General features: G+C 46.2%; 36 protein-coding genes. 11 read left to right on the forward strand and 25 right to left on the reverse strand.

The window, feature by feature from the left end; genetic code table 11:
* A partial coding sequence (locus tag CIK89_RS00240; RefSeq protein WP_144007309.1) for a transposase occupies positions 1-332 on the forward strand: 332 nt, incomplete at its 5' end.
* A gap of 1,776 nt (positions 333-2,108) precedes the next feature.
* Here CIK89_RS00240 and CIK89_RS00250 read toward each other — a convergent pair.
* The 13 genes from CIK89_RS00250 to CIK89_RS00315 form a co-directional block, all read right to left on the reverse strand.
* Complete coding sequence (locus CIK89_RS00250; RefSeq protein ID WP_094389432.1) at positions 2,109-2,876, reverse strand: LytTR family DNA-binding domain-containing protein; 768 nt, start codon at positions 2,874-2,876, stop codon at positions 2,109-2,111.
* 241 nt (positions 2,877-3,117) lie between these two features.
* On the reverse strand, positions 3,118-4,086 hold the full coding sequence (locus tag CIK89_RS00255) for a serine/threonine-protein kinase (RefSeq protein ID WP_094389433.1): 969 nt from the start codon (positions 4,084-4,086) through the stop codon (positions 3,118-3,120).
* 36 nt (positions 4,087-4,122) lie between these two features.
* Positions 4,123-4,692, reverse strand: coding sequence for a hypothetical protein (locus tag CIK89_RS00260; RefSeq protein ID WP_094389434.1), 570 nt, complete (start codon positions 4,690-4,692; stop codon positions 4,123-4,125).
* A gap of 35 nt (positions 4,693-4,727) precedes the next feature.
* The gene (locus tag CIK89_RS00265; RefSeq protein ID WP_094389435.1) at positions 4,728-6,374 is read right to left on the reverse strand and encodes a leucine-rich repeat domain-containing protein; all 1,647 of its coding nucleotides are present in this window, start codon (positions 6,372-6,374) and stop codon (positions 4,728-4,730) included.
* 3 nt (positions 6,375-6,377) lie between these two features.
* Positions 6,378-7,373 (reverse strand): hypothetical protein, encoded by a 996-nt coding sequence (locus tag CIK89_RS00270; RefSeq protein ID WP_094389436.1) that lies wholly within the window; start codon positions 7,371-7,373, stop codon positions 6,378-6,380.
* Position 7,374: 1 nt separating this feature from the next.
* Entirely contained in the window at positions 7,375-8,436 is a 1,062-nt protein-coding gene (locus CIK89_RS00275; RefSeq protein ID WP_094389437.1) for a hypothetical protein, read from the reverse strand.
* Between the two features lie 56 nt (positions 8,437-8,492).
* Positions 8,493-9,389 (reverse strand): fimbrillin family protein, encoded by an 897-nt coding sequence (locus CIK89_RS00280; RefSeq protein WP_094389438.1) that lies wholly within the window; start codon positions 9,387-9,389, stop codon positions 8,493-8,495.
* A 48-nt stretch (positions 9,390-9,437) separates the two neighbouring features.
* Positions 9,438-12,944: a fimbrillin family protein gene (locus CIK89_RS00285; protein WP_094389439.1), complete on the reverse strand. Its 3,507-nt coding sequence runs from the start codon at positions 12,942-12,944 to the stop codon at positions 9,438-9,440.
* 83 nt (positions 12,945-13,027) lie between these two features.
* A complete protein-coding gene (locus CIK89_RS00290) occupies positions 13,028-13,945 on the reverse strand; it encodes a fimbrillin family protein (protein WP_094389440.1) in 918 nt (305 codons plus the stop codon).
* Positions 13,946-14,517: 572 nt separating this feature from the next.
* Positions 14,518-16,629, reverse strand: a complete 2,112-nt coding sequence (locus tag CIK89_RS00300) for a prolyl oligopeptidase family protein (RefSeq protein ID WP_094389442.1) — start codon at positions 16,627-16,629, stop codon at positions 14,518-14,520.
* A 59-nt stretch (positions 16,630-16,688) separates the two neighbouring features.
* On the reverse strand, positions 16,689-17,159 hold the full coding sequence (locus CIK89_RS00305; protein WP_094389465.1) for a PaaI family thioesterase: 471 nt from the start codon (positions 17,157-17,159) through the stop codon (positions 16,689-16,691).
* A 35-nt stretch (positions 17,160-17,194) separates the two neighbouring features.
* On the reverse strand, positions 17,195-18,232 hold the full coding sequence (locus CIK89_RS00310) for an alcohol dehydrogenase (protein WP_094389443.1): 1,038 nt from the start codon (positions 18,230-18,232) through the stop codon (positions 17,195-17,197).
* Positions 18,233-18,264: 32 nt separating this feature from the next.
* On the reverse strand, positions 18,265-20,244 hold the full coding sequence (locus CIK89_RS00315; RefSeq protein ID WP_094389466.1) for an alpha-L-arabinofuranosidase C-terminal domain-containing protein: 1,980 nt from the start codon (positions 20,242-20,244) through the stop codon (positions 18,265-18,267).
* A 245-nt stretch (positions 20,245-20,489) separates the two neighbouring features.
* Here CIK89_RS00315 and CIK89_RS00320 point away from each other — a divergent pair, with 245 nt between their 5' ends.
* The gene (locus tag CIK89_RS00320; RefSeq protein ID WP_094389444.1) at positions 20,490-21,194 is read left to right on the forward strand and encodes a tRNA1(Val) (adenine(37)-N6)-methyltransferase; all 705 of its coding nucleotides are present in this window, start codon (positions 20,490-20,492) and stop codon (positions 21,192-21,194) included.
* Positions 21,195-21,241: 47 nt separating this feature from the next.
* On the opposite strand, the gene CIK89_RS00325 is transcribed toward CIK89_RS00320, so the two are convergent.
* From CIK89_RS00325 to CIK89_RS00360, 8 genes are all read right to left on the reverse strand, one after another.
* Entirely contained in the window at positions 21,242-22,489 is a 1,248-nt protein-coding gene (locus CIK89_RS00325; RefSeq protein ID WP_094389445.1) for an ABC transporter permease, read from the reverse strand.
* 40 nt (positions 22,490-22,529) lie between these two features.
* Positions 22,530-23,735: a pyridoxal phosphate-dependent aminotransferase gene (locus tag CIK89_RS00330; RefSeq protein ID WP_094389446.1), complete on the reverse strand. Its 1,206-nt coding sequence runs from the start codon at positions 23,733-23,735 to the stop codon at positions 22,530-22,532.
* Positions 23,736-23,868: 133 nt separating this feature from the next.
* A complete protein-coding gene (gene trmB / locus CIK89_RS00335) occupies positions 23,869-24,639 on the reverse strand; it encodes a tRNA (guanosine(46)-N7)-methyltransferase TrmB (RefSeq protein WP_094389467.1) in 771 nt (256 codons plus the stop codon).
* A 10-nt stretch (positions 24,640-24,649) separates the two neighbouring features.
* Entirely contained in the window at positions 24,650-25,303 is a 654-nt protein-coding gene (locus CIK89_RS00340) for a DUF975 family protein (RefSeq protein ID WP_094389447.1), read from the reverse strand.
* A 141-nt stretch (positions 25,304-25,444) separates the two neighbouring features.
* The gene (locus CIK89_RS00345; RefSeq protein WP_256387811.1) at positions 25,445-26,494 is read right to left on the reverse strand and encodes a branched-chain amino acid aminotransferase; all 1,050 of its coding nucleotides are present in this window, start codon (positions 26,492-26,494) and stop codon (positions 25,445-25,447) included.
* Positions 26,495-26,563: 69 nt separating this feature from the next.
* On the reverse strand, positions 26,564-26,758 hold the full coding sequence (gene xseB / locus CIK89_RS00350) for an exodeoxyribonuclease VII small subunit (RefSeq protein WP_094389449.1): 195 nt from the start codon (positions 26,756-26,758) through the stop codon (positions 26,564-26,566).
* Positions 26,755-27,924, reverse strand: coding sequence for an exodeoxyribonuclease VII large subunit (gene xseA / locus CIK89_RS00355; RefSeq protein WP_094389450.1), 1,170 nt, complete (start codon positions 27,922-27,924; stop codon positions 26,755-26,757). Before xseA ends, xseB begins: the two co-directional genes overlap by 4 nt.
* Before the next feature lie 4 nt (positions 27,925-27,928).
* Positions 27,929-29,368, reverse strand: coding sequence for a S8 family serine peptidase (locus tag CIK89_RS00360; protein WP_094389451.1), 1,440 nt, complete (start codon positions 29,366-29,368; stop codon positions 27,929-27,931).
* A gap of 543 nt (positions 29,369-29,911) precedes the next feature.
* Between CIK89_RS00360 and CIK89_RS00365 the strand changes: the two genes are divergently transcribed.
* Genes CIK89_RS00365 through CIK89_RS00400 form a run of 8 tightly spaced genes read left to right on the forward strand, consistent with a single transcriptional unit; the run spans position 29,912 to position 37,166 of the window.
* On the forward strand, positions 29,912-31,267 hold the full coding sequence (locus tag CIK89_RS00365; protein ID WP_094389452.1) for an MATE family efflux transporter: 1,356 nt from the start codon (positions 29,912-29,914) through the stop codon (positions 31,265-31,267).
* Entirely contained in the window at positions 31,254-31,880 is a 627-nt protein-coding gene (locus CIK89_RS00370; RefSeq protein WP_094389453.1) for an AAA family ATPase, read from the forward strand. The genes CIK89_RS00365 and CIK89_RS00370 overlap by 14 nt, the downstream gene beginning before the upstream one ends.
* A gap of 13 nt (positions 31,881-31,893) precedes the next feature.
* A complete protein-coding gene (locus CIK89_RS00375; protein ID WP_094389454.1) occupies positions 31,894-32,391 on the forward strand; it encodes a metallophosphoesterase in 498 nt (165 codons plus the stop codon).
* A gap of 20 nt (positions 32,392-32,411) precedes the next feature.
* On the forward strand, positions 32,412-33,548 hold the full coding sequence (locus CIK89_RS00380; protein WP_094389455.1) for a dTDP-glucose 4,6-dehydratase: 1,137 nt from the start codon (positions 32,412-32,414) through the stop codon (positions 33,546-33,548).
* A gap of 20 nt (positions 33,549-33,568) precedes the next feature.
* A complete protein-coding gene (gene purT, locus CIK89_RS00385) occupies positions 33,569-34,756 on the forward strand; it encodes a formate-dependent phosphoribosylglycinamide formyltransferase (protein WP_094389456.1) in 1,188 nt (395 codons plus the stop codon).
* A complete protein-coding gene (locus tag CIK89_RS00390) occupies positions 34,737-35,150 on the forward strand; it encodes an FdtA/QdtA family cupin domain-containing protein (RefSeq protein ID WP_094464004.1) in 414 nt (137 codons plus the stop codon). The genes purT and CIK89_RS00390 overlap by 20 nt, the downstream gene beginning before the upstream one ends.
* Positions 35,138-36,076, forward strand: coding sequence for a GNAT family N-acetyltransferase (locus tag CIK89_RS00395; protein WP_094389457.1), 939 nt, complete (start codon positions 35,138-35,140; stop codon positions 36,074-36,076). Before CIK89_RS00390 ends, CIK89_RS00395 begins: the two co-directional genes overlap by 13 nt.
* Positions 36,051-37,166 (forward strand): DegT/DnrJ/EryC1/StrS aminotransferase family protein, encoded by a 1,116-nt coding sequence (locus tag CIK89_RS00400; protein WP_173815659.1) that lies wholly within the window; start codon positions 36,051-36,053, stop codon positions 37,164-37,166. Before CIK89_RS00395 ends, CIK89_RS00400 begins: the two co-directional genes overlap by 26 nt.
* 43 nt (positions 37,167-37,209) lie before the next feature.
* Here the strand turns inward: CIK89_RS00400 and CIK89_RS00405 are convergent, their stop codons facing one another.
* The 4 genes from CIK89_RS00405 to CIK89_RS00420 are packed head-to-tail and all read right to left on the reverse strand — an operon-like array spanning position 37,210 to position 40,813.
* Positions 37,210-37,803 (reverse strand): LUD domain-containing protein, encoded by a 594-nt coding sequence (locus CIK89_RS00405; RefSeq protein ID WP_094389459.1) that lies wholly within the window; start codon positions 37,801-37,803, stop codon positions 37,210-37,212.
* Between the two features lie 21 nt (positions 37,804-37,824).
* Positions 37,825-39,192 (reverse strand): lactate utilization protein B, encoded by a 1,368-nt coding sequence (locus CIK89_RS00410; RefSeq protein WP_094389460.1) that lies wholly within the window; start codon positions 39,190-39,192, stop codon positions 37,825-37,827.
* A gap of 36 nt (positions 39,193-39,228) precedes the next feature.
* Entirely contained in the window at positions 39,229-39,966 is a 738-nt protein-coding gene (locus tag CIK89_RS00415) for a (Fe-S)-binding protein (protein WP_094389461.1), read from the reverse strand.
* A 31-nt stretch (positions 39,967-39,997) separates the two neighbouring features.
* Positions 39,998-40,813, reverse strand: coding sequence for an SGNH/GDSL hydrolase family protein (locus CIK89_RS00420; protein ID WP_094389462.1), 816 nt, complete (start codon positions 40,811-40,813; stop codon positions 39,998-40,000).
* 146 nt (positions 40,814-40,959) lie between these two features.
* Between CIK89_RS00420 and CIK89_RS00425 the strand changes: the two genes are divergently transcribed.
* Complete coding sequence (locus CIK89_RS00425; RefSeq protein WP_094389463.1) at positions 40,960-41,682, forward strand: Bax inhibitor-1/YccA family protein; 723 nt, start codon at positions 40,960-40,962, stop codon at positions 41,680-41,682.
* Positions 41,683-42,344: the final 662 nt, after the last annotated feature.

Raw genomic sequence — 42,344 nt, forward strand, 5'->3', positions numbered from 1 at the left:
AACTATATCCTGACCTGCAGAAGGCGTATTCGCTCTCTCATTCACTGAGGATGATCTTTGCCAAGAACACCATCAAGGATGCTGCCAGGCTCTCTATGGCCAAATGGTACAACAAGGTCGAAGAGGCAGGATTCCATTCCTTCAACGTTATTGCGGCTACGTTCTACGAGCACTATGATGACATACTCAACTTCTACAATAACAGGTCGTCTAACGCAGCAGCAGAGTCTTTCAACGCAAAAGTCAAGTCCTTCAGGGCAGCACTAAGGGGAATTAGGGATGAGAAATTCTTTCTCTACAGACTTTCCATGATATACGCTTACCCCCACTAATTATCTACTGAGCCAGAAGTGGATCTCGGATGAATCACGGGCAACGGACTTTGTTCTAAGTAACACGACGGGATTGCAGAACTTATCCGTGTGTTGATTCACGATGCTATCAAGCTCCGTTCCTATCATCGCTGACGTTCCCACCACTATCGCATCCTCTAATGAAGATGAGCACACAAATGTAGCATGATTGCTGATTTCGGTAATGTTCGGCGGCCGGAGGGAAAGCCAATTAAGAGTTATTCTCGATTTTACACTTGCTTTTCTCGTTTCAATCCAGGAAAATAACAATAAACGAGTAACGCTGATACTAAAGACGAGAAGAATTGCAGATAAGTAAACTCATGCAACAGACAATCAATCTCTATTAAAAAACAACTCAAGGTGAAGCCTTGATAGGTTTCTGATCACAAGACTTCATTATTTCTAATCACATAAAAGGGCTGGACTCTCACAGGAGACTCCTGCCCTTTGCTGTGATAGGTAGTGAAAATGCTACTTTCTGTAAATGTTTGTGTCATTTTTGATGCATTTTGTCTGTAAATCTGTTTGGACTGTTGTAGATTGGTGTCCCACTCTTACTGGTTAGCTGTATTTTATTTCTGTATATATTTGATATGCAGTTTGTTATGTTGCTTTTAGATGTGTGTCTGACGGTCTTGGCTGTATGTTATGACACGGGTAAAAATGACCAGGCTGTGTTTTGGTTCAGGGGGTGATAGTATGTGGTAGGGTGTAAAGGGCTTCGCCAGGTATTAATAGGTTCGCGCGCGAGCAGTTTCAGATTTTGTGTTGTTAAAAAGAGACTATTACAGCCATTTGTTTTGTCTTGAGCTTAGGGTGTACTGCCTGATGGGTTGATTTGCAGCACGCGCCATGTAAATGGCCAAAAACGGGTATAATAGTTGGTGATTGTGGTCTGTAGTTTGTTTTGTTTGCTTCTCGTCCCCGTTTCGATTTGTTCTCGTCGTCTTCTCGTTGTCATTTCGCTGTTTTTTCGCTGTTTTCTCGTTCGGTATTCGTTATGTCCTCGATCGGCTAACGAATAACGAACGAAAGCACAACGAGAGACGAACGAGGAACGAACGAGAAGTCAACGAGAAGCGAACGATAATTGCTTGGTTGGCGAGTGAATTTTGTAGTCAAATGTATAAAACAATTACCTTGTATGCTATTTGTTGTGTTGAGATATGTGAATGGTGTAATGTCGCACGGAAATTTTTCTTATCCACGGAACACACAGAGGACACGGAAACGATTCTAGTTGAAGATTATTCTAAAGATTTTGTTTTAGATTTACCTATAGGTTATTTTTGTCACGACTCGGTAAAGAATAAATTTTTGGATTTATTCTCTGCTCTCGCTGCTCCAAAAATTCGAACCGTAGGCGATCCATAATAAAATTCTTTCCAGAAGCGAGGTACTCGAGCGCATTTTGGTCAGAGATTTTAGGTAAAGATTCACTGCTGTCCAAAGAAAAAATCTTGGACATGATTTAAATTGATTGTATTACATCAATGAGTTATACGAATTTGATTTTTTCGAGATTTGGAAACAGGGGGACTGGTTCCTGTTCCACTTGCCAACTGTTAAATCCGTGAAAACATTGCTGTGTATGTGCGATTAGCTTTCCAAAAACTGTAATATTGTTATATTGTCACGCCTGAATCGCAAAAAATTCGTTTTTGGAAACTGTTAACTGTTATCTGTTATTTGTAACGCTTAGGAATGATGACATAGACCCCCTGACAAGTTCTTTTTGTCGGCAATAGTGGTTCAAATGGTGTTAAACCGACTGATGAGTTTCTTGCGATAGAGCCGCGCCACCTTGACATTATTAATATGGTCGAAGGGTGGATAGAGGCGACAGACATTGTCGCACACTTCCATCAAACAGTTGATATTGATGACAAAGCGCTGGCTCACCTGTACAAAACAAGGGTCGAGGGCGAGCAATGTTTCACAGTTGACGTTACGTTTCAGGCGTATGGGTTCTTCACATCCCGACACAACGACTTCCCAGATTCGCTGGTCACTATTGTAGTAAAAGAGTCCGATGTCGGCAATGGAAACCACTCGAAAGTCAGAGAAGTTGGTATTGAAAATCAGTTTTTCGCGGTCGCGCCGTACAGTACTGTTGATGTCGGCAGGATTGTTGTCAGGCGCCTTCTGGTTGGAGGATTCGATATGGAGGCGTAAGCGCTGAATCATCGCCGAGAGTTCGTTGCGGTCAACGGGTTTGAGTAGAAAGTCGAATGCCTCGTTACGAAACGAAGAAAGCATCGAGTCCTTATGTCCGGTGTACATCACCACCCGGCAGCGTCCTTGCGTCAGACGCTTCACCTCGCGGATGAAATCCACTCCCGACATGCCCGGCAGTTCTACATCAAGAAAGACGAGGTCAGGAGAAGCTGCCTTGATCAGTCCTTCTGCCACCATGGTGTTGCAGGCACTACCCACAACTTCGATATCGTCATATTCCAAGAGCATGCGACTCAAAGTTTCGATGGAGAGAATCTCGTTGTCTATAATAATTGTTTTCATAAGTATCTAATTTGTAGAATAATAGTTTAAATTCGTAAAATATTTACTTTATAGTGCTTTCAAGTGTCTCGGAACCGTAAGCATAGCGCTGCATCCATTATTATTATGAATATCGAAACGGATCTTTGAGTTTTTGTTTTCTTCGTTGATAATCGCCATAGTGTGGCGGATGATATTCAGACCAATTCGTGCCTTGGTATTGTTGTAGGCACGGATGTCAAACCCAGGGCCTGTTCCTGCTTTATTTACCCCAAAGCTGATAGTCGATTACCTTATTGTCGTTGGGCTGAATGCTGTCGCTTGCCGAAGATGCAGGTTCTTGGGCATTCTTCTCCAGGTGATAATAGCTCCCGGCCAGGGCTGCCAGTAGGGCGATGATGAGGGCACAGAGCAGGAGGGAGGCGTGGCGGTAACGGGGCGTACAGGACAGGCGCTGGCGCAGTTGGACGATATTCTGCGGACGGCTTTGCGGGTCGCGGCAACTACAGATTTCTGCCATCTTGCTGAGCGCCTTATCGCCCGTAGCCTTGGCCATGTCGCCCAGAACCATGCCCAGAGAATAAATATCGGCACGCGGTTCAGCCTTGGCTCCCGGCAACATCTGTTCGGGAGCAATATAGCCCGAAGTTCCGGCTGGCGATTTCAATACGCAGAAAGAATCGCTATCCGAGAGACCGAAATCGATGAGCTTCACGTTCTGTCCGTTATGTGTAATCATGATGTTGGAAGGCTTCAGATCGCGATGAATCATCTGTTTGTTGTGCATGTATTCCAGTGCATCCATCAGCTGTCCTGCTATCTTGCGGGCGAGTTCTGCCGAGAGGGCATTCTTCTTGATGAGCTGTTCCAGATTATCGCCGTCAATATATTCCATCACAACTACCGTGCCTAGGTTGTCAACCTTTTCCAGGTCGATGGTACGGCAGATATTGGGATGTTCCAGCTGCTGACCTATTTCAAACTCCTTGGCGAGTGCCTGGCGGTAAATAGGGGTGTAGAGAAAATCGTTCTTGAGACATTTCAACATGAAACGCTTGCCGTATTTGGTGGCTGTAAAGATGCGTGTATGGCCCGAAATAGACACGTAGCATTGGTGGAGATTGCTGAATGCATCCTCCACAGGCAAGGGGGTTGAATTGTTCATCTCCTTGCTGATATCCTCGGTAAATCCCGATGTCGTTTTCTTCTTCTTTTCTTCAGTTTCTTCCATGCTCACGGATTCCTCTTTTTCTTGATTACTGTTATTTTATTTCTCGTTGATGCTGATGACGGTAAGTCCGCCGTTTCTGCCGGCTACGAACGAGGCTGTACGCTCGCCGCCACGCTCGATGTAGGGCAGGAAGAGGGGCTGCTCCTTGATGAAACAGCCTGTTACGAAGCGGTCGCCAGGCTGCAGTTTGCTGTTCTCTGATTTCTCTATTTCATAGGTGCTGTCGCCCAGATAGCGGAGCTGCAGCAGACGGTTGGGACTCCAACCGATAGAAACAAGAGTACCTTCTTGTAAATCGCTACTTACCAGCTGGCTTGCCTTGAAGAAAGAACTGTTGTACTTGGTGCTGGTCTTGAGCCAATGGGTAAATTCCATGTAGTTCTTATGCCCGATGTATTGGGAAAGCACATCGAGGGTTACCATGCGCGGCTTATGATTGTCGCTCACGTATCCATAGAGTCGTTTGAGGGTGGATGGAGAAATAGTTCCACATGTTTTCTTCTCCAGATAGAGTGAAAACTCTTCGAAGTCGGTTGTCGTGGCAAGAATCTTGCCATATTTCTGTTCTACGAGCGATTTGAGCTCTTCTATTTCTGGTGTTGTCATAATTTATTCTTTAACAGTATGAATGTTCGACAATTTTATTCTTCAACGATATGGGTGAATTTGCCCCATATCTTATGGTTCTGATACCCCTTTTTCATGCCTGCAGGAATGTGGACCACGCAGGTGGTGAAGAGGTTGGTTACCTTGTTGGAGAAGGCGTTTTCTTCGCAGTAAGGTATCATGGAAGCAGAAACATAGAGGTCGGTAAGCGGACTTTCATCGAAAGCGTAGTTGCTGATATGTTCGGTTTTTGCTCCCAGATATACTTTCGTGAGCTTCCTGCAGCCTTGGAAAACGCCCGTAGGAATCAGCTTGATGCCTGCCCCGAGATGTATTTCCTTTATCTGGCTGTCCATGAAGGCGCCTTGACCTAATGTTTTGACGTTGTCTGACAGATAAAACACCTCGATGCTGCATTCCTTGAAGGCGTAGGCGCCAATGGAGGTAAAGGTGGAAGGAAGGGTGTATTTGCCCTTCTTGCCCATCGGAAACCAGACGATTTTGTTGCCTTCTGCATTCAGCAGCACGCCGTCCAGACTTTGGTAGTTTGCGTTGGCAGACGAAACCGTAAGGGCTTCGAGCGCCGTGCATCCGCTGGAAGGGAGAATGCTGTCTGCTGAGGCAGGAATCTCTATCTCGCGGAGCGAAGTGCAATCGGCAAACGCATCTTTCCCGATGGTGGTTGCATCGGCTGGGAGAACTACGTGGGTGAGCTTCTCGCAACCGGCAAATGTGCCTTGCACAATCTGGTTTTCTGCAGCTTCGTGATGATAAGGACCTACCATTCCGCCTGCTGCGAGGTGAACGTCGGTAAGGACTATATCTGAGAGCTTGCCTGGGGTGGATGCATTATTATTGTCGCGCCCCATCATCAATCTCAGACAACTGAGGTCTTCGCCGTTCAGGGTTCCGGCTATGGTCAGCTGGGTATAATCGTAAAGATGGTTGCCCATCAGCAGGGTCAGTTCGCCTGTTTCGTTTAGCGTAATGGCATCGCTCGTATCATACTTGATGTCGGTTCCAATGGTTTCTCCTATCGTATTCCGGGCGAAAGGTTGGAACTTGTAGTGGGCATTCTGCTCCAGATTTCCGATACGCAACTTGATCTTGCCCTCCTTTCCGTCAAAGTTTTCTAAGATGTATTTCTGCTTGTTCTCCGGCTCGCCGGTCTGATAAACGTAGCATCCGGTTTCGGTCATCGGTTCGCCGCCATCATCGGTTATTTCGTAACTTACGAAAGCGCTCATCGGTCCGTGGCTCAAGAGCGTGGCCGATGTAAGTTTCGGACTCATATTGGGTAGGGTGGTGAAACTCATCATGTTGCTGGTTGTGGTTATTCGGCCGTTGTTGCCCTGCAGCATATAATAATAGGTAGTGCCCGCTTTGAGCCCCGTCAGAACCAGCGAGACGTCAGCTCCCTGGGCATGAACCTCGCTGGTATTGAGGTCCATGCTCTCCGAAGTGCCGTATCTGAACAGAAGTTTCGGCATTTCTGTTTCTCCCTCTATGGTAGCTGATCCGTTGAGGGTAGCCTCTGTTCGGGTGATATGGGTCGCCTCTGTGGTTATCAGATGCGGCTCCAGATAGGCAGGCTTATCGCTATTGCTGCACCCTGCCATCATCATGTTTCCTATCAGGAGGGCAAGAAATCTGATGTTGCGTAATATGCTTTTTATGTTCATTTCTTACTTCTTTTGTTTTCCTATTTTAATACCTATGCCGATGCTGCCCTGCCATTGTTTTCCGGCGATGGTGATGGCTGAGGCTGCGATGCTCACTCTGTTGAACGAGGCGAGCACACCCAGCTGGGCTGCGAAGCCTTTGTGGGTAAGGTCTTCGTTGAGCAGGTATCCGCCTCCGCTGCTCTCGGTCTGTTGCCAGGCTGTAGCGGCTTTGCCGTAGCCTACGCCTTCGAAGAGACAGAAGCCATGCGTGATGTGGTGGATGGCTCCAGCGGTAAAGGTGTAGTTCTGGTGGCGTGTACTGCCTGTATAATAAGGTTTGATGCTGCTGCCCGGCGTTAAACCTTCTTTGTTGCAGGTTCCCTCTGTGCTGCCTATGCTCTTGAGGTTGCTGCTGGCATGGATAAAGAAGCCGTGGCGGCGCATCAGGGCGAAGAAGAGACCATAGGACGGTCCGTCTTCATGAAGGGATAGCGTGGCGAGCGTGTAGAGGGCGAGTGGCATCTTCTTACGTACTTGTGGGATGGCAATCGTATCTATTACCGTCTTTACCTCTACGATGGTGTCGTGCTTCTCCTGGATGATAGGAGTAGGCTTGGGCAGTTTCAGTTTCAGCTCGTAGGTCATTCTGTTTTCCAGCGGTTCGCTGAACCGGTAATCGCGGAGCACGCCCCATTCTGGATGCTTGATGGTAAGCAGTTTAGAGCCTTTAGGAAGATAGAGCCAGATTTCGCCCACTTTATCTTTTCGCGATACGATTCCGAGCGGGGTGGAGAAGGCAAAGTCGGAGGGTGCTTCTACCTTCACCAGGGCACAAGGGTCATCGTTGAGGTCGCGCACGGGGGTGATAAAGGCACTCACGTCGTTGGGCAACAGACGGAAACCTGCTACCGAAAACTCTTGTGCCTGGACGGATGCCGACCACAGGCTTAATATGAATAAGAGTATCGTGAGTCTAAAACCACCAACTCTTAACTTCTCACTCCTAACTGCCATCATATTATTCTAAATTAAAGTCTTGTATACTGATTACATCGTCTCCGCTATGTACGGTTCCTGCCGGTTGCCAGGTACGCACGTGGATGAGCGGCATGGACGGGTTGCGGAAATCCCAGATCAGAAAGAGATAGCCGTCGTCTGCGTAGCGGTCGCTCTTGTATTGTTGTCTTAGGGTGACGCTGTAAATGCCGTCCATCGTAGGATGGCGCATGATGCGGAATCCCGAGAATTTCAGGTCTATCTTTTGGTTGACTGTAAATACCTTCGCCAGTCTTGAAATATAGTCTTTCTTCGAGTGAATGGCGTAGGTTACTTTTGCTTCAGCCTGACACTTGTTGTCGTTGGCTACAGGTTTTACCACGTTTCCTACGATGATGAGTGCCTTGTCGCTAAACACCTGTTTCAGAAAATCAAGATCCTTGGTGGTATAGGCTGTGCGGAAATGTTCGCAGTAGTTGAGGATGGTGTGGCGGCGTCTGGCATCGGTCTCTGTGAGTTTGCCCTGCATGATTTTCAAGGCTTCTTTGTAGAAAGGATTCGACTGCGCCATCGTCTTGAGATCTACCTGCGAAAGATGGCTGGTCTTTCCTGCTTTTGATGCCTTCGCTTGCCTGCTTGCCTGTTCTTCCGGTTGGTAATCAGTCGCACTCTTCGTGCCTTCTTCCGTCTCTCCGTTCATCAGCATCTGCGCCTGCTGCCTGTTGGCTTCCGGAACCGCATATTTACTGTCTTCTGTGAATACTACCATACCCTGGCGGTCGATAAATCCCTCTCTCTTAGAGTTTTGCTCGCGGAACCGGAGCTGCCCGTTGCGGAAACGGGTGTCTAGCAGACAGCCACGCAAAGGGATGGTAAACAGCTCGTTACCGTCTGCATCTTCTACCACGTATCGCTTGCCTTTCGCGCCGTTGTCCTGTTCTACAAGTTCCAGTCCTTCGTTCACTCCGTATCGGATTTCCTGACAGTCGCCTTTATAAACGGCAGAGGGCAGCAGCCACAAGGCTGCCACCCATCCTCCGAGAAGGAGTGCTAGAAGGGATAATATCAATACCGTCTTCTTCATTTATAATTCTCTGTATTCTTATCATTCATAGCCCTTCGGGAGAAAGGCTTTCTTATTTATTTCCCCCAGTTCTGAATCTCGCCGCCTATCTCTATCTTCACCTGGTCTGGGTTGTCAGAAATAATGAAGTTGACAAGATGTTCGGTTCCGGGTTTAAACCAGAATCTGCTCTCGAAGAGATAACTTACACCTTTCATTACTACTTCGATGAGTGGTCTTCGGTTTTCGATGCGTTGAGGCACGATGATGGCCGAGTAGATGTAGTCGCTCTCCTGATGGGCGATGATGCTCTGTTGAGTTCCTTTCACATAACGGGTTGCCACGCCTGCCTGAAGGTCGATGGTGGCTGTAGGTACCGTGCTGTGGATGGTTACCTGGGCATGGGTAGGCATGTCTCCCTCAAAGTCTTCGCCCTTGATCAGGCGTATCTTGAGCTTGCTCATGATGTGCTTGAAGTTGAGGCTGATAGGGGAGTTGGATGCCTGGATGTCCTTGCTGGTGGCAAAGAGCAGGTCGCTTGCCTCGTAACCGCCGGGTGCAGTTGCCGTCTTCGGGGAACTCTGGTCGAGGGCTACGCTGAAAGGCTGGTCTGTCGTGCTGCTTACGCCCTGTATGTATGGGTAGTAAGCGTAGGCGTTGTAGGTGCCTTCGTCCCAATAGAGGGTGCGGGCGGCTTCCCATTTGCTGCCATCGTAGGTGAGCGCTTCGTTGTTCACGAGATTGCCGCCTATTTCGAGTGGAGCCTTGCTTTCTGCCACGTAGAGACCTATCTTGTCGTTTGACTCGAAACTGGTTGCCGTGGCACGGCTCTGGCCGGGATAGTTTACGGCAAAAGTCATCGGCGTAGATTGGGCATCCTTGAAGCGGGAGGTTGTTTCCACCTCCTCGCTACATGAAACCATTCCTAATATAGCCAACGCAAAACTGGCGTGTTTTATTATATGTTTCTTCATTTTTTTTTGTTTTAATGGTCCATATTCTGATTTACCTTGCTCTCGCTCTTAGCGATGCTTTCTAACCTTTGCCATTTTCAGCGGACTGCCTTTATGGAAGACTGGAGCATGCTGGTAGGTTCCGGATGTGCGTTGGTCGCCATTGCCGCCGAAAGCACGGCTTTGTACGATTCCCGCATCCCGCTTGTCGTTCTTCACGAAGTCTTCGAAACTGTAGGTTTCTCCGGCATAAGCCTTGATGCGCTTCACGATACTCTCACGGCTGATGGTGCTGTAGTAAGGAATATCGTTGTTCATGCAGGAGTTCGGCTCCGAACGGAAGACGCCTCGATTGTGCATATAGCCTCCTTCGTAGATGTCTACGATGTCGCTATATCGGTCGTCGAAAATCAGATGACTCCAGCCTACGCTATGCATCTTGCCGGTAAGTTCCAGGTTGTCGTACCAGCCGAGTGACTTGGCTGCTTTGAATTCAAAAACGTGTTCGCAGCAGGTGCAGTCGCAGAAGTCGATGAAGGCGTTGTGATAAATGTATTCATCGCCCAACTTTCCGAATCCGTGTCCACCTGCCTCATGCTGGATTACGCCACGGGTATCGAGTGGATAGTCGTAGGTACTCTGCGGACAGAAGGCAATAGCCGAACCGTCTTCCCACATCTGGCAGATGCCGCCGTAATCGGTAGAATTAGGAACGATGATAATCAGCGTCTGATTCAGATTGCCCTTGTTGACGGTTGGAGCGCCCAGAGCATAATCGAATACTTCGTCATAATCTGCCTTTAATCCTACGCCACCGGTAAAGGTGGTATTGAATCGGTTGTAGCGGATGGTGTTCACGGTTCCTACGCCCGATTCCGTAGAAAGCGGAATGGCGGTATAGACGTTGAAGTAATCACGGTAAGTCTTGTAAGGCTCAATACCGAAGAAATACTCCACTTCCTGCTTGATATCCTTCAGATATTTTCCGCTGGCAATATCCTTTGCGCTAAAGCCGTCGCCGAGCAGAACGATGTTGATTCCACCATTATTGCCCTTGGTAGCCTTCTGTAGGGTAATCCATTCGTCCTCTCCATATTCATAACCATACTGCGAAACGCTACATTCGTGGGTATAGTCTTTGTCTTTCAGGCGGAATACCACCTTTCCATCACGGCTGTCAGCATTCTTAGCCATTCCCTTGATGGTCAAAGTAACTTCTGTTTTCTTGTTGCCGCTGGCAGGAGAAACCTCACACCAGTCTGGCTTGCTGGCTACTTCCCATTCGCCCTCGGCGTTAATCACCAGTTTCTGCTTATGCTCCGTGCTTAAGGCGCAGGCAACAGATGGTCGGCAAACGAGCTCGTGGTGAGCTGCAATACGCTTGAAATCTTTCCAGCCTGGTGCTGCCTGATACTGGGAAATGGCAGATTCAGGAACTTCGAGAGTGAAGTTATCCTTGGCTACGCCATCGAAAGCACCATTTAACAGATGTGCAGGCATTTCGCTTTTACTAACAATACTGGTTATTCCATAACAGCCTTCAAAGGCATTGTTACGGATAGTTTCTAGCGATTCCGGGAAAACGAGTCCTTCAATCATTCTGCAATTGAAAAATGCGTATTCTCCAATAGATTGCATTCCTTCTGGAAAATCAACAACACCCATTAGTCGCCAATTATCCCTAAATGCTGTATTGCCAATAGAACGTATAGATTTTGGAAGGACTAATTCTCCCGAAAAATCGCATTGGTTAAAAGCATTCTGAGAAATGACAGTCAAGTCTTTGGGTAATTTAAGTTCACCTTTGAGTCCTGTTTCACTAAATGCCGATTCTCCAATACTTGTTATACCATCATGAAGAGTCAAGGTACCATTTAAGTTATTACAACATGCAAAAGCCATATTTGGAATCTTATGAACCCCTTGAGGAATTGTTATACTACCTATAAGGTTTCTACAATATGCAAAAGCACCGTCACTAATCTCGTTTAATTTTTCAGGCAGTCTTAATTCTCCATACAATCCTTCACAATTAGCAAATGTATTATTGCCCGCTATGCATTCAAGGTTATTTGGCAATATGAGCTCACTCGTAAAACCACAATACGTGAACACACCTCCATACCACCAAAGGTCAATACCTCGTCCTAAATATTTGAGTGTACTTGGTAGTGAAAGAGTTCCATTCATAGAACGGCAATCATAGAATGCACCGACTTCTATTTCCGTAACTCCTTCTGGAATAATCAGAGAACCCGTTATATTTTGGTCGTCTGCAAATGCAGCAATTCCTATTTTAGTCAATTTGTCAGGAAGAACAAGAAGATTTAAAGATTTCTTGCCTCGTAATGCTTCATATGGAATTTCATAATCATTATGTGGATACATTCCTTGAGCTCCACCTGTCAATCTCTGTTCTCCACCTCTAATAATTACTTCCTTTAAATTCAATGCCGCAAGATTCTCCATAGAATCTCTCATAAAATAGAAATCCTGTGCACTAATTTCACCCGTAATCTTCAGATTCTTAATCTTGGTATAGTCCTTATTAGCCGCAGTAATGGCATTCTTCAAACCTCCAGGAGTAGAGTTGATGACAATATACTCCTTCGCCGTTGCATCATGACTTACCAAATCATTCTCCCAAGGAGTAATGCTTTCGCTTATCAAAGTAAGTTTATAAGCGCCGCTTCCTGCCTGCTTATCTACCTTGATGCCGAAGTTCATCATCTTGCCTGCCACGTAGGTAAGTGCCTCGTTCTTAACGAATTTATAAGGTACGCCGCCGATGGTGATGCTGAAGAGGGTTGTGCCGGCTGCCACGGTTTGAGGAACCACGATGGTGCGCCACTCGTCGTTAGTACGAGATGGGATGGTCATGGTGTTCTCTACAGCACCTGCAGTCTTGATTTCGCCAGTAGAAAGGTTGATGCTTGCCTTGCGGGCTACGTTGGCTGTCAGAACTATCTTCTCCAGATTCGCCCATTCGCCCTCGGCAAAACCGGAACCCTGGATCAGGGTAACACGGGCATTAGACATGCGATGCGCCATAGGCAAACGGATTACGCTGGTGGTAGGAGCCACATCTGACACCTTACCCCAGAGAAAATCGCTCGCTTCGTAGCCACCCATTTCGCCATTCTCGGTAGCCTTGCTCTGGTCTTTCTGAACTTCAAACTGATAATCTTCGATGCTCTCTGGGTTGGCAAACGGATAGTAACCATACACATCAATATGCGTATGCTTGTCTTTCCAGAAAAGGTCATAAGCGGAGTTCCACTTATAGTTAGGCTCATCGAAAGTGTGGCGCACATTATCGCCACGGTTGCCGTTTACCTTCAGGGTTCCAGGCTTGTTTCCCTCGTAATCTACGATGTAAACGCCCATCACGTCGCCGTTGCAGAAACCGTTGTCGTTGACGCGGGTTACGGCAAGCTGGTCGATATCGCCCGAAAGCCGGATGCGGTTGCTGTCGTGCTGCTCGGTCTTGTCGCCGAAGAAGTCTTCGCTACAGCCCGTCAGGAGCATGGCTCCTGCCGCAAGCAGATATAATAAGGAATGTTTTACTTTTTTCATAAATAATTCTTTTTGGGTAGATGGCCTTTCTCAGTCAGAAAGATCATCTCGTATTATTTCTAGATAGAAAATCGTCTGTTCTGTTATTCAGCTGTTCCGCCATAGTCAATACCGTCGTCTTCCCACTTGCTGATATTTACATTCACGCCGTTGCTGGTCTTGCTGAGCGTAACGGTAAACTTATACTTCTTGCCAGCCTCGAAAGCGGAAAACTGGGATGACTTAGGGAGATTGAAATCTCTGCCGTCAACATTTACGGTAATGAGATTTCCATCGCCTACGGCTTGCGGAATGATGAGCGCCATGTAGCTGTTGCCTTCTTCCTTGAGCGGAATGAGGTTTGTATCATCACCCTGGGCTGTTACGGCACCTGTAGAAAGATTGGCTGTAGCCTGTGTCTTCAGACAGTTGATCTTTACGCTAATCTTGGCTGCAGCAAGCGAAGCCTCTGTAAATCCGTTTCCTGCCACGAGGTTGATGATTATCTGGCTCAACACGTGCTTGGCTTCTATCTTCACGGCGCTTTCTGTAGGAGCCGCATCTGTAGTCTTGCCTATCAGAAGTTCGCTAGCCTTGTATTTTTCCGTTGTGCTCTGGTCAGCATTTACGGTCCAAGGCATCGCCTCTATGTTGCTGATAGTGGCTGTATATGGATAATAAATGTAGAAATCGGCGTGGGTGCTGTTGTCTTTCCAGTAGGTTGGAGTTGCAGCCTTCCAGGTTCCATCATAAGTAAATTTCGTGTTGTCTATATAGTTACCTGTCGTTTGAAGTGTTGCGGCAGAGCCATCGGCTTGATGGTTGACAACAAACAATCCTATCTGGTCTCCCGTTTCAAAAGCCAAATCAGTAGCACGGGTTATCGAAGTGCTGATGTTGATAGGTACTTTTGCTGAAGGGGGTGGACTAGGTGTAGGGCCTAATTCTGAACCTCCACCGGAACATGCGGTTAATGCGAGGAGCATGTTCCCTACGATTGCTAAATACTTCTTCTGTTTCATGATTTCTTCGTTTTATATGATTACTTTTTCATAGGTGTATCTGGAACAGCTAGTTTCATTTACTTTGCAAAGGTAGGAAAAGAAGTGGTATTATACAAGTTCATAATGGTTCATATATGGAAAAGGTGTTAAACAACATGTTTTTAGGGGAGCGGAAACTGGGGAACTGGTTCCAGTTCCACTTGCCAACTGTTAAATCCGTGAAAGCATTGCTGTGTATGTACGATTTTGCTTTTCAAAACTGTAATACTGTAACTGTAACGCAAAAAAAATCGTTTTCGGAAACTGTCAACTGTCAAACTGTAACGCTTGGAATTGACATTGGTTTTGCTCTTATGATGTCGGAAATGTACGATTTTTATCCATACACAATGTTAGGAAAGTGATAATATATTGTTATTAAATCTACCTGATTATGGCACTCAAAGAATGTTTTCGTTAAGCCAGATGAGCAGACCCGAACTCGTTCGAGGTCTGCCATGGCGAGAAAACGAAGGATGAAATCCAATCTCCACCTTCAGAGTTGAATGTTTCAAAAATAATCACCGCAGGATAGATGCGGTAACCAGACGTTACTTCATCTTCACGCCCATTTCATGAAGCAAGAAACCGAAGATGTCTGCCTGCTCTTCCATCTGTTTGGCAAGAGGCTTTCCACTGCCATGTCCTGCCTTGCTGTCGATACGAATCAATACAGGCGACTTGCCACTCTGACACTCCTGCAGACGGGCTGCAAACTTGAACGAATGGGCAGGAACAACACGGTCGTCATGGTCGGCTGTCGTGACAAGAGTGGAAGGATAGCTCACACCTGGCTTCAAAGTATGGAGGGGGGAATAGCCCTTGAGATACTCAAACATCTCAGGACTGTCGGCACTCGTACCGTAATCGGGAGCCCAGTTCCAACCGATGGTGAACTTATGATAGCGCAGCATATCCATCACTCCCACTGCTGGGATGCAGACACGGTAGAGGTCGGGACGCTGATTCATACAAGCTCCTACCAGCAAGCCTCCATTGCTACCGCCATAGATGGCAAGATGGTTGGAATCGGTATATTTCTCGCTGATGAGCCACTCGGCTGCTGAGATGAAATCGTCAAACACATTCTGCTTCTGCAGTTTTGTACCTGCCAAATGCCATGACTCACCATACTCACCGCCACCACGGAGCGCTGCATAGGCATAGATGCCGCCATTCTCCAAGAAGGGAATGCGCATGGGTGAGAACGATGGGGGATAGCAAATGTTGAAACCTCCATAGCCATAGAGCATGACAGGATTCTTGCCATTGCGCTTGAGACCTTTACGGTAGGTGAGGAACAGAGGCACCTTGGTGCCGTCCTTGCTGGTACAGAACACCATCTCTGTGGTATAGTCGTTAAGACGGACGTTGACCTTGGGCTGACTTTCTACCTGACTCTTGCCTGTGGCAGGATCGAAACGATAGATGGTGGTAGGAACGGTATAGGAGGTGAAACTGAAGAAGCACTCGTCCTGTTTGCGGCTGCCGCTGAATGAGGCGCTACCAAAGGTTGGCAACTCAATGCGGCTGAGACGCTCTCCCTTGACAGAATAGAGCCATGCCTCGGTACAGTTGTCTTTAGAGTAGGTAAGAATCATGCGGTCAGCGGGCAGAAAAAGCACATCCTGAAGCACACCGTCTTGCTCACCTACCACTTCATGCCAGTCGGTCATGCCGGGTTTACGCACGTCAGCCACCATCAAACGGTAGCGTGGAGCACCTTGGTTGGTGAGGATATAGATGGAATCGCCGATCATCTCTACAGGCGAATAGGTCTTACTGGCGTCTGCTGTCATCTGGATAAACTGCGAGTCTGCCACACGGAGGTCGCGCACATAGAGGTTGTAGCCTTGGTCCATGCCAGACTCGGTAAGAAACATCAGCGTCTCCTCGTCGTTGAGTCCTACACCGTAGAAGCGCAGGGGTTGTGCCGGGTTTTGATAGAACAGCACATCATCGCTCTGAGGGGTGCCGATGCGGTGGTAATAAACTTTCTGTACCTCGTTCTTCGCTGAGGTCTCAAGGCCCTTCTCAGGTGCATCGTAGGCACTGTAATAGAAACCGTCGCCTCGCCATGTGGCATTGGTGAATTTTGCCCATACGATATGGTCGTCAAGGAGTTTTCCGGTTGCCACATCCTTGACATAGATTTCTTCCCAGTCGCTGCCGCTACGCGAAATGACGTAGGCAAAATAGCGTCCGTCGTTGGAGAAGGAAATGCCCTTTACCGCAACGGTTCCGTCGGTGCTGAGACTGTTTGGATCGAGAAAGACGCGCTGTTCACCACCCAACTGGTCCATCTGATAGAGCACCGACTGGTTTTGCAGTCCGTTGTTGCGATAAACGTACCATTTGCCATTCTTCTTGAATGGGGCATAGACTTTCTCGTAGTTGACAACCTGGCGCAACCGTTTAAGATATTTGGCGCGCTGTGGAATCTTGGCCAGATAGGCATTGGTCACTGCGTTTTCTGCTTTGACCCATGCTGCCGTTGCTGCGCTGGTGTCGTTTTCGAGTGGGCGATAGGGGTCAGACACCTTCACTCCGAAATACTCGTCGATGGTATTGTCGGTAGGTGGCGTAGGATAATGCAGCTGTTGTGCATAAACGGCAGCGGCAGTCAAAGAGAGTGCCGCTGCGCAAAGAATCTGTTTTATCATAGTTGTTTCGTTTTGTTGTTCCCGGATATGTTTTTCTAAACGTGCTCAGCGGTGGATTTTCATTCCTCCACTTCGCAGGGTTTGAAGTGCATGTCTCTTTCGGCTTTTTCTCTCGGAAATGCAAAATAGGTACATGTGGCTTCTGTGCATATTTTGCCAGAAGAGTCGGCGAGTGTGGCATCGATGATGATGATATTTCGCTTCTGCTCGCGGATATGGGCTCGCACGGTCACCTCTGAATCGTTGGTTGATACGGGGTGCTTATAGTGTGTCTCCATCTTTGAGGTAACACCTGCCGTTTGCAATTTGCGAGTGACGACCCATCCGCACACCTCATCGAGAAGTAATGCCTGGATGCCGCCGTGCAACGTATTGAGCCACCCTTGGTAGTTGGCAGACGGGTGCCATTTGCTGACGATATCGTCTCCGTCTTCGTAAAAGCAGAGGTGAAGACCGAAGGGGTTGTCGGGGGCGCAACCGATGCAGTTGTAACCTTTTAATCCGGTCCAAGGATTTGTGATTTTCTTCATGTCCATGTTATCTGTGTTGTTTTTTAATCTTGCTTCTAATCGTTATAAATGGCAATCTTGATGACGTTGTCTTCCTTGTTTTCGAAGATGCGATAAGCCTCTTCGATGCGGCTGAGCGGGAAACGGTGGGTGATGAGCGGGGTGGTGTCTATCTTGCCTTGTGCGATCAGTTGGAGCACCTCGGCACAGTCGCAACCATCCACACCGCCTGTTTTGAAGGTGAGGTTCTTGCCATACATGTCGGGTAACGGCAGCAGTTGCGGCTTATCGTAGAGTGCCACAATGGTGACTATGGCATTGGGACGGGCACACTGCCAAGCCAGTTGGAAGGTGTCGGGACCTCCTGCCACTTCCAACACGCGGTCGGCGCCTCCATGAAGGCTGTGGGCGGCTGTGAAGTCGCAACACTCCTCGGGGGTGGTGACCAACACATCGGGATAGTTGTTGCGGATGAACCGGCGTCGTTCTTCCGACTGTTCACAGACGATGATATTCTTCGGATGCTTGAGCATGACGCAGAGTAGGGTGCATATTCCCGTGGGACCTGCTCCGATGATGAGGACGGTGTCGTCGGGACTTATCTCGCTGATGCGTGCCGCCCAGAAGCCTGTGGCGAGGATGTCGCCAACAAACAGCGCTTGGTCGTCGGTCACACTGTCGGGGATGCGGTTGAGGCCTTGTGACGCCAGTGGAACACGCACGTATTCTGCCTGTCCACCGTCAATGCGACAGCCTAATGCCCATCCGCCGTGGGGCGAGGTGCAGTTGTTGACATAACCGTGACGACAATAAAAGCAGTCACCGCAGAAGGTTTCTACATTGACCGTCACGCGGTCGCCGACGCAGACACCCTTTACCTCGCTTCCCGTCTCTTCTACAATGCCCACCATCTCGTGGCCCACGGTTATGCCTGGTACGGCACGGGGTACGCTACCATGCTTGATGTGCAGGTCGCTGGTACAGATGCTGCCCAGGGTGACGCGCACGATGGCATCGGTGGGGGATTGGATTGTAGGGCGTGGCTTGTCGGTCATGGCAAACTTGCCTTTTTCAATATAGGTAAATGCTTTCATATCGTCTGATTGCTATTGAGGGGTATGCTGTGTTATTCTGCAGTTTCGTAGAGTCGGAAACTCTTGGCTGGTATGATGTCGTCGATGATGACGGAACCCTTGACGGCTTTTGCAGCGAGTTTGCCTGCAACAGGACAGATGAGGTCGGGATTGTCGAGGGTGTTCTCTTCGTCCATCTCGGTGTGGCAGAGTGTCAGCGTATGCACGTCATTGGCTGATTTTCTGTCTTGCAAGCGGATGCTGACCGGTTGGGGCTGATTGCTGGTGTTGATGACCTTCACGATAATGGTGTGCTTGGCTTTGTCAGCAACAGCACTGGCGAAAAGACCATCCTGTCCGTCTTGTCCTGCCACCGGTTTGCCGTTCATCGTAAGGCGCAACGCATGCGTGCCTTTGTGTGTGGCATACATCTGCTGGACGTAATAACTCGTGGTCTTAAACATGCGCGTATTGTCGTACCAAATCATGTCAGGGCGCCACTGCCATCCTTCAATATGGGCGAAGAGGGGAGCGTAGGTGGCCATGTGAACGATGTCGGCATTTCGCTCGAGATCGGTCATGAAGGCTGCCTCATAGAGTGACGTTTCGTAGTGGTTCCATTTCTTTCCTTTTCCATGGCAAGCGTATTCACCCGCAAAGACCTTAGGACCACGACGGTCGTAGGTCTCATAGCGCAGTCCGTTGTGAAGGAACCATTGTTCGTCGCGGTAGTAATGCTCATCCACCAAATCGGTTTTCTGGCGACGCATTTCTGCCCAACCTCGGTCAAACTCTCCACCCTCTGGATAGGGACCGCTTGAACCTACTATCTTGATGTTGGGATAGTGCTTACGGATGGCAGTTACAAATGGTTTTAAGCGCTCGTAATACATTGAGTCCCATTGCTCGTTGCCTATTCCGATGAACTTTAGGTTGAATGGTTCAGGATGGCCCATTTCTGCGCGTTGGCGACCCCATGTGGTGGTTGTGTCGCCATTGGCAAACTCTATGAGATCGAGTGCATCCTGGATATAGGGATCGAGTTGGTCAACAGGCTGGTGGGCATTGGCATCGTTCCAGTTTTGATACTGGCACGCCATGCCCACATTGAGTACAGGTAATGGTTCGGCACCAATATCTTCAGAGAGTTGGAAATACTCGAAGAATCCCAGACCGCCACTTTGGAAATAGTCGGGATAGTAACGATGTTCAAAGGTAAACTCCCATCTGTTGCGGTTCAGCGGACGGTTTTCCACGGGACCGATGGTATTCTTCCATTGATAGCGGTTGGCAAGTTCTTCGCCCTCAACGATACATCCGCCAGGGAATCGGAATACCCCCGGATGAATATCGGAAAGTGCCTGTCCAAGGTCGCGTCGCATACCGTTGGTCCTGTTGCGGAAAGTGTTAACGGGGAAGAGGCTGATATGTTCGAGCGACACGGGTTGCTGACCTTCCAGGAAGATGCGCAGTCGCGCTTTGTTGTCGGTTTTGGGTGAATGAATCTTCACCTCATAGCGCTTCCATCCATTGGAGTTGATGTCGATATGTGCCGTGGCGAAATCCTGTCGTTCCTCAAGCGTACCTTCATCGATGAGTTGCACTTTGATACGCGCCTCCCCGTTGGGCGCTTTTGCCCATACGGAGAAGCGGTAGTCTTCGCCTTTCAGCACTCCGATGCCGAAATATCCCTCGTTGACGAGTCCTGACCGGCGCTCGCGGTGTCCGGGATAGGCGAGTGTGACGTAGTGTGGGCAACGTTCGAAAGGCCCGTCGTTTTCCACAGTGACATGACCGAAGGTCTGCCACCCCATGAGTGGCTGTGGAAACTCGAAGGATCGGTTTTTGACGAGTTCGCCATAGAGTCCACCGTCGGCAGCATAGTTGATGTCTTCAAAGAAAAGTCCGTACATGGTGGATTGTATGGGAGCCACAGTTTTCTTGGTGTTTACCTGCAGCACATGTGATAGTGCCTGTGTGTTACAGGCAAAGGTCAAAGCCACCATTGTGGTCGCCACCATTTTCAAATTCATAGTCATAGTGTTGTTAGTGTTTCGTTAGTATTCGTTAGTACTTGTTTTAAGGTGTAAAGGTACGAATAAGCGAGCAAAATGCAAAAGAAATGCTCGCATTTCTTTTCGTTTTCGAGCGAAAGTACCTTCGCAACTACGTTGCAGAGGTACGAATAAGCGAGCAGCGAGCGTATTAAATTAAGGTCAATATGATGGTGTTATCGATGGATTTTCGTAATTTTGCAACGTTATAAAGCAAGAACGTTATGAAAGACAGATTTAGTTTTCGTCAGTTTGATGTCGTACAAGAAGGTTGCGCCATGAAGGTTGGAACCGATGGTGTTCTGCTTGGTTCTTGGGCCAATGGAGGTCATCGTATCCTCGATGTGGGATGTGGCACAGGTCTCATTGCCTTGATGATGGCACAGCGTTTTCCTGCTGCCGAGATTGATGCCATTGACATTGACCATGATGCTTTTGAAACAGCACATCGTAATGTGGAGCAGTCGCCCTTTAGCGACCGCATCATCGTTGCAAGAGCAAAAGTGCAGGAATGGCAACCTATTCATCGCTGCGTTCATGATGCTCAGACCTTACCGCTTTATGACGCTATTGTATGTAATCCGCCGTTTTTTATCAACTCGCTACAATGTCCAGATAATAAGCGTACTGTGGCACGACACGCGGAAACGTTGACCTTTTCCGAACTGATGGCGTCGGCTGAGAGGCTTATGGCGGAAGAAGGGGAAATATCTGTTGTGATTCCTGTTGAGGTTAAGTCGCTAATGGACGAAGCTGCTATTTTAGTCGGACTGTTCCCCCACAGAATCTGTATGTTTCGTACCACCGATCGGAAACCGCCTCGTCGTGTATTGTTGTCTTATACGAAGAAGCCAAGACGGATGGAGTCTGAAGAAATGGTGTTGGGCGATGAAACCTATCGTCGATTGACCGGAGATTTCTATCTATAGCGTCAAGTAACTGTTGTAGAAACGGGAAATAGAAATGATGCAAAGGCTTACTCGTAGCGCATGGAACGTGCCGGATGGATGCGTGATATGAGTACGGTAGGTATTAAAAGTACGACCATAGTAACCAATAGCGTGGCAGCATTAAGAGCTACTATTAACGGGATGTTTAATTCCATGGGAGCTTCGCTGACATAATAGTTGGCAGGGTCAAGTGTGACGAAACCAGTCTTTTGTTGGAGTACGACAAGGCCTATGCCCAGAATATTTCCCCACAACATGCCTTGTCCCACGATGAAGACAGCAAACCACAGGAAGGTATAGCGAATAGATTTTGTCTGAGCTCCAAGTGCTTTCAATAGGCCTATCATCTGTGTGCGTTCGAGGATGATGATGAGCAGACCGCTTATCATCGTGAAGCATGCAACGCACACCATGAGTATCAGAATAACCCATACGTTCATGTCGAGCAATGAAAGCCAGGAAAAGATTTGTGGATACGATTCGTAGATGGTGTGGGAGGTGAGGATTTCACCATAATGGTCGGTATGGCGGTTGATGCGCTGTACGACGCGGTCGGCAGTTGCGTTGAGATTGTTAAAATCCTCAACAAGCAGTTCTGCGCCACTACATTGGTCTTTCTCCCAATTATTGAGACGAACGGCTGTGGGGAGATCTGTGAAGCACATGACTTCATCAAACTGGCTCATATTAGAGGCATAGATGGCAGCAATGGTAAACTTTCTGGCGCGTACATTATCATAGCTGATGAAATAGGCGGTGATGCGGTCGTTGACCTTCAAATTGAGCTTGTTGGCCATCTGTTGCGATATGACCAGTTGGTAACTGCTCTTTTCGCTGGAGAATTTGGGCAGGGTGCCAGCAGTAAGGTTGCTGTTGAGAAATGTGACATCGTAATCGCTTCCGACGCCCTTGAGCGCAATACCCATGAAATCTGCGTCAGTCTTGAGAATGCCTTGGCTCAAAGCATAACGTTCTACATGTTTGACGCCCGGTATGTGCTTGATGGCATTTGCCAACGAGTCATCAATGCAGATTGGGGCGGGCATGGGAGACTGTGATGATAAGAAATTTTCCACTCGGATATGGCTGCCGAAGCCCACCACTTTGTCGCGAATGGTGTGTTTGAATCCCAACACTACCGAAACCGTGACAATCATAACCGCTAAACCGATGGCGATGCCTATCATGGCAATACGAATAGCTGGGCGGCTCACTTTACGGCGGTCGCCTTTGTCGCTATAGATGCGTTTTGCTATGAAAAGTGGGAAATTCATGGTTTTTATCTAAATACCTTAAATGGTGGCAGACCGAATATTACTGTTCATCAACGCGACCAGGGTAAGCCTCCAATGCCTTACGCAATACGAGGAGCGCTCGCTCAAGGTTTTCTTTCTTCAGCACGTAGGCAATACGCACCTGATTGATGCCAGCACCAGGCGTGGTGTAGAAACCAGCGGCAGGAGCCATCATCACAGTTTCACCTTCGTAGGTGAACTCTTCCAAACACCAACGGCAAAATTCTTCTGCATTGTCAACGGGGAGCTTTGCTACGGTATAGAAAGCTCCCATGGGGATGGGCGAATAGACACCAGGAATGCGGTTGAGTCCGTCAATCAGACACTTACGTCGTTCGACATATTCGTCATAGACATCGCGGTAGTACTCTTCAGGAGCATCGAGTGAAGCCTCTGCTACAATCTGTCCGATGAGAGGAGGAGAGAGGCGTGCCTGACAGAACTTCATGACTGCCTTGCGCACTTCTGCATTTTTGGTGATGAGCGCACCGATGCGAATACCACATTCTGAATAGCGTTTAGAAACCGAGTCGATGAGGATGACATTCTGCTCGATGCCCTCAAGATGGCAAGCGGAAATATAGGGTGAACCGGTATAAATATATTCACGATAAACCTCATCGGAAAAGAGATAGAGGTCGTATTTCTTCACAAGGTCACGGATTTGCTGCATCTCACGACGCGTATAGAGATAACCCGTCGGGTTGTTGGGATTGCAAATCATGATGGCGCGTGTGCGGTCGTTGATGAGTTCTTCAAATTTCTCCACCTTAGGCAAGGAGAAACCTTCCTCGATCGTTGTGGCGATGGTGCGAATCTTTGCACCGGCAGAAATGGCAAACGCCATATAGTTGGCATAAGCCGGTTCGGGTACGATAATCTCGTCGCCAGGATTGAGGCACGACATGAATGCAAACAAAACAGCTTCGGAACCGCCAGAGGTGATGATGATGTCGTCTGCCGATACGTTGATGTGGTATTTGGCATAATAGCCCACCAATTTCTCGCGATAACTGAGGTAACCCTGAGATGGTGAGTATTCGAGAATGCTTCTATCCACTTTCTTCAATGCGTCGAGTCCTACCTGCGGTGTAGGCAGGTCAGGCTGTCCGATGTTGAGGTGATAGACCTTGGTTCCCCGTTTTTTTGCTGCTGCGGCCAATGGAGCGAGTTTTCTGATAGGTGACTCGGGCATCTCCAGTCCGCGAACTGATATTTCTGGCATTGTTTTCTTTTTTTCGTTTCAAAGTGCAAAGGTACTGTAAACCAACTGAACTACAAAGAAAAACGTCGATTTTCTTTGTCTTTGCTGTGATTGACTTACCTTGTGGCTAATGGCATAGAAATCCTATTGTCATTTATTTGCTTGTTTCCAAACTGCTGCGCTTATCGCGGTGGAAAGAACGGTAGTCGTCTAATGGTATTTCAACATCGGGCTCCACGAGTTCGCCTTGCTGAGGAAGATGGAACTTCATGTAGCGGATATTGAGGCCACGGGCAATCCATTGTGCTTCGTAGAAAGTCTGGATGGACAGAATTTTGCGAGTCTCCTCATCGATACCGTCGGTATGATAGAGATCTTCGGTGCGGAAGAGCAGGGGCAGACGGTTTGCCTCGACCATGTAGGTGGTATAGGTGAAGAGGAAGTTGGAGTCGGTCTTCAAGTGGATGAGACCTCCGTCAACGAGAAAATGGCGGTAGCGGTTCATGAAATAAGTACTGGTGAGCCGTTTGCGTGGATTTTTCATCTGGGGGTCGCTGAAGGTAAGCCAGATCTCCTGAACCTCGTCTTTGGCAAAGAAACGGTCGATGATCTCGATATTGGTGCGTAGGAAGGCCACGTTGGACAGCCCTGCTGTAAGTGCTTCTTTTGCTCCTTTATGCATGCGTGCTCCTTTGATGTCAACACCGATGAAGTTGACCTGTGGGTAGAGGCGTGCCAGTTCTACGGTATATTCACCCTTACCGCAACCCAGTTCGAGGACGATGGGATTGTCGTTATGAAAATATTGTTCGCGCCAATGTCCCTTCATTTCGAAAGGTACATTCTCGATGACTGAGAATGGATATTGGAAGACGTTGCTGAACGTCTCCATTTCTGCAAATTTCTGTAGTTTTCCTTTTCCCATGTAGTATGGATTATATTGTTTCGATGGTAATGGTATCATCTGAAAACTCTTGGTCGTCGGCTTTCAGGTCGGCATAGAAATGGGCATGTGCCACTTCCATGTATGGAGCTAAGAAGAGATAACCGATTCCCAAGGTGAGGATGCAGAGCAATGCCCATCCAAGGAAACTCAGGTCGAGTACGAAGAGGCGCCATTTGTTGCCTTGCATCAGTCGCATGCTTTCCTCAATGGCCTCGTTGTAAGCCAAGTCAGGACGGTCGACAAGGACAAATTCGGTCATGGCATAGGAGTAGCTCTTGACGATGCCTGGTATGATAAGCAACAAAGACCATAATAAGGTATAGATACCTTTGAGGAGTATTGTCAGGAAGATGCGTGTGAAATCGTGATAACCCTTAGTCAGGTTTCCGTAGTTTACTTTCATGTCACGTGATACTTCCAAAAAGGTGATGGTCACGCCCCATGACATAGGGATGAGTAAAAGAGAAAAGATGTTGCTGGTAAGCGATGATGTTATTTCTGATGTAGTAGGCATCAGCAATCCTGTGCCACAGCTTACAGTACCACCGATAAGGAGATATATGAGGACAAGAATGGCGCTCTCGCCCCATTTGTGGTCAAGACTGCTAATGGCTCTCTCTTTACAATTTACGATGTATCCCATTTTTTTTCTTTGTGTTATGTTTTATGATAATGTCGGGCCGAGAATGTTCACGGCCCGACGGAGATTTTATGAACAAGGATGGATGTAATAAACATCCTTTCAGCTGAAGTGCTGCCTAAGCAGACTTTAGCGTGAATGATATTATTCGATGACTACAGTAGTCCATCCGTGCTTGTCTTCTGCAATACCATACTGGATGTCGCGCAGATGGTTGAAGAGTTTCTCAGACCAAGGACCCGGTTTGTCGCCGAAGGAATAAACCTTGCCTGTTTCGAGGTCATCAATATGGCTGATGGGACTGATAACTGCTGCTGTTCCACAAGCACCTGCCTCTTCGAATGTCTCCAACTCCTCTTCGGGAATCTGACGGCGCTCAACCTTCATGCCTAAATCCTCGGCCAACTGCATGAGTGAACGGTTGGTGATAGAGGGAAGAATAGAGGTTGACTTCGGAGTGACGTAGGTGTTATTCTTGATGCCGAAGAAGTTGGCGGCACCACACTCGTCAATGTATTTCTTCTCTTTAGCATCAAGATAGAATTCGCAGGCGTAACCCTTCTCGTGTGCCAGATTGTTGGCAAAGAGGGATGCAGCATAGTTGCCACCCACCTTGTATTTTCCTGTGCCAAGAGGAGCAGAACGGTCGTAGTCGCGTATAATGACGTAGGGGTTGGCAGAGAAACCACCCTTGAAATATGGGCCTACGGGAGTTACGAAAATCAGGAAACAGTATTCTTTTGAAGGATGTACACCAACCTGTGCACTGGTACCGATGAGCAATGGACGGATGTAGAGTGTTGCGCCACTCTCATAGGTAGGAATCCATTCCTGATTGAGACGTACCACCTTTTTGACCATTTCGGTGAAGAGTTCGGTGGGAAGTTCGGGCATGAGAATACCGCGACAAGTGCTCTGCAGACGCTCGGCATTGTCCTTCACACGGAAGATGCGTACCTTTCCGTCTGGACAGCGGTAAGCCTTCAGACCTTCAAAGGCCTCTTGTCCGTAGTGCAGACAGGTGGCAGCCATGTGCAGGTTGAGATACTCGTCGGAGCAAACCTCTATTTCGCCCCACTTACCGTCACGATAGTAACAGCGTACATTGTAGTCGGTCTTGATGTAACCGAAAGGCAGATTAGCCCAATCTAATTGTTTCATATCTTTATATGTTTGACAGTTGTGCTTGCAAATTTAATCATTTTTGTTAAGTTTTGCAATAATTTCGATGCTTTTGTTGCTCAAAATGCTCATCTTTATCGATTATTTCTCGGCTTGGGTGAGTTTATCTATCTCCTTTTCCGTTTCGGTGAGCCGTTTCTTGCAAAGCGTGATGAGTTCTTGGGCTTCTTTCATGTGGGCGGTAATCTGGTCGATGTCCAGTTGGCCGCCCTCCATTTTACGGACGATTTCCTGAAGCCGTGCAAAGGCTTCTTCGTATTTTTGGGGATGATTCATTGTATGATGGATTTGATGGTTCCTTGTTTCAGTCGTGTCTCTATCTCGTCACCGGATTTAACGTCTTGGGGGCTCTTGACAATCTGTCCGTTGTGGAGCGTGATACTGTAACCGCGTTGGAGAAGTAACTGTGGGTCGTAGCCTTCCAGTTTGAGTTGGATGCGCTCCAGGCTGTGGTGTGCTTCTGTCATAAGGCGTTGCGCCAGATGAGGTAGAAGCGTGGTGATGTGTTCCAGTTGCAGTCGATGGCGCTGCAGTCGGTCTAGTGCATAATGTGCAATGACATTTTCTGCATCAGCCACCTGTTGTAAGGTGTTGCAAAGGTGGGTTATCAGTAGTGTGGCTGCGGCTGTTGGAGTCTTTACTCTGGTATGGCTCACCATGTCGAGCACACATTCGTCGCGGTCGTGACCGATACCTGTGATGATGGGCAATGGGAAGTTGGCAACGTTCTCTGCCAACGGAAGGGTGTCGAAACCGCTCATGTCGCTGGTAGCTCCTCCACCGCGGATGATGACTACCGCATCGAAGTCGTCGATACGGTTATTGATGAGGTTGAGTGCCTGGATGACACTTTGTTCTACGCGTTCGCCTTGCATGATGGCAGGGAAGAGCTCGGTGTGGAATTGAAGGTTGTATTCGTTGTCGAGCAATTGCCGACAGAAGTCTCCGTAGCCTGCTGCCGATTCTGCCGAGATAACGGCAATGCGCTGGGCGAATGGAGACAGACGTAGTTCGCGTTGGAGGTCGAAAACTCCTTGGGCTTTCAATGTCTTGATAATTTCTTGTCGGCGACGTGCTAAATCTCCGATGGTGTAGGTAGGGTCAATATCGCTGACAATCCAGGAAAAGCCATAGGCTTCGTGGAATTGTGGATAGACTCGCAACAGTACTTTCATGCCAGCGCGTAACGGTTGTCCTGTGGCTCGAAGAAACGTGGCATGGAGTAGTGTCCAGGTCTGTCGCCAACATTTGGCAGATGCTTTGGCAATGGGCGAATTGGAGCGCTCGTCTTTTTCTACCAGTTCCATATAGCAATGTCCATTGCGCTCACGACATTCTGCCAATTCTGCCTCTACCCAATACTCATCGGGTAAGGCGTTGCTGACGGCTTCGTGGACTAATGCGTTGAGTGCATATAGTGAGAAATGGTGGCTTTGCTCCATAATTCTATTCCGTTTGGGATGGCTGATCAGATTTCTGTTGGATGCGCCCTACCATATAGGCACGCCAAAAGTTTGGAAGTCCGTAGCCGGTGATGTTGTCGGGATGTTCGCTATTGCGACTGGTCTGACGAATGAGTTGTATAATCTGCCTCGCGGTCAGTTTCGGTAAGGCTTGCCACAAACAGGCGGTCAGGCCGCAAATGATGGGTGAGGCAAAGGAGGTGCCCATATCCTGGGCAATGGTTCCACGTCCTGTAACAATGGTTGCGGGACTTCCGATGGCCACAACATCTGGTTTGATGCGTCCGTCTTGTGTGGGACCTACTGCGCTGAAAGGAGCGTTTCCGAGTTCCTCCGTAACGGCGCCTACGGTGAGACAGTCCTCAGCATCAGCAGGAAAGGTAAGTTTCTTCCAGCCTCCCATACCCGTATTGCCCGATGAATTGACAAGGATAATACCTTTTCCGATGACCATTGATGCAGTACGGCTGATGAATGTTGAGTGGCCGTCGAGTTGCCAGAGTTGATGTGACCCGATACCGTGGTCGTATTGATGATAGCCAAGGGATGAGTTGATGAGATCGCATCCTACCGAATCGGCAAATTCTACTGCCATTGCCCAATAGTCTTCCTCTACTTCTTGTTCTGACTGCGGGTCTTCGCAGCGCAGAAGCCAATAAGAAGCCTGAGGGGCTGTTCCTATATAATAATAAGGTGTATTGATGGCCATGGTGGATAGAACGCGTGTGCCGTGGTCAGTCTCATAGAAGACCGACGGTGAGTTTGGAAATACGAAATCACGTGTGCCTTTGATGTCAACCTTCGAGAAGGCAGGTATGCGATTGACGTTTTTGAATCCTCCGTCTAAGACTGCAATCGTCAGTCCTTCACCACGATAGCCGATGTCGTGAAGTCTTTGGCCGTTGGTGGTCTGAATCTGATCTGCTGCGCGACCGTACATGGTGTCGGGAATAGAGTCGTTAGGTAGAAAAGAATCGTGGAATTTTGTTCGGATGGCAGTCGGCTCGATGGAGTCGGGGGCTTGCCATACGTTTCGGCAATTGCTGACAAAGGGAAAATGGCGGATGCGCTGGATGTCGGAAGTGTCGCGCATTTCAACAAGAACGGTGTTGTTCCATCGGCTTTGTCCGATAACGGCGGTCTGGCGGTTTTCGATTGCTCTAATATAATGTGGACTGACTGGAAGATCGGTAGAATCGATGGCAAGTCCTTGGCGCTTACGGCGTTCAATGCTTCGACGGGAAAGAAAACGTGACGGATGGTCGATGGAGTAGGGTGATTTGTTTTTGTCTGTCAACGTGATACGGTAGATATAAGCCGGACACACCTTGTTTCTGACCCGCTTGGCGCTAGCCTGTGTTGTTGCTGCCGTTGTGGTGATGCAACATATTACCGTTAACAATGTCAACAGAGTGATTCGCATGTTTCAATCCTATTTTCTTTTAGGTTGCGAAGTTACGAAGAAATGGGGAAACTGCCAAAAAAATGTTCGGTTTTCCGTTGAAGACGTCGCTTGTTGGTTGCCTTTGGATTGTTTTGTCGCTTTTCGACATAGTAAAAAAATGAATTGCTCTTTCTTAAGTGGGAATGGATATTATACTTTAGAGTGGCTTTTGGGCTGTCTTATTGCTTTTGGGATGTGTTTGGGATGTGTTCGGGATGTGTTCGGGATGTGTTCGGGACGCAGGTGTTCGTAGAGAATAAGCAAGACAGATGTTTATTCACAAAACTTTAAAAATGTATTTTCCCTCTGCTTTCGCTGCTCCAAAATTTGCCTTTGGCTTATTTTGTCGCGACTCAACAGAGTAAAAATGTATTGTTACTCTGCTTTCGCTGCTCCAAAATTTGCCTTTGGCTTATTTTGTCGCGACTCAACAGAGTAAAAATGTATTGTTACTCTGCTTTCGCTGCTCCAAAATTTGGTATTCTGCTCGAATTGCACTATCTTTGCACAAAATATAAACGAATGGATAATAGACAAGCGACCCTTGAACTTGGAACCAAACCTGTAGGACAATTGCTTATGCAATATGCGCTACCTGCCATTGTGGCAATGACCGCCTCCAGTCTCTACAATATGGTTGACTCCATATTCATAGGACAAGGTGTAGGAGCTATGGCTATTTCGGGATTGGCAATCACATTTCCTTTTATGAACCTGTCGGGAGCTGTAGGAGCTGCCATTGGTGTGGGAGCGTCCACCTATCTCTCTGTGAAACTTGGACAGAAAGACTATAAGACCGCAGAGCTGCTTTTGGGAAATGCTATCGTTCTGAAAATTATTACGGGAATCCTATTCGGAGCCGTATGCCTCTTATTCCTTGACCCTATCCTTTATTTCTTCGGTGCAACAGAGAACACTATAGGATATGCACGTGAATATATGCAGATTATCTTAGTGGGAAATGTGGCAACGCATCTGTATTTCGGACTTAATGCCTTGCTGAGGGCAGCTTCGAAACCCAAACATGCCATGTATGCAACCATATTTACGGTTGTTATCAACACGATTCTGGACCCTATATTCATCTGGGTATTTGATATGGGCATACGAGGAGCAGCATTGGCTACGATTCTTGCACAGATGCTGGCACTATGTTGGCAACTGTCCATCTTCTCCAATCCTAAAGAAATGCTCCACTTTAAAAGGGGAACATATCGGTTGAGAGCGGATATCATCAAGAATATTCTGGCTATTGGTATTTCTCCTTTCTCCATGAATGCTTGTGCTTGTATTGTGGTTATCTTCATCAATACAGCATTGGTACGCTACGGTGGGGATATGGCCGTTGGAGCCTATGGAATCGCTAATAGAATTGCCTTTATCTTTGTGATGATTGTTATGGGAATCAAGCAGGGATTGCAGCCCATTGCTGGATATAATTATGGTGCACAACTCCATAGCAGACTCATACACGTAGTAAGATTGGCAATGCTTGCTGCAACAGTAGTGGTTGTGGCAGGATGGGTTACAGGACAACTGTTGCCATACTATTGCGCCAGACTCTTTACTTCTGACCAAACACTCATCAATCATTCCATACAAGCTATTAGGGTTAATATGCTCCTATTCCCCTTGATAGGATACCAGATGGTGGTCACCTGTTTCTTCCAATCGATAGGAAAAGCAAAAATCAGCATGCTTCTCTCCTTGTCGAGACAAATGCTATTCCTCGTGCCACTACTCATTATCCTACCACCGATATTTAAAATAGACGGAGTATGGGCTGCACTACCTGCTAGTGATGGAATTGCATTTATTGTGACGTGGGTGACAATGGAAACCTATAAGAAAAAACTTAGAACAAATGCTCAACAATAAAATCATCATCAACGTAGGCCGACAACTCGGTAGTGGCGGACACGACATCGCACGTATGCTCGCCATGGATTTCAATGCGAAATACTACGATAAAGAATTACTTAACCTGGCTGCCAAGGAAAGTGGATTCTGCGAAAAATTCTTCGAACAGAATGATGAACAACGTGGATTTCTGCGAACACTCTTTCATCTGCATGCACCTCACATGGGGGATAATAACATGTACAGCAACGACTTCTCGCAAGAGAATCTCTTCAAATTTCAAAGCGATGCTATAAGAAAGGCAGCACAAGAGTCTTCGTGCGTCTTTGTTGGAAGATGTGCTGACTATGTGCTGCGTGATTACCCTAATGTCGTCAACGTGTTTGTTACTGCAGATATGGATTTTCGCATAGACCAAGTGATGCATAAACAAAATATAGGAAGGGAGGAAGCACGAAAATTCATTGAAAACGGTGAGTCAAAACGTGCTGCATACTATAATTATTATACCGGAAAGAAATGGGGACATGCTTCGTCTTACGATCTCTGTATCGACTCTTCAAAACTTGGATTGCAAGCAACGGAACACATCATTGCTGACTTCATAAGAAAATATCTCGACCTCGATTGAAACAAAAAGAAATATGAAGAGAATCGGAATCATCAGTGACACACATTCTTATTGGGATGATAAATATCTTACCTATTTCGAAGAGTGTGACGAAATATGGCACGCTGGAGATATTGGCTCGGTAGAAGTGGCAGAAAAATTAGCGGCTTTCAGACCGTTACGGGCTGTTTGCGGAAACTGCGACGGAGGAGACCTAAGACTGATGTACCCTGAAGTGCTGAGATGGAAATGTGAAGATGTGGAAGTGCTTATGAAACATATAGGTGGGTATCCTGGCAACTATGATGCCAGCATAAGAGGACAAATCTATGCCTCACCGCCACAATTGTTTATCAGTGGACATTCACACATCCTTAAAGTGAAATACGATAAGACACTTCGTCTCTTACACATCAATCCTGGTGCTGCCGGACAACAAGGTTGGCACAAGGAACGCACACTGGTCAGACTGACCATAGATAAAAATGAATTTAAAGACTGTGAGGTCATCACTCTTGGTCATCATTTATAAACCAAAGGAAGCAGATAGATATGAAAACAATCGTCATTACTGGTGGCGCAGGCTTTATAGGAAGCCATGTAGTGCGCCTGTTCGTGAACAAGTATCCTGAGTATCACATCATCAACCTCGATAAACTCACTTATGCAGGTAATCTGGCCAATCTTAAAGATGTGGAAGATAAACCTAACTATGAGTTTGTGAAAATGGACATCTGCGACTTCGACGCCTTCTATAAACTCATGCAAGAAAAGCATGTCGATGGCATCATTCATCTTGCCGCAGAAAGTCACGTGGATCGCTCTATCAAAGACCCATTTACATTTGCACAAACCAATGTGATGGGAACACTCGCGCTACTTCAGGCTGCAAAACTCTATTGGGAGTCATTGCCCGAAAAATATGAAGGAAAACGATTCTATCACATTTCTACCGACGAAGTGTATGGAGCTCTTGAACTGACACATCCAGAGGGTATCAAACCACCATATACTACAACAGCTTCGTCTGCACAGCACCATCTGGCTTACGGAGAACAGTTCTTCCTCGAAACAACAAAGTATAACCCACACTCTCCATATTCTGCATCGAAGGCAAGTTCTGACCATTTCGTTAGAGCTTTCCACGATACATACGGAATGCCTATAGTGGTGACAAACTGTTCTAATAACTACGGACCCTATCAGTTCCCGGAGAAGTTGATTCCTTTGTTTATTAACAATATACGTCATCGCAAACCATTGCCCGTATATGGAAAAGGTGAAAATGTACGCGATTGGCTCTTCGTGGAAGATCATGCAAAAGCTATTGATCTGATCTTCCATAAAGGAAAAATAGCTGATACCTATAATATCGGAGGATTTAACGAGTGGAAGAATATCGATATTATCAAGGTGGTGATTAAAACCGTTGACAGATTGCTCGGACGTAAAGAAGGAGAAGATATGGATCTCATTACTTTCGTAACAGACCGAGCTGGACATGACCTGCGCTATGCTATTGACTCTACAAAATTGCAGAAAGAACTCGGATGGGAACCTTCATTACAGTTTGAAGAGGGTATAGAGAAAACGGTACGCTGGTATCTCGACAATCAGGACTGGCTCGATAATGTGACCTCGGGAGACTATCAGAAATACTATGACAATATGTATTCACAACAATCATAATTTTAACAGTAACATTATTAATGAAGAAAGTATTACTACTTGGAAGCGGAGAACTTGGTAAAGAGTTCGTAATTGCCGCAAAGCGTGCAGGTGCCTACGTGGTGGCATGCGATCGTTATGACAATGCACCTGCCATGCAAGTGGCAGATGAGCGAGAGATTTTCTCTATGCTGGATGGTGATGCCCTTACGGCTGTCGTCAATAAGCATAAACCAGATCTTATCGTTCCTGAGATTGAAGCAATCCGTACAGAACGTCTTTTTGATTTTGAAAAACAAGGCATTCAAGTTGTACCTTCTGCTCGCGCCGTGAATTTTACTATGAACAGACGCGCTATCCGCGATCTGGCCTCACGCGAATTGGGTCTTCGTACTGCCAAGTATTTTTACGCTAAAACATTTGATGAATTTAAAAAAGCTGCAGACGAAATCGGATTCCCATGTGTGGTAAAACCACTAATGTCATCTTCTGGACATGGACAAAGCTATGTACACAATGATGACGAACTTGAACAGGCTTTTAAAGATGCTATGGAAGGTAGCCGTGGAGATGTAAAAGAGGTGATTATTGAGGAATTTATTGATTTTGAATCTGAATTCACTCTTCTTACTGTGACACAGAAAAACGCTCCAACAATATTCTGCCCACCTATCGGACACGTACAAAAGAGCGGAGATTATCGCGAGTCATGGCAACCCTATAAAATATCAGAACAGGCTCTTGCACAAGCTCAGCATATGGCTGACCAAGTGACTAAAGCGCTGACAGGATACGGAATATGGGGCGTCGAATTCTTCCTGACCAAACAAGGAGAAGTCATTTTCTCTGAATTGAGCCCTCGCCCACATGACACGGGAATGGTAACTCTCGGACATACAACAAACCTATCGGAGTTTGAACTTCATTTCAGAGCTATCATGGGCTTGCCTATCGCCGATATTAGACTGGAACATGCAGGCGCTTCTGCGGTAGTCCTTTCGCCTATAGAAAAGAAAGGTCCACTTGATTACAACCTCGTCGATGCACTAAAAGAGGAATGCACACGAGTGCGTATCTTCGGAAAACCAGAAGCTCATCCGGGAAGACGCATGGGTGTGGTCCTATGCTATGGTGATACTGATGCCGATACTGATGCCTTGCGCAATAAAGCTAAACGATTGGCAAAGACTGTGCTGGGAACAGATCCTTATGCAAAAATTGAACACTAAACTGATTACTCTTCCAAAAATTGCCGATTCAAGGGGAAACCTCACCGTTGCAGAGGCTTTCGATAACGTGCCCTTTGATATAAAAAGGGTTTATTGGTTGTATGAAGTCCCAGAAAACGGCAGTAGGGGAGGACATGCACATCGCCGGCTCCAGCAACTTCTTGTTGCTGTGAGTGGCGCTTGTCATGTCACACTCGATAATGGCTACGAACGAAAAACGATACTTCTCAATAATCCCTATCAAGGATTGTTCATTGATAAGACACTATGGGTGACTCTTGATCAATTTTCACCAGGTGCCGTTTGTTTGGTTTTAGCATCAGAAGGTTATAATGCCGCAGATTATATTGAAGATTACAACGAGTTTTTGAAGTATGTGAAATGTTCCAAATAACTCCTTACCATTCATCTGAATACGAAAAATGGAATGCTTTTGTGGAGCGTTCTAAAAATGCCACGTTCCTTTTCGACAGACATTATATGGATTATCATGCTGATCGTTTTCAGGATGCCTCATTGATGTTTTATCTTGAAGGAAGACTGGTCGCTTTGTTACCTGCCCACAAAGACGGAGATACGCTTTGCTCACATAATGGATTGACGTACGGTGGATTGATAATGGATGAAAAGGCTACTGCAGAAAGAATATCTGTGTTGTTTGCAGAAATGAATGATTACCTGCGAAACCAAGGATTTAGGACAGTCTTCTATAAACCAGTACCATGGATCTATCATCAGTATGCTGCAGAAGAGGATCTTTATGCTTTGTATAATGTATGTAAAGCTCAACTCGTGGGACGTGATGTGGCTGCTGTCGCCTGCACAAATCATTTGCTACCATGGAGGAATATCCGTAAACAAGGAGCTAAAAAAGCAATTCAACATGGTTGTGTTATTCGTGGGGGGGAAAACTATTCTGATTTTTGGGATATTCTGACTGAGAATCTACAGACAAAATATGGTGTATCTCCTGTTCATACGTTAGATGAAATACATTTGCTTCATCATCTTTTTCCAAAACAAATCAGACTTTTTGTGGCAGAGATTAATGGTCGTATCATGGGAGGAACTGTTTTGTACATGACTCGAAATGTAGTTCATGTGCAGTATATATCTGCTTCTGCTGAAGGCAAACGTTTACATGTACTTGATTGCCTTTTCGATTTCCTTCTGGAAAATCTTCCGCAAGAATGCCACTATTTTGATTTCGGAAAATCAACAGCAACAGACAGTTGTCTGTTGAATGCTTCCTTGGCTTATCAAAAAGAAGGATTTGGGGCGAGAAGCATTTGTTATGATACGTACCAATGGAATCTTTGATATGAAATATTGCGATTTGAAATTATTGTCTGACCATAGAAAAGAGCAATTACATGATGCCATAGATTCTGTTTTACAGAGTGGGTGGTATCTACGAGGGGAAGCAACAGAACGCTTTGAAAGACATTATGCCCGTTATATTGGAACGCGATATTGTGTGGGCTGTGGCAATGGACTTGATGCTTTGTGGCTGATTCTTCGTGCATATAAAGAAATGGGAGTGATAAACGAAGGAGACGAGGTGATCGTACCTGCCAATACGTATATTGCTTCTTTATTGGCTATTACAGAGAATCGACTCGTTCCTGTTCTTGTGGAACCAAATCTCGAAACGTTGCAAATTGATGAAAGTCAGATAGAAAAGGCGATTACCAGACGAACACGTGCCGTTATGATCGTGCATCTATATGGTTCGTGTGCTTATAGTAAACGTATTGCTGAAATCTGTAAGAAATACGAGCTGAAATTAGTGGAGGATAATGCGCAGGCTCATGGATGTGAATGGAATGGTATAAAAACAGGGGCATTGGGAGATGCAGCAGGACATAGTTTTTATCCAACAAAAAATCTTGGAGCATTAGGTGATGCTGGAGCTGTTACAACCAATGACGAACAATTGGCGGAAATAATCAGAGAATTAGGGAATTATGGTAGTTCCCAGAAGTATTTGTTTGAACGCTGTGGAAGAAATTCGAGAATAGATGAAATACAAGCGGCTGTTCTTGATGTGAAACTGTCATGGTTGGATTCGGATAATCAGAGCAGACGAAATATTGCTAACATCTACGATAAACTGATTAACAATCCATTGATTCGAACAGCAAAAATGTCTTCTCGGGCTGTCTATCATATCTATCCTCTATTTTGTGAAAAACGAAATGAACTTCAGACATATCTGAAAGAACATGATGTGGAAACGGTAATCCATTATCCAGTTCCCCCACATCTACAGAAGTGTTATCCTGCATTAAAACGTTCATTCCCTATAACGGAGCTGATTCATCAGCAGGAATTGAGTCTGCCTTGTTATCCAATGATGAAAGAAAAAGAGGCAGACCATATTGCCCGCCTCTTGAATGATTTTTTTTGACCCTCATTAGCTCATTAGGAGGGAGTATCCATTGATGCAAACATCAATCTGGCATCAGAAGAATAGTAACGCTTCGTGCTGCTTGAGCTCCCATTACCAATACCTGGGCAATATCTGCTGTCTTTGATGGACCGCTAATAAAGGTACCGTAACCATCATATTTCGAGTCGAATGCAATCTGCTTGTAGGCTTCGTGCATGTTATTTACAATCTGAGACTTACGAAGTAGAATAACGATATTCTCGGAGATGAAACAAACGGCTTTTTCTTTCATTTGCTGAGGAATCCAAATGCATCCGTTTTCTGCCACACCAAACATTCCTCGTATTATACCCACGTCAGTCCCGTTGAGAGCTTGAGCATTCTCTATTGTGTCGGGATTTCGTGTGGCGATGGTAATCTCGGAGAGGTTGGAGGCAATCTCTTTGGCATCAGGATAGAGTTCTTTGACCAGAGCATTAATATCTTGATTCTCTTTTACTTCTATGATGTTGCCACCAACATTCTTGCTCATTTCTATAAATTGCGAAAGTGGTTCTTTATAAGTAATGGGCGTGATGTCACTTAGATCGGGCATTTCAAAACGTTCATGAATATTTGAACGATACTTCTTAAGTATATCTTCCTTGTTGCTCATAATCTGTTGTATGATAGGGTGTTATTTGTCTAATTCCTTAATTAACTCATGGAAAGGCTTCTTGGGAAATTGCATCATTTTATGACCTTCTGCCCATGGATTCAGACCATTGTTAAGAACAAACGATGGAAGAATATTGGCCCATGAGGCCATGCCCGTGGCAAGGTTGTAAAGCCATGAATGGTTGTAAAGTGCAGTCATACCTTTACACATTAACTTCTTCTGTGGATTGGCTGTGCCGAATTCATCTAACTGCTGACGCCAAAGGTATATCTGATCTCCAAGGTTTACTTTGACAGGACATACTGACTGACAACTGTTGCAGAGCGTACAAGCTGATACATTGCCTGAATGTTTCTTACTGTCACGAAGCATACCAAGGTTGATTCCTATAGGACCTGGAATGAAATAACTGTAGGAATAACCACCGCTACGGCGATAAACAGGGCAGGTGTTCATACATGAACCACAGCGGATACATTTCAAAGATTCCCAATGGGTAGGATTGCCTATCCACTCCGAACGGCCATTATCAACTAAGATAATGTGCATATTGTCAGCTGTAGGACGAGCTTTACGGAAGTGGCTGGTGTATGTTGTTGTGGGTTGGCCTGTTCCTGCACGGCAGAGCATGCGCTGGAAAACGGCAAGACAATCGTAATTGGGGATGACTTTCTCTAATCCGATTGCGGCAATATGTAGTTTCGGACAGGAAGTGGACATGTCTGCATTACCTTCGTTGGTACACACCACTATATCACCAGTTTCGGCTATACCGAAATTGGCACCTGTCATGCCTGCATCTGCAGTAAGAAACTCATTGCGCAAACTCAATCGGGCACAATAGGTTAGATACGTGGGATCGTGGTTTCCTTTCTCTGAATTGAGCTTTTCTTCAAACAATTCACCTACGTCGTTGTGATTCAGGTGAATAGCGGGCATTACGATATGACTCGGCTTCTGACCTTTCAATTGGATAATGCGCTCACCAAGGTCGGTTTCTACTACTTCTATGCCACGTGCTTCCAAATAGGGATTCATCTCGCATTCTTCCGTGAGCATTGATTTTGATTTCACCATCTTCTTAACATGGTGGCTGCTCAAGATATCATAGACGATCTCATTGAATTCATTGGCATCTTTCGCCCAATGTACAATAACTCCGTTCTTCTCAGCATTGGTGGCAAACTGATCTAGATATTCGTCAAGATGGGTCAAGGTGTGACGCTTGATAGCTGAAGCTTTCTCACGTAATTGCTCCCATTCTTCAAGTCCATAGGCCATCTTGTCGCGTTTGGTGCGAACTGACCAAAATGTGGCGTCGTGCCACTTTGCATATTCTTGGTTTTTTAAGAATTCTTTGGCTGCTTTTGAATGTGATGTACTCATAGTGCATGCGTTTTAATAGGAATACATAAAGTCTTGTTAAAGGCCTGAGGCAAGAATCTCAATAACGTGTTTGAATTGTATGTCTTTGCCTTGTTTACGGGCAATTCCGGCCATGTGCATCAAACAAGAACAGTCGGCACCGGTAATATATTTCGCACCGGTCTCAATATGACGTTCAACTTTGTCTATGCCCATTTGCGTTGACACTGCGGTCTCTTCTACGGAGAACATTCCTCCGAAGCCACAACATTCATCTGGACGGTCGGGCTCTACAACATCAATTCCTTGTACTAATTGAAGAAGGTCTTTGATTTTGTTGAATGGAGCGACGTGCTCTTCTGATGGGGAAGAAAGGCCCAGTTCACGTACACCATGACAGGAGTTGTGGAGGCTTACCTTGTGTGGGAATGTTCCTAAGGGCTGATTGACCTTGACTACGTCGTGAAGGAATTCTACAACGTCCATAATCTTGTCAGATGTCTGACATTCGTGCTTTCCTTTCAACAACCTTGGGTAGTTGAGCTTAATGAACGCGGTACATGATACACTGGGAGCTACGACGTAATCAAACTCCTTAAACTTGTCTTCAAACTTTTTGGCTAAAGGAACGGCTTCGTTTTCAAAACCGGCATTGGCCATGGGCTGTCCGCAACAGGTCTGCTTGAGTGGATAGGTGACATCCAGATTTAGATGGCGCAACAGTTTGTAAGTTGCAACACCAACTTCCGGATAAACGGCATCTACATAGCAGGGGATGAATAGTCCGATTTTCATAAAAGAATTGTGCTTGTTTATTATTGTTTGTTTAGTATGTGCAAGGGAGAGTACTCAGTTGGTAAAGAAGAGTTTGAGCCATTCGACGATGACCCGCATCATTGGGATGCAGTCTGTCAACCTCCTTGTCCTTAAAGTATGTAGTATATTCGTCCATCATGGGGAATAGACCACAAAGTGAGTTGAGATCGATAACAGGAACGGCCCAGATATTACCGGCTTCTTTTACTGATTCTACATAACGCTGAAAGGGCTCGCCACAGAGGTTGTAATAATCTTCTGTAGGTTGCCAATTCTTTTCATTACGATAAAAACCTGCCCGATGAATTGGAGTGAGTAATACTATCTGTTTGGTAGGGTAGGTGCGCTTCAATTTGTCGAGGGCGATGTTTATTCGTCCACGATAGGTCGATTTATCCATTATAGGATACATACGTTTACGAGTTACCATGTGCTTGGGCTCGTGTATGCCTGCCATGACTTGTTCTTCTTTGATGTCATACCACTCTCCAATGGGAACACCGGCATTGAAGTCGTTGGTACCGATGAAAACGATGATGGCATCAACCGAATCACCATGTTCTTGATGCAACTTTTCTGTTTGGGTGGGAATGTTGTCCCATTGACGACCGCTGACACCATATATATAAGGTGTAATACCGAGCCAGTCCTCTAGAAAATTCCAAAACTTCAATTTAGAACCATCGTTGTTGGGGTCAGTAATTGAATCACCAAAATAAGCCACGCGCTTATGCGCCCATGGATGAGGGAAGCTAATGGTCTGAGCATTGACTTCATGAGCCAGTGCAAGGATGAAATACAGCGCAAAAAAAATATATCGTTTCATTATTTTATTAAATTATGGATTATTTAACTGCAAAAGTAGAAAAAAATGAAGAAACTACCAACTTCCTTTGTTTTTTTTAATATTATTGATGCTGCAATTAGCGAAAAAAATGACTAACTTTGCAAACGAATAAATACAAAACGAATATGAATAACAATTATTTTGAAAATGATCGCGTCGCATATCAGCGACAATGGGAAGTTTCTTCGGCCTTTCCTGCTCTGATGCGTAAAGTCTATACATGGATGGTTTTTGCCTTGGCAATTACAGGATTCACAGCATATGCCGTAGCTACAAGTCCTGGTGTACTCATGACAATTTATTCCAACTCAATGTTGTTGTGGGGAATGGTAATAGCTCAACTTGCCATTGTTATAGGAGTAAGTGCTGCCATAAACAGATTGTCGCTTACATCAGCCACACTTCTGTTTATACTATATTCCGTTATCAACGGAGCTATGTTCTCTAGTATATTCGTTATCTATACAGCATCGTCCATTGCTTCTACTTTCTTGGTTACGGCAGGAACATTTGCTGTCATGGCAGTTGTTGGTTATACGACAAAGAAAGATCTTACATCATTAGGACGCTTGGCGATGATGGCTCTCGTGGGAATAATCATTGCCACACTCGTAAACGTATTCTTCCTTAAAAGCACAGGAGTAGAACTCTTCATCACCTATGCCGGAGTATTAATCTTTGTAGGATTGGTAGCATACGATTCCCAAAAAATAAAAATAATGCTTGCACAAGCTCCAGATGCTGGAGAATCAGCGCAAAAAATAGCTTTACTCGGAGCATTGTCACTCTATCTCGATTTTATTAATCTCTTCTTATATCTTCTCCGTATTTTTGGAAAAAGAGAATAAAAAGATAATATCTAATAGATCCCACTTTAAAACAGGTCTGACCTTTTAAAGTGGGATCTTTGTTTTCCTTCACTTAAATTCTATCAAGACTATATAAGTCTAATTTTCATGATAGTCCCCACTAAGATCCAATATCGTTCGCTAAAAAAGGGACTTGCATCGGACTTATATCAAACTTACTTGGGAAACATTACAATAATTCGATAGACGCTTTTGATAAGAATGAAGTTCTCACGTATCCCGAACACATCCCGAACACATCCCGAACACAGCATAAGAGAAAAACTTATCCATTGCCTCATTCTGCTCCAATTTTCTTTTATTTAACCTCTAAATGTTAAGCCACTTCACGAACCTATTTCAATGTACAAAACGTACGGCAAAAGTTTAACAGTGCATATATATAATAAGGTGTAGAAAAATATGATGTAAAAGAAATGGAAAAATGATGCGTAAAAATGAAAAAAAACATGGATTTTCTTTGGTGGTATCGAAAAAGTGCGTACCTTTGCATTCGCTTTCACCACAAAACTGGTGACAAGCACTGAAGGAAGAGTTCTTTGAAAGATTTACATAAAACAGAGAAGTAGTAGTACAAGAAGCGAGACTTACTTTTTATGAGTACAGTCTTGGGTGAATTTACGAACCGTCGATTTTTAGGA

Source organism: Prevotella sp. P4-119 (genome assembly GCF_002251345.1).
Lineage (GTDB): Bacteria > Bacteroidota > Bacteroidia > Bacteroidales > Bacteroidaceae > Prevotella.

Bases quoted from the DNA above. Each gene is read 5' to 3' on its own strand.
- CIK89_RS00250 (WP_094389432.1), bottom strand. From the start codon at position 2,876: ATGAAAACAATTATTATAGACAACGAGATTCTCTCCATCGAAACTTTG.
- CIK89_RS00255 (WP_094389433.1), bottom strand. From the start codon at position 4,086: ATGGAAGAAACTGAAGAAAAGAAGAAGAAAACGACATCGGGATTTACC.
- CIK89_RS00260 (WP_094389434.1), bottom strand. From the start codon at position 4,692: ATGACAACACCAGAAATAGAAGAGCTCAAATCGCTCGTAGAACAGAAA.
- CIK89_RS00265 (WP_094389435.1), bottom strand. From the start codon at position 6,374: ATGAACATAAAAAGCATATTACGCAACATCAGATTTCTTGCCCTCCTG.
- CIK89_RS00270 (WP_094389436.1), bottom strand. From the start codon at position 7,373: ATGATGGCAGTTAGGAGTGAGAAGTTAAGAGTTGGTGGTTTTAGACTC.
- CIK89_RS00275 (WP_094389437.1), bottom strand. From the start codon at position 8,436: ATGAAGAAGACGGTATTGATATTATCCCTTCTAGCACTCCTTCTCGGA.
- CIK89_RS00280 (WP_094389438.1), bottom strand. From the start codon at position 9,389: ATGAAGAAACATATAATAAAACACGCCAGTTTTGCGTTGGCTATATTA.
- CIK89_RS00285 (WP_094389439.1), bottom strand. From the start codon at position 12,944: ATGAAAAAAGTAAAACATTCCTTATTATATCTGCTTGCGGCAGGAGCC.
- CIK89_RS00290 (WP_094389440.1), bottom strand. From the start codon at position 13,945: ATGAAACAGAAGAAGTATTTAGCAATCGTAGGGAACATGCTCCTCGCA.
- CIK89_RS00300 (WP_094389442.1), bottom strand. From the start codon at position 16,629: ATGATAAAACAGATTCTTTGCGCAGCGGCACTCTCTTTGACTGCCGCT.
- CIK89_RS00305 (WP_094389465.1), bottom strand. From the start codon at position 17,159: ATGAAGAAAATCACAAATCCTTGGACCGGATTAAAAGGTTACAACTGC.
- CIK89_RS00310 (WP_094389443.1), bottom strand. From the start codon at position 18,232: ATGAAAGCATTTACCTATATTGAAAAAGGCAAGTTTGCCATGACCGAC.
- CIK89_RS00315 (WP_094389466.1), bottom strand. From the start codon at position 20,244: ATGAATTTGAAAATGGTGGCGACCACAATGGTGGCTTTGACCTTTGCC.
- CIK89_RS00320 (WP_094389444.1), top strand. From the start codon at position 20,490: ATGAAAGACAGATTTAGTTTTCGTCAGTTTGATGTCGTACAAGAAGGT.
- CIK89_RS00325 (WP_094389445.1), bottom strand. From the start codon at position 22,489: ATGAATTTCCCACTTTTCATAGCAAAACGCATCTATAGCGACAAAGGC.
- CIK89_RS00330 (WP_094389446.1), bottom strand. From the start codon at position 23,735: ATGCCAGAAATATCAGTTCGCGGACTGGAGATGCCCGAGTCACCTATC.
- trmB (WP_094389467.1), bottom strand. From the start codon at position 24,639: ATGGGAAAAGGAAAACTACAGAAATTTGCAGAAATGGAGACGTTCAGC.
- CIK89_RS00340 (WP_094389447.1), bottom strand. From the start codon at position 25,303: ATGGGATACATCGTAAATTGTAAAGAGAGAGCCATTAGCAGTCTTGAC.
- xseB (WP_094389449.1), bottom strand. From the start codon at position 26,758: ATGAATCATCCCCAAAAATACGAAGAAGCCTTTGCACGGCTTCAGGAA.
- xseA (WP_094389450.1), bottom strand. From the start codon at position 27,924: ATGGAGCAAAGCCACCATTTCTCACTATATGCACTCAACGCATTAGTC.
- CIK89_RS00360 (WP_094389451.1), bottom strand. From the start codon at position 29,368: ATGCGAATCACTCTGTTGACATTGTTAACGGTAATATGTTGCATCACC.
- CIK89_RS00365 (WP_094389452.1), top strand. From the start codon at position 29,912: ATGGATAATAGACAAGCGACCCTTGAACTTGGAACCAAACCTGTAGGA.
- CIK89_RS00370 (WP_094389453.1), top strand. From the start codon at position 31,254: ATGCTCAACAATAAAATCATCATCAACGTAGGCCGACAACTCGGTAGT.
- CIK89_RS00375 (WP_094389454.1), top strand. From the start codon at position 31,894: ATGAAGAGAATCGGAATCATCAGTGACACACATTCTTATTGGGATGAT.
- CIK89_RS00380 (WP_094389455.1), top strand. From the start codon at position 32,412: ATGAAAACAATCGTCATTACTGGTGGCGCAGGCTTTATAGGAAGCCAT.
- purT (WP_094389456.1), top strand. From the start codon at position 33,569: ATGAAGAAAGTATTACTACTTGGAAGCGGAGAACTTGGTAAAGAGTTC.
- CIK89_RS00390 (WP_094464004.1), top strand. From the start codon at position 34,737: ATGCAAAAATTGAACACTAAACTGATTACTCTTCCAAAAATTGCCGAT.
- CIK89_RS00395 (WP_094389457.1), top strand. From the start codon at position 35,138: ATGTTCCAAATAACTCCTTACCATTCATCTGAATACGAAAAATGGAAT.
- CIK89_RS00400 (WP_173815659.1), top strand. From the start codon at position 36,051: ATGATACGTACCAATGGAATCTTTGATATGAAATATTGCGATTTGAAA.
- CIK89_RS00405 (WP_094389459.1), bottom strand. From the start codon at position 37,803: ATGAGCAACAAGGAAGATATACTTAAGAAGTATCGTTCAAATATTCAT.
- CIK89_RS00410 (WP_094389460.1), bottom strand. From the start codon at position 39,192: ATGAGTACATCACATTCAAAAGCAGCCAAAGAATTCTTAAAAAACCAA.
- CIK89_RS00415 (WP_094389461.1), bottom strand. From the start codon at position 39,966: ATGAAAATCGGACTATTCATCCCCTGCTATGTAGATGCCGTTTATCCG.
- CIK89_RS00420 (WP_094389462.1), bottom strand. From the start codon at position 40,813: ATGAAACGATATATTTTTTTTGCGCTGTATTTCATCCTTGCACTGGCT.
- CIK89_RS00425 (WP_094389463.1), top strand. From the start codon at position 40,960: ATGAATAACAATTATTTTGAAAATGATCGCGTCGCATATCAGCGACAA.